Genomic DNA, 55,775 nt, shown 5'->3' on the forward strand with positions numbered 1-55,775 from the left:
GCGATCTTCGGTGAGAAGGCGCGTGAGGTCCGCGACACCTCGCTGAAGGTGCCGCACGGTGAGTCCGGCAAGGTCATCGGCGTGCGGGTGTTCAGCCGTGAGGAGGGTGACGAGCTTCCTCCGGGTGTCAACGAGCTGGTGCGTGTCTACGTGGCGCAGAAGCGCAAGATCACCGATGGTGACAAGCTCGCCGGCCGTCACGGCAACAAGGGCGTCATCTCCAAGATCCTGCCGGTGGAGGACATGCCGTTCCTGGAGGACGGCACGCCGGTCGACATCGTCCTCAACCCGCTGGGCGTGCCCGGCCGGATGAACGTCGGCCAGGTGCTGGAGACACATCTCGGGTGGATCGCCGCCCAGGGCTGGGACATCAGCGGGGTGGAGGAGGAGTGGGCCGAGCGCCTGCGCGGTAAGGACATGGACAGGGTCGAGCCCTGGACCAAGGTCGCCACGCCGGTGTTCGACGGCGCAGGCGAACAGGAGATCATCGGCCTTCTGGGCAGCACCCTCGTCAACCGCGACGGAAACCGGATCGTGATGCCCAGCGGCAAGGCGCGGCTGTTCGACGGCCGCTCGGGCGAGCCGTTCCCCTACCCGATCGCGGTGGGCTACATCTACATCCTGAAGCTGCTGCATCTGGTCGACGACAAGATCCACGCTCGCTCGACCGGCCCGTACTCGATGATCACCCAGCAGCCGCTGGGTGGTAAGGCGCAGTTCGGCGGCCAGCGCTTCGGCGAGATGGAGGTGTGGGCCCTGGAGGCCTACGGCGCGGCGTACGCGCTGCAGGAGCTGCTGACGATCAAGTCCGACGACGTGCAGGGCCGGGTGAAGGTCTACGAGGCCATCGTCAAGGGCGAGAACATCCCCGAGGCGGGCATTCCCGAGTCCTTCAAGGTCCTCATCAAGGAGATGCAGTCGCTCTGTCTGAACGTCGAGGTTCTGTCGAGCGACGGCATGTCGATCGAGATGAGGGACACCGACGAGGACGTCTTCCGCGCGGCGGAGGAGCTCGGCATCGACCTGTCCCGGCGTCCCCACGAGGGCACGATGACCGTCGACGACATCTGAGGAGCGACACCGGTCAGCGGGCGGCGCCGGGGACGCGAAGCCGGTCGACGGCCTCGCGGCGGCGCCGCTCGGGCCGCCGGTCGTACCGCGCGGTGGTGGCGGGGGAGGCGTGGCCCACCAGAGCCTGGGTGGTGGCGAGATCGACCCCGGCGTCGAGCAGTTCGCCGATGAACGTGCGCCGGAAGTCGTGCGGCGTACGGGGGGACGCCCCGGCGGCGGCCAGGCGCCGGGAGACGATGTCGGCGATGGCCTGACCGGTCATGTGGGCCAGCCGCAGCCGCCCGCCCTTGTTGATGGGACAGAACAGGGGGCCGGTAGCCCGGCCGCGTACGGCGAGCCAGAGGTCGAGACGTTCGACGGCCTCCGCGGTCAGGTAGACCAGCCGTTCCTTGTCGCCCTTGCCGCGCACCCGCAGGGAGCGCGCGTGGGGATCGAAGTCGGCCAGGGCGAGCCCGGCGATCTCGGCGCGGCGGCAGCCGGTGGAGTAGAGCGCCGCCAGCATCGCGCCGTCGCGGCGGCCGGCGGGGGAGTGGTCGCCGTCGCACACCTCGAGTGCGGCCGCCAGTGCCTCCGCCTCGACGTGCCGTCCCGCCGGGACGCGGGTGTGCTTGTAGGCGGGCAGGTCGGCGGCCCGCTGGTAGTCCTCGCCGCTCATCAGGCCGAGCCGCCACGCCTCCTTCAGCACACGGCGCAGGGCGACCAGGTGCTTGTTGACGTGGGCGGGCGACCAGCCCTGCTCCCGCATCAGCGTGCGCAGGCGGATCGTGTGCTCGTAGCGGAGCAGTTCCCAGGGCTGACCGGCGCCGGTCGCCTCCGGGTCGCCGGTGATGAGGCGGGCGATGCGGTCGAGGCAGCCCTTCATCGTGCGCTTGGACTCGGGGCTCTGCAGCGCGTCGAGATACACCCGGTAGGGGTCGCGCTCGGGCCGTGCGGGGGCGTTCCGCTCGGGGACGGCGGGGGTGTTCATCGCATCGATCCTACTATGAATCTACATTGTAAAGGCCGCGGATAGTTGCAAGATCATCCACGCCATCGATCGAAACCCTCCACGACAATGAGAGGGTCATGCGAATCGGAATTCTCGGGCCGTTGCAGGTGACCGACGCCCACATCAGAGGTGCGCGCCTGCGCGTGCTGCTGATCCGGCTCGCTCTGGAGCCCGGGAAGGTGGTCACCGCCCGGAGACTCGCCGACGACCTCTGGGAGGAGCCGCCGGCGAACCCGGCGGCGGCGCTGCACTCCCTGGTGTCGCGGCTGCGTCGTGCACTGGACGCGGGACTGCCGGATGCCGTGGTGTCGCATCCGGCCGGTTACCTGCTCGACGTCCCGCCGCAGGAGGTCGACGCGGCCGAGTTCGAACGCCTGGTGCGCGCGGGCCGGGCCGAGCGCGATCCCCGGCGTGCCGCCGCCTCCCTGCGGTCCGCGCTGTCGCTCTGGCGCGGTGCGGCGCTCGCCGACGCGGCGGGCCTGCCGTTCGCGCAGGTGGCGGCGGCGCGTCTGGAGGAGCTGCGTCTTTCGGCGCTGGAGTCACGGGTGGCGGCCGATCTCGCCGCGACGGACCCGGCGGCGGCCGGGGCGCTGGTGGCGGAACTGAAGGAGATCGTCGCCGCGCACCCGCTGCGCGAGCCGTTCCACGCCTTGCTGATGCGAGCGCTGTGCGCAGCGGCGCGGCGCGGGGACGCGCTGGAGGCCTTCGAACGCGTCAGGCGGCGGCTGGCGGACGAACTGGGCGTCGATCCCGGGCCGGAGCTGCGCGTGGCACACCTGGAGGCCCTGCGCGAACCGCCTCCGGCGAGGGTCGCGGGGGCCGCCGTACGGGGGAACGTGCCGGCGCCGGTGACCAGCCTGGTCGGACGGCGGGAGGACGTGGCCCGGATACGGAACCTGCTGTCGGCGGCACGGCTGGTCACGCTGACCGGACCGGGCGGCGCGGGCAAGACCAGGCTGGCGCTGGAGGTCGCGGGCGGGCTCGCCGCCGCCGCGGGTGTCTGGCTGGTCGAACTGGCCTCTGCCGGGCATCCGGCGGACGTGGCCGTCGCCGTGCGGGCGACCATACCTCCGGCCACGCCGGAGCCGGACGGGGACGTCGTCAGGCGGCCGGCCGGGTCGCCGCTCGACGCACTGGTGGGGGCGCTGGCGGGCCGGGAGCTCGTGCTCGTGCTCGACAACTGCGAGCACGTGGTGGACGGCGCGGCGGCGGTGGCGCAGCGGTTGCTCGCGGGGGTGCCGGGGCTGCGGATCCTGGCGACCAGCCGGGAGCCGCTGGACGTCCCCGGCGAGCATCTTCATCCGGTGCGGCCGCTGGCGCTGCCCGGCGACGGGGTGGACGCGGCGCGGGCGCTGGAGTTCCCTGCGGTGGCGCTGTTCGCGGTGCGGGCGTCGGCGGCGCGGCCGGGGTTCGCCGTGGACGATTCGGTGGTGGCCGATGTGGTCGCGGTGTGCCGGGAGCTGGACGGCCTGCCGCTCGCGATCGAGCTGGCGGCGGCCCGGCTGCGGTCGTTCACGGTGCGGCAGCTCGCGGAGGCGGTGGGGGAACGGCTGACGCTGCGCGGCAGCCGTACGGCGGGGCCGCGGCACCGCACGCTGCGGGCGGTCATCGACTGGAGCTGGGGGCTGCTGTCACCGGCGGAGCGCGTGGCGTTGCGCCGGTTGTCGGTGTTCGCGGGCGGGGCGACGGCGGAGGCGGCGCTGCGGGTGTGCGGGGCCGACCTGGAGACGGTGGCCTGTCTGGTGGACAAGTCGCTGGTCGTGGCGGCGGAGCCGGACGGGCTCGCGGACCGGGGGGAGCGGGTGCGTTACCGGCTGCTGGAGACCGTCCGGGCGTACGCGGCCGAGCGGCTGGAGGAGGCGGGCGAGGCGCGGGCCGTGCGGGACCGGCATCTGGACTTCTTCCTCGAGACGGCGGAGGAGTCCGAGCCGGGGTTGCGGACGGCCGATCAGCTTCGCCTGCTGGCGATGCTGGACGCCGAGCGGGGAAACCTCGACGCGGCGCTGGGCCATGCCGTGAGGACCGGGCGGGAACGGCAGGCGCTGCGGCTGTTCACGGCCAGGTTGTGGGCGTGGACGGTGCGGGGACGCGGCGACGAGGCGGCCGGGTGGGCGCGGGCGATCCGGGCGGCGCCGGGTGAGGCCGCGCCGCCCGGGCTGGAGCTGCCGCACACGTTGTGCGTGCTGCTGGCGTCCGACCGGCCGTACGCGTCGCCGGAGGCGCTGCGTGTGGTCGAGGAGTCGGGTCATCCCGTGGCGTTGTGGGCCTGGGTCGTGGGGGTCAGGCCTTCGGGCGCGGGAGTCGATCACTGGCGCAGGGCGCTCGCGGCGATGCGGGTGTTCGCCGATCACGAGGACCCGTGGGCGCGGGCGACGGCACTGCTGATGGGCGGGATCGGGGAGTTCGAGTACGGCAGGGCGGGGGCGAGGGCGGCCGAGGCGCGGTTGCGGGAGGCGCTGGCGGGCTACCGCGCGCTGGGGGAGCGATGGGGGCTGTCGCTGACGCTGTACTGGCTGTCGCTTGCGGCGGAGAACCGGGGTGAGGCGGCGGAGGCGCTGACGCTGCTGGAGGAGGCGGCGGAGCTGGCGGGGCTGGTCGGAGGGTTGGAGGCGGTTCCCGTTCCGTTGATGCTGCGGGTGCGGCTGGCCCAGTTGCGTGCTCGTACGGGTGACCTGGCGGGGGCGGAGCGGGAGCTGGCGCGGGCGGGCGAAGTGGCCGGCCGTACGGGGGATCGGGTGGCGTCGGCGCGGGTGCGGCAGGCTGCCGGGGAGGTGGCACGGCGGCGTGGGGCGCTCGGTGCGGCGGAGGGCCTGCTGGTGGAGGCGTTGGAGCTGGCCGGTGGGCAGGCGGGCGTGCCCGCGCAGTTCCTGGCCACGGTCCACGTCGAGCTGGCGCGGGTGCGGGCGGAGCGCGGTGACCGCGAGGCGGCGTGGCGGTCGCTGCGCTCGGCGCTGGAGTCGTCGGGGCGCGCGGGTGACGAGACGGTGCGGGCGATGGTGCTGGAGGCGGTGGCGGAGTGGTGCGCCGGGGGCGGAGACCTGCCGCGTGCCGCGCTGCTCGCGGGTGCGGCGCGGACGCTGCGGGGCTTGGAGCTTACGTCGCGTGCCCGGAGCAGCCGCTGAGGTTCGTCAGGGCAGTTGCGCGCGCACCCATCGAGGGTCGGGGTTGACGTGCGGCTTGCCCGCCACGACCACGGTCGGCACCGTCTCGTCGCCGCCGGTGGCGGCCCGGACCGCCGCGGCGCCGTCCGGGTCGCGCCAGATGTCGACCCAGTGCATCCGGTGGGCGTGGCGGCCGAGCCGCGTGCGCAGCCGCAGACAGTAGCGGCAGCCGGGGCGCCAGTAGACGATCGGGCGGCCGTCGGCCTCGCTGCGGCGCAGCGCCTCCGCCGCGCTGACGGACCTCGGGAAGACGAGGGGGGACAGCAGGGCGGCGGCCAGCAGGAAGATCAGGAGCAGCGTGACGGCGCCGCCCGGGAACCCCTCGGTGACCTGCCGGGCCGCCGCGGCGAGCCCGACGGCCAGAAAGAGGATCGGCAGCATCCATCGGCGCAGCATGGCGATGACGCTAGCGCATCGGTGCAGGGTGTCGGCGGCCGAGGCGGGCCGGTTGATCCGAGCGGCTACGATCGATCGCGGCAGCGTCGTTCCGAGAGGCGGGTGGGTTGTCCGGTGGCGCAGAGGGCGACCGTCTACGACGTCGCTGAGCGGGCGGGCGTGTCGATCGCGACGGTGTCTTACACGTTCCGCCAGCCGGACAGGGTTCGTCCGGAGACCCGTGAGCTGGTCCTGCAGGCGGCCCGTGTGCTGGGGTATGTGCCGAGCGGGAGTGCGCGCGGGCTCGCGAAGGGCAGATCCCAGGCGCTCGGCCTGTATGCCTTCGACATGTTCCTGCCGTCCGATCTCGGCGCTCCCGCCGCGGACCTGGATGCCCTGGTGCAGCGCGAGCTCGACGGCCTGGGCGATGTGCGGCGGTTCCCGTTGTACGTCGACGAGATCCAGCGTGGGTTCGAGCTGGAGGCGCGGCGGCTGGGGCGTTCGGTGATGCTGGGGTCGGGGGCGAGCCGCGACTCTCTGGGCAGCATCGATCTCGCCGGCAGCGTCGACGGGTTGGCGATCTTCCCGGGGGGCGCGGAACGCGATCTGCTGGAGCACGTGGGGCGCGGCGTTCCCGTGGTGATCTTCAGCAGTCCGCCGATGGACGACTCGCTGCATCACATCACGGTGGCCAACGAGACAGCCGTGCAGGACCTGGTCGATCACCTGATCGGCCACCACGGCTATCGGACTCTCGCGTTCCTGGGGGAGCTGGCCGCCCCCGACATCGCCGCGCGCTTCAAAGGATTCCAGGCCGCGCTGGCCGCGCACGGACGGCCGGTGCCCGAGGAGCCTTTCGACACCACGGTGCTCACCAAGGACAGTCTGCGGTCGTTGCGGGACGCCATCGCGTCCGGCGACCTGCCTGACGCGCTGGTGTGCGCCACCGATCAGCTCGCGCTCACGGTGCTCGATCTTCTGGCACGGCACGACATCCGAGTGCCGCGGGATGTCGCGGTCACGGGCTTCGACGGCATCATCGCCGGTCGGCTCTCGAATCCCACGCTGACCACGGTCCGTCAGCCGTTCGCGTCGATGGGCCGTCTGGCGGTGCGCATTCTGACCGACACCGCCGCGGGGCTCGAGCATCCGAAGTCGTACGTGCTGCCGACGCGGGTGGTCATCGGCGGCAGCTGCGGCTGTCTGTGACGCCTTCGCCCTTGTGACCTGCAGGGACAAGTAGATCTCAATCAGGTAATAGAACTAGATTTTGGTCTTGTTAAGCGCTTAGATTAAGCGCTTAGATCGCGGGGGAGACCGGCAACAAGGAAGGAACCGGACGTGCGATACAGACCTGCGTGGGCTGTCCTGGCCACGGTCGCCGTGGCGGCGACGCTCACGGCGTGCGGCCGAACCGGCGAGGACGGCGGGCAGGCCCAGCCGTCTTCCACCGTCGCGGCGAAGGCGGCGGGCACGATCACGATGTGGGCGATGGGCAACGAAGGCGAACTTCTGCCCGGCTTCGTCAAGAAATTCGAGGACGCCAATCCCGGGGTCACCGTGAAGGTGACGGCCGTGCCCTGGGACGCGGCCTACCAGAAGTTCCAGACCGCCATCGCGTCGGGGAACGTTCCTGACGTCGCCATGATGCCCGGCCTGCCGGTCTTCAAGGACGCCTTCGCGCCCGTTCCCGGCGCCATCGACACCACGGGCATGTACCCGGGGCCCGTCTCGACGGGAACGATCGGTGGCCGGCTGCTCGAGGTTCCCTGGTATGTGGACGTCCGCGTGCTGTATTACCGGACGGATCTGGCCGAGAAGGCCGGCTGGAAGAAGGCCCCGGCCACGTGGGACGAACTGCGGCAGATGGCCAAGGACATGCAGCGGAAGGCCGGCGCGAAGTGGGGCATCCGCCTGCCCGCGGGCACGACCGGATCGTTCCTGTCCACCCTGTGGATGCCGTGGTCGAACGGCGCCGAGCTCATGAACGCCGACCAGTCCGCGTGGACGCTCGACACGCCGGAGTTCGCCGGAGCCTACGAGTACCTGGCGTCGTACTTCACGGAGGGCATCGCCGACCCGAACGTGGACACGGCCACCGCCGCGGAGGTGAAGGACTTCCTGTCGGGTGCGACGCCCATGGTGGTCGACGGCCCGTACGTGCGCAGTGTCATCGCCACGGCCGCCGGGAAGGAGTTCGCGAGCAAGTACGCGACCGCGCCGCTTCCGAAGAAGGAGAGCTCGATCTCGTTCGTCGGAGGGGCGAACCTGGTGGTCTTCAAGGCGGCAAAGAATCCCGATTCCGCATGGAAGCTGGTGCAGTGGCTGAGCCAGGCGCAGACGCAGGCGGCCTGGTACGCCGCCAGCGGTGACCTGCCCGCCGTGCGGAGCGCGTGGCAGGATCCGGCGCTGGCTTCGGACCCGACGCTCGCGGCGTTCGGCGAGCAGCTCACGTCCGCCAAGGCGCCTCCGCAGATCGTCTCCTTCGACAAGGTCGGCGCCGCCGGCGACTCCGCGATCGAGAAGATCGTCAAGGGCGGGGTGACCGTGGCCGACGCGCTACGGGAACTCCAGCAGCGGGCCGACGCCATCGGAGAGTCCTGAGTCGTGTCGAGATCCGCACTCTTGGCGACGCCTGCGCGGGCGCGTACGTCCGGTGACGTGCGTGCCCGCACGGGAGGAGGGCCCGGCTCCGCGCGCCGGCGCCGGCAGACGATGATCGCCTGGATGTTCGCCGCACCGTTCGTCGTCGTCTTCGCGGTGTTCATGATCCTGCCGATCGTCGGCTCGCTCGGCTTCTCCTTCACGGACATGACCGCCAGGGACATCCAGACGCCGTTCAGCGTCGACTTCGTCGGGTTCCGGCAGTACGCCGACGTGCTCACGGACCCGGAGTTCTTGAACGCGGCACGCGTGACGGTGCTGTTCGTGCTCGTCGGCATCCCCGTCACCGTGGGGCTCGGACTGGCGCTGGCGCTGGCGCTCAACTCGGGGATCCGGCGGTTCAGGCCGATCTACCGCCTCGGCTTCTACGCGCCGGTGGTGACCAGCGTGGTCGCCGTCTCGGTCATCTGGCGTTACATCCTGGCCCGCGACGGTCTGCTGAACATGCTCCTCGCGGTGGTCGGCGTCCAGGGTCCGGACTGGCTGAACAGCACCACCTGGGCGTTGCCGTCGTTGATCGTGATGGCCGCGTGGCGCAACACCGGAACGCTGATGGTGATCTTCCTGGCCAGCCTGCAGGGCATCCCGGCCGAGATCACGGAGGCGGCGGCGATGGACGGCGCCGGGCCCTGGCGTCGCCTGCGCAGCGTCACGCTTCCGCTGCTGCGCCCCACGATGCTTCTGGGCGGCGTCCTCATCTCGGTCGGCTATCTGCAGTTCTTCGAGGAGGCCTACGTCATGACGCAGGGCGGGCCGCTCGACTCCACCTTCTCCATGACCTACTACACGTTCGACACCTTCGGCTTCGGCGACCTCGCCAAGGCGTCCGCGGCGAGTTACATCATGTTCGTCGTCATCGCCGTGGTCAGCGCCGTGCAGTTCCGCGCGCTCAGGAGAACCACATGACCCGCACGACCGGGCGCGCCCGGCCCCGGCCGAGACTCCTGTCGGCGCGACCGCTCGGCTACGCGGTGCTGACCGCCGGCCTGGCGGTGTGGCTCATGCCGTTCGCCTGGATGGTGCTGGGCTCGTTCAAGACGCAGGACGAGATCTTCGCCGATCCTCCGACCTGGTGGCCGCAGTCGCCCACCAGCGGGAACTTCACCCGCTGGCTCACACACCTCCACTTCGGCACCTATTTCACCAACAGTCTCGTCGTCGCGGTGCTCACGGTGCTGGGCAATCTGCTGTTCTGCTCGATGGTCGGCTACGCCCTCGCCAAGATGGACTTCGCCGGCAAACGGATCCTGCTCGGCGTCGTGCTGGTGACCATCATGGTGCCGGGCGTCGTGACCTTCGTTCCGCTCTTCGTGATCGTCGCGAAGATCGGGATCCTCAACTCGTACGGCGCGCTTGTGCTGCCGTTCCTCACCCAGCCGGTCGGCGTCTTCCTGATGCGCCAGTTCATGCTCGACATCCCCGACTCCCTGATGGAGGCCGCGCGCATCGACGGCGCGTCGGAGCTGAGAATCTTCATCCGCATCGTGATGCCGTTGTGCGGCCCCGCACTGGCGACGCTCGGCATCCTCACCTTCCTCGGCTCGTGGAACAACTTCCTGTGGCCGCTCGTGGCCAGCCAGTCCGAGTCGATGTACACATTGCCGGTCGCGCTCTCGCTCTACTCCACGGGGCAGTACTCGACCGACTACGGCACACTGCTGGCCGGCGCCGTCCTGATCATCACGCCGATCCTCGCGCTCTTCGTGTTCCTGCAGCGCTACTTCGTGCAAGGCATCGCCACGGTAGGGCTCAAATGACGGCACCGCAGACGCAGACGACCGCAACAGAAGGAGCAGACGTAGTGAATTCGCACGACCTGGCCTTCCCCGACGGGTTTCTTTGGGGGGCGTCGACGGCGGCGCACCAGGTTGAGGGAAACAACGTGGGTAGCGACTTCTGGCAGGCGGAGAACGACGGGACGTGGGGCCTGCCCGACCGGTCGGGCGACGCCTGCGACAGCTACCACCGCTGGGCCGAAGATCTCGACATCGTGCAGAGCCTCGGGCTCAACGCCTACCGGTTCAGCATCGAGTGGGCGCGGGTGGTCCCCACACCCGGTCATCCCTCGCTGGCGGTGTTGCAGCACTACCGCCGGATCATCGAAGGCTGCGGGCAGCGGGGCCTGACGCCGGTCGTCACGCTTCATCACTTCACGAGCCCCGCGTGGCTGAGGGACGAGGGAGGCTGGACGTCCGCGGGGGCGATCGCGCGCTTCACCGAGTACGTCCGCGCGGTGCTGCCGATCCTCGACGGCGTGCCCTGGGTCTGCACGATCAACGAGCCCAACATGCTCGCATGGACGACCGCGCGGCGTGCGCACGGGATCGGCGGCTCCGCCCCCTCCTTCGTCCCGCCGGATCCCGAGATGACCCTCGCGCTGGCACGCGCGCACGCGGAGGCCCGGGAGTTGCTCGCGTCCGTGCCCGGAGTCAGGTCGGGGTGGACGGTGGCGAATCAGAACGTGCAGGACCACGGCGCCGGCGCCGACCGCGCCGCCGAGATGTCGTATCTGATCGACGACCAGTACATCGACGTGGCGAAGGGGGACGACTTCGTGGGCGTGCAGGCCTACAGCCGGCTCCGGGTGGGGGAGCAGGGGGTCATCGCCCCCGGCCCGGCCGACAGGCGCACGATGACGGGCTGGGAGTACTATCCCCGCGCGCTCGAGGAAGCGGTCCGTCATACCGCCGCGCGCCTTGGAGGATCGACGCCGTTGCTGGTGACCGAGAACGGCATCGCGACCGGCGACGACGACGAACGGATCGAGTACACGAGCGAGGCCCTGACGGGCCTGGCCCGTGCGATCGCCGACGGCATCGACGTGCGCGGTTATCTGCACTGGTCGCTGCTGGACAACTTCGAGTGGGGCTCCTGGGAACCGACCTTCGGCCTCGTCGCGGTGGACCGGACGACCTTCCGCCGGACGGTCAAGCCCAGCGCGCGGTGGTTCGGGCGGCTCGCGCAGAACCCCGTCACGACGCTCGGCCAGGAGGTCTCATCGTGACGACGACCGTCGGGGCCGCGGTGCGGCCCGCGCTGGTGCCGTGGCCGTACGCGGTCGCGCTCGACGACACGACGACGGTGCTGGACCCCGGCCGTGTCGTGATCGAGGCGGAGGACGCGCTGCGCGATGCCCGGGAGTGGCTCGAAGGTGAGCTCGCCCGCCTCCCCCGGCAGAGCGGCGGCCATGCGGACGAGCCGCCGCCCCTGCGCGTCGTCCTGCTGATCGGGGAGGCCCCCCACGACGTGCCGCCGGCGAGCGGGGTCGCGCCCGACGAGATCGCGCAGGACGAGCGGCACACCGTGACGATCACTCCCGGCGAGGTGACGGTGACCGGAGCGTGCCCCCGGGCGGTCCTGCGGGGCGCCGCGACGCTGGTGCAGCTGGCGGAGTGCTCCAACGGCCGTCTGCCGACGGGGCGGATCGCGGACGGGCCCGGCCTGGCGTGGCGCGGCCTGATGCTCGACGTCGTGCGACACCCGTTCCGCCTGGAGGAGATCCGCCGCGTCATCGACCTGCTGACGCGGTACAAGCTCAACGTCCTGCACCTTCATCTCACCGACACCGAGGGCTGGAGGCTGCAGTCCGCGTCCCGGCCGAGGCTGAACGCGACGTCGCCGGGCGAGCTGATCACATGGCGCGATCTGGACGCGTTGGCGGCGTTCGCCGCGGCACGCGGGGTGACGATCGTGCCCGAGATCGACCTTCCCGGGCACTGCCTGGCCGCGGTCCGTGCCTACCCGCAGCTCACCGATGGCGGGGCCGCCGCCCGGCTGGGGTATGTGGACCCGTCCGTGCCGGGGGCCGAGGCGTTCCTGGAAGAGACCGTCACCGAGTTCGCGCGTGCGTCTCGCGGCCGTTTCGTCCACGTCGGCGGCGACGAACCCTTCGGGATGCCGCACGAGGCCTACGCCCGTGCGGTCGGCGCCACCGTACGTGCCGCGCACGGGGCCGGAAGGCGGGTCGTCGCGTGGCAGGAGACCGTGCGGACCGGCGCCCTCGGCCGGGGGGACGTCCTGCAGCTGTGGATCGGTGCGGAGACGAGCATCGACGCCGACGCCAAGAAGGCCGAGTTGCCGGAGGCCGCCCACCCGTTCGTCGACCAGATGGTCGCCTTGTTCGCCCTCGCGCCCTCCGACGGCCCCGCCGCGGCGGCGGCCGGACTGCCGGTGCTCGTCTCCTCCAGCGACGTGCTGTACCTCGACCGCCCGTACGCGGAGGCGGCCGGCGACGCCGAGGGGGAAGCGCGCCGTGCCCGGCTCGGCTTTCGCGACTATCCGGCGAAGACTCTCCGTGAGATGTTCGACTGGACTCCGCAGTCGCTGGTCGCAGGGCTGGACGTCCGGATCGCCGGTGTGGAGGCCGCGATCTGGTCGGAGACCATCGAGGACTTCGACGACCTGGCGTTCCTGCTGCTTCCCCGTCTCCCGGGTGCGGCGGAACGGGCGTGGACACGAGAGCGGACACGCTGGGAGGATCACCGGGCGCGGCTGGACCCGCATGCCGAGGTGTGGCAGGCGACCGGATGGGGCGCGGCGTTCCGGCCCGCGACGCGCGGCGAGCGCCCTTCCCCGACCATCGCTCCGGCACCGGGCACCGTCACGGCACCGGGCGCTCCCTCATCCCTCATGAACGCGGAGGCCGGCACATGAACCTCCCCCACGACCTCACCCTGGCCGAGAAGGCGTCCCTGACCTCGGGAAGCAGCACCTGGCAGACCACCGCCGTCGGCGAGCGGGTGCGCGCGCTCACGCTAACCGACGGCCCGCACGGCATCCGCAGGCAGGACCCCGCGTCGGGCGACGCGCTCGGGCTGAACAACAGCCTTCCCGCCACCTGTTTCCCGCCCGCCGTCACGCTCGGGTCCTCCTGGGACCCTGAGCTGGCCCGGCGGGTGGGTGCGGCCCTCGCCAGGGAGGCGTCCGCGCTCGGCGCCGACGTCGTGCTCGGCCCCGGGGTGAACATCAAGCGTTCCCCGCTGTGCGGCCGCAACTTCGAGTACTTCTCGGAGGACCCGCTGATCAGCGGGGTGATGGGCGCGGCCCTGGTCACCGGGATCCAGTCGCTGGGGATCGGCGCGTGCGTGAAGCACTTCGCGGTCAACAACCAGGAGACCGACCGGATGCGGGTGAGCGCCGACGTCGACGAGCAGACCCTGCGCGAGATCTACCTGCCCGCCTTCGAGCGGATCGTGCGCGAAGCGGCGCCGTACGCCGTGATGTGCTCCTACAACAAGATCAACGGAGTGTACGCGAGCGAGAACCGCAGGCTGCTGACCGAGGTGCTGCGGGACGAGTGGGGCTTCGACGGGCTGGTGGTGTCGGACTGGGGCGCGGTCAACGACCGGGTCGCCGCCCTGGCCGCCGGGCTGGACCTGGAGATGCCCCCGACCGGCACCGACGAGCGGATCGTCGCGGCGGTCGCGGCCGGGCACCTGGAGGAGTCGGTGGTCACCGCCGCCGCCGAGCGCGTCATCCTGCTCGGTCGCCGGGTGGAGGGCGCGCGGCGCTTCGACGGCTGGGACGAGGAGGCCCATCACGAGCTGTGCCGCGAGGCCGCCCGGGCCGGCGCCGTCCTGTTGAAGAACGACGGCGACCTGCTGCCGCTCGACCCGGCCGCCCCCCAGCGGATCGCCGTCATCGGGGAGTTCGCCCGTACCCCGCGTTATCAGGGCAACGGCAGCTCGCACGTGGTGCCCACCCGCCTGGACACCCCTTGGGACGCGCTGCGGGCCGCCGCCGGCCCCGGCACCGAGCTGACCTTCGCCCCCGGCTTCACCCTGGCGCACGATCGGGGGGACGGCGCGCCGGACGCCGCCCTGGCGGCCGAGGCCGTGGCCGCCGCGGCGCGGGCCGATGTCGCGCTGGTGTTCCTCGGTCTGCCCGAGGTCGCCGAGTCCGAGGGCTTCGACCGGACCACGATCCACCTTCCGGCCGACCAGATCGCCCTGTTGCACGCGGTGTCGGCCGTCTGCCCGCGGATCGCGGTGGTCCTGGCCAACGGCGGGGTCGTCTCCGTGGCGGAGTGGCAGGACATGGCGTCCGCCGTCCTGGAGGGGTGGCTGCCGGGGCAGGCCGGCGGGGCCGCGCTGGCCGACCTGATCTTCGGGGTCCACAGCCCGAGTGGCAGGCTGACCGAGACCATCCCGCTCAGGCTCGCCGACACCCCCTCCTACCTGCACTTCCCCGGACAGGACGGGCATGTGGTGTACGGCGAGGGCCGCTACGTCGGTTACCGCCACTACGACACCCTGGATGTTCCCGTGGCCTATCCCTTCGGCCACGGCCTGAGCTACACCCGGTTCTCCTACAGCGACCTGCGGGTCGTGAAAAGCGGCGAGAACGCCTGGACGGTGGAGGTCACCGTCACCAACACCGGCGGCCGGTCCGGCCACGAGGTGGTGCAGCTCTACGTGGCCTTCGAGGAGCCGATCCCGTCCCGGCCGAGGCACGAGCTGCGCGGCTTCGCCAAGATCGGGCTGGAGCCCGGCGAGTCCGAGCGGGTCTCCTTCGCGCTGACCGGCAGGGACATCGCGCAGTGGTCGCCGGCCCGCCACGGCTGGCGGGTGGACGAGGGGTGTTTCCTCGTCGAGGTGGGCGCCTCCTCGCGTGACATCCGTCTCAGGGCGGAGGTCGCCGCGGCCGGGGACGGACAGGTGGGCGAGCTCGGGCCGATGTCCACGCTGGGGGAGTGGCTGGCCCATCCCGTCGGCGCGCGACTGCTCGGTGAGCGGATGCGGCACGTCGCCCGCCTCCTCGGTGCCTCCGGCGGCCACTCGGCGCTGATCGAGCTGGCTCTGGGGATTCCGCTGGTCAAGTTCTCCACCTTCGGCATCGGGCTGACCCCGGACGTCGTCGCCGAACTCGTCGCCGCGGCCCGCGAGGCGTCCTCGCATGACGACGGCTCCGGGGCGACGGTGCCGCAGGGCACCCGTACGACAGGAGGTAGTCGATGACCGCGGTCCACGGCCGCGTCCACCCGGGCTTTGAAGCCGTTCGCGCGGCCTTCGCACGCGGGCAGCACGACGACGGGGGCGCCGCCCAGCTCGCCGTCTACCAGGACGGGCGCCTCGTGGTCGACCTGTGGGCGGGCGGCGACCCGATCGGCGGACGCACCGTCGGGGGCGACTCGCTGGGCATCGTCATGTCGGTCAGCAAGGGAGCCGTCGCCACCTGCGCCCACATGCTGTCCCAGCGCGGCGTGCTCGACCTGGACGCTCCGGTCACCGATTACTGGCCGGAGTTCGCGACCGGGGGCAAGGCCCGGATCAGGGTGTCGGACCTGCTGTCCCACCGGGCCGGCCTTTCGGGGTTCGACCCTTTCGACCCTGAGGCGCCGACCGGCCTGGAGGGATACCTGGACTGGGCCGCCTGCGTGGCCGCCCTGGAGGCGATGAGCCCGCTGTGGGAGCCGGGGACCGCCATGATGTATCACGCCCTCACCTACGGCTACCTCGTCGGCGAGGTCATCCGCCGCGCCACCGGGAGGACCGTGGGGGCCGTCCTTTCAGACCTGGTCGCCGGTCCGCTCGGGCTGGACCTGTGGATCGGCCTGCCCGAGTCCGAGGAGCACCGCTTCGTCCCGCAGTTCTCCCGGCAGCCTCAGCCGAGCGAGGAGGAGGTGCTCGCGCTGCTCACCGGTCTGGGCCTCGACCCGGCCGACCGGCTGGTGCGTGCCACCGCCGCGACCTTCCGCGGCGTCGCCGCGGCGGCGGAGGGGTTCAACCGGCGCGAGGCCCATGTCGCCGAGGTCCCTGCCGCCAACGGCATCGCCAACGCCCGCTCGCTCGCCCGCATGTACGCGGCGACGATCGGCGAGGTCGACGGGGTCCGCCTGCTCGACGGCGACAGTGCGGCACGGGCGAGCGCCCCGCAGACCGACGACCTGCCCGCCCCGCCGCCCTTCGACCGCCTGCCCGGCCCGGAGTCCTCGCGCTTCGGGCTCGGCTACGAGTTGTCCCGCCCCGGCCTTCCGATGCTCGGGGAGGGGTCGTTCGGCCACGCCGGAGCCGGGGGACGCCTGGCCTACGCCCAGCCGCGCACCGGTACGGCCGTCGCCTACGTGTGCACCGACATGAGCTGGAATCCCGCGGCCGGCCCCGATCCACGCTGGGTGCCGTGGACCCGGGCTCTGCGGGACATCGTGAGCGGTGCATCGTGAGCGGGACGTCGTGACGGGGTGTCAGCGGTCGAGGCGGCGGTAGCGGCGGACCGACAGCGGGAAGAAGACCGCGATGAGCAGCAGCGGCCAGACCAGGGCCATGACCGCGGCGTGCTCGGCGATCCAGGTGGTGCCGCCCGCCCCGGGGTTGCCGAACAGGTCGCGGGCGGCGGCCATCGTGGCCGACAGCGGGTTCCACTCGGCGACGGCGGCAAGCCAGCCGGGCATGGTGCCGGTCCAGGCGAAGGCGCTGGACAGGAAGCCGACGGGCCAGACGAGCACCTGGACGGCCATGACGGCTTCCGGGCCGTTGAGGGTCAGCCCGAGGTAGATGCCGACCCACAGGAACGCGAAGCGCAGCAGCAACAGCAGCCCGACGGCGAGGGCGGCGCGAGCGGGGCCTTCGTGCCAGCGCCAGCCGACGGCCAGGCCGCAGGCGATCATGACGATGAGGCCGAGGACGGTGTTGAGCATGTCGGCGACGCTGCGGCCGAGGACGACGGCCGAGGAGGCGATGGGCAGGGAGCGGAAGCGGTCGGTGACGCCCTTGGCGGCGTCGCGGGCGACGGCGGTGAAGGTGGCCTCGATGCCGAAGAGCATGGTCATGGCGTACATGCCGGGCATGAGGTATTCGCGGTAGTCGCCGCCGCCCGGTACGGCCATGCCGCCGCCGAACAGGTAGCCGAACATCAGCACGATCATGACGGGGAACAGCAGGCCCGCCACGACCTGGCCGGGTTTGCGGGCCCAGTGGCCGAGGTCGCGCAGGGTGACGGTCCAGCCGTCGGCGAGGGCCCAGCGCAGCCGCGCGGCCGCGGTGCGGGGGATCTCGGGCGCGGTGACGGTCATGCGGCGGCTCCCTTTTTCGTGCCGTTTCCCGTGCCGGTCGGGTGGCCGGTCAGGTGGAGGAAGACCTCGTCCAGGGTGGGCCGCCGTACGGCGATGTCCGCCACGGCGATGCCTGCGGCGTCCAGGGCGCGCAGGACCTCGGGGAGCGCGGCGGACCGGTCGCGTACGGGTGCGCTGACGCGGCGGGAGTCGGCGTCCACGTCGACGGACACATCACCTGTGGCGCCCGCCACCCGGCCGGCGATCGCCGCCGTGGCGGGCAGGTCGGCGGTGTGGCGCACGACGACGTCGAGGCGGTCGCCGCCGAGCGCGGACTTCAGCTCGTCCGGGCTGCCCTCGGCGACGACGCGGCCCGCGTCGACGACCGAGACACGGGAGGCGAGCTGGTCGGCCTCCTCCAGGTATTGGGTGGTGAGGAGCACGGTGGTGCCCGCGGCGACGAGGCCGCGGACGGCGTCCCACACCTCGGTGCGGCCGCGCGGGTCCAGGCCGGTGGTGGGCTCGTCGAGGAACAGCACCGGCGGGGAGCAGATCATGCCGACCGCCAGGTCGAGACGGCGGCGCATGCCGCCGGAGTAGTGCCCGACGGGTCTGGTCCCGGTGTCGGCCAGGCCGAACCGGGCGAGCAGCTCGTCGGCCCGGGCGCGGGCCGCGGCGGGGCGCAGGTGGTGGAGGCGGCCGAACATGACGAGGTTCTGCCTCCCGCTGAGGACCTCGTCGAGGGCGGCGTGCTGGCCGACCAGGCCGATGCTGCGGCGTACGTCGGCGGCCTGCCGTACGACGTCGAAGCCGGCGACGCGGGCGGTGCCGCCGTCGGGGCGCAGCAGCGTGGTGAGTATCCGGACGGCGGTGGTCTTGCCGGCGCCGTTCGGCCCGAGCAGGCCGTGCACCGTGCCCTCGCCGACCGCCAGGTCGACGCCGTCGAGGGCGGCGGTGTCCCCGTACCGCTTGCGCAGCCCTTCGGCCACGACCGCGTGTGTCATGGTGGCTCCTCCGTAGGTTTAGTACGATGTACCGTACAGCATACGGAATCAGGGTGCGCATAGAATTCGCAGGCGATGACGGAGTACAGCTCGCAGGGAGACCCGGCGCGGAGTCTGGCCCTGCTGTGGCGCACGGGTGAGCGGACCGGGCGCAAGGGCAAACCGGATCTCGGGGTCGACCGGATCGTGCGCGCGGCGATCGAGGTCGCCGACGCCGAGGGCCTGGCCGCGCTGTCCATGCGGAAGGTCGCCGAGCAGCTCGGGGTGGGGACGATGTCCCTGTACACCTACGTCCCGGGCAAGGCCGAGCTGATCGACGTCATGCTCGACACCGCGTACGGCGAGCTGCCCGCCCCCGCCGAGGTGCCGGGCGGCTGGCGGGGCAGGCTGGAGCTGATCGCGCGGGAGAACCTGGCGCTTTACCGGCGGCACCCGTGGATGCTGCAGGTGTCGTCGATCACCCGGCCCCCGCTGGGTCCCAACCTCATCGCCAAGTACGACTACGAGTTGCGGGCGGTCGACGGCATCGGCCTGGACGACCTCGAGATGGACTCGGTCGTCACGCTGCTCAACGGCTACGTGAGCGGCGCGGCGCGGGGCGCGGTGGAGGCGGCGCAGGCGCCGGGGGACACGGGCGTCACCGACGAGCAGTGGTGGTACGCCCACGCGCCCTACCTGGCCAAGGTGTTCGACCCCCGGCGTCACCCGGTCGCCGCCCGGGTGGGCGCGGCGGCGGGCGAGGCGTACAACGCGGCCTACGACCCCGGCCAGGCCTTCGAGTTCGGCCTGCAGCGCGTGCTCGACGGCATCGAGGCGTTCGTCGCCGCCCGCACCGCCGGATGAACGGCGCTCCGATCACACCGCACCGCGCTGAGGCAGGTCCATGTGCTGGTTGTGATCAGGGGGTGATGCGGGCGAGTGCGCCGATCTCCAGTGCCGTCCACAGCGCGCCGTCCGGACCCAGGGCGATGCCGTGGGGCTCGCAGCCGGGGGTGGGCAGGTCGTGCACCTCGATGACGCCATCGGCGATCGAGCCGACGCGGTTGGCGGAGGCCGGCCCTGAGAGGGTGAAGGGGCCCGGAGCCGGTCAGCGCTCCGCGTCGTCGGAGAGCAGGAACGCGGGCAGGGAACGGTGCCAGCCCGGTACGTCCAACGCGTTGAGCGCCGAGACGACGCGCTTCTCCTCGTAGACGAAGTGCGTCTCCATCAGCGCCGCCAGGCTGTCCATCTCGCGCCGGACTTCGGCGGGGTCCGTCTCCTCGTCCAGCCCGGCGACGAGCGCCTCGAGCCGTCGCAGGGAGTCCTCTACCAGCCGGTGGTCACGGCGCAACTCCTCCAGCACCGGGCGCAGTTCGGGGAACTGCGCGGCGACTTCGGGGAACGCGACGTCGTCCTCGCCGGTGTGATGCCGGGTCAGCGCCGAGCAGAAGGTCAGACAATGGGCCCGCAGTTCGCGCGGTCGCGCGCCGTCGGCGAAATAGGCGTCGACGCCTTCACGCAGCTCTGTCAGCTCCTCGCGGAGCCAGAGGTGTACTTCGATCAACTGGTTGCCGAACGCCATCAGGCGCTCGTCGGATCTCACCAAAGTTCGTTTCCGTGGTTTCGGCGCCTCCATGCCCTCGGCGGTCTCTTTGCCGGGTGCACCGCGGCGCTGGCAAGATTTTTACCAACGCCGCAAAGAACCTGTCAAACCCGTAAGCACCAGGCCGGACACGGCGCGACGTGATGATCCGGGGGCCGAATGTGCGGGAGCAACCGCAGCCGCTCCATAAAGAGTCGGTAGGCCCGCGGCGGCTCCGCGCGTGCCTGCGTGACTACACCCTCTCGTCCCGGGAACCTGCCGTGGCGGAGGTCCGCACAGCGGTGGCGGAGGGGACGGAGGCAGGGCGATGGCGACCAGCGCGGGCGAGGCCCGGGCCGATGTGACGCCGGCCAGTCTGCGGCTGCCGGGCATCGTGCTCGGGGTGGGACTCGGCGGGTTCGTCGACGGCATCCTGCTGCACCAGCTGCTGCAGTGGCATCACATGCTGAGCAGCACCAACAGCGACCACATCGGGGTGAAGTACTACAACCCCCGCACCGTCTCGGGGCTGGAGATGAACACGGTGTGGGACGGCATCTTCCACGCCGTGTGCTGGCTCGCGGTGCTCATCGGCCTCGCGATCCTGTACTCCAGGGTCACCCGCAACCGGCGCAGGGTGTGGACCTCGCGCGTGCTGTGGGGCTGGATCCTGGCCGGCTGGGGGATCTTCAATCTCGTCGAAGGCGTCCTGGACCATCACATTCTGGCCATCCACCACGTCCACGGCGGTCCCTACCAGCTCTGGTGGGACATCGGTTTCCTCGTCCTGGGCGCACTTCTGCTCGCGGGGGGCTACCTGCTCGCGCGCAGCGGGCGGTCCTTCGACCCCGCCGAGACCTCCGCATGATGGACCCCCCGTCGTGGATCACGGCGTGATGGATCACGGCGCGCACTTCGCGGGGTCGTCCGGCGTGCTGCTGCCGGTCCTCGCCCTGTTCGTGTATCTGCACCTGGCCCGGCGGGCGCGCCGCCGCAACCCGGTCGTGGGCTGGAGCCGGTGGCGTACGGCGGGCTTCGCCACCGGGATCGTCCTGACGGGCGCGGCGCTCCTGCCGCCCGTCACGTCCTTCGCCCACGCCGACTTTCGCGGCCACATGGTCCAGCACATGCTCATCGGCATGTACGCCCCGCTCGCCCTGGTGCTGGGGGCCCCGGTCACCCTGCTGCTGCGGACCCTGCCCGTCGGCGCCGCGCGGTGGCTGAGCGCCGTCGTGCACAGCGGTCCCGGCCGGCTGCTGACCCACCCGGCGACCGCGCTGTTGCTGTCCACCGGCAGCCTCGTGGTGCTGTACTTCACCCCGCTCTACAACGCCGTGACCGCCCAGCCCGCCGGGCACTGGCTGCTGCATGCGCACTTCCTGCTGTCGGGCTGCCTGTTCGCGCACGTCATCGCCGGTCCCGACCCCGCGCCCGCCCGCCCGGGCGTCCGGGCTCGCCTGGTCTACCTCGGCTGCGCCGTCGCCGTGCACGCGGTCGTCGCGCAGCTGATGTACGGCGGATTCTGGGTGGACGTCCACGCGCCCATTCCCGAGGTTCAGGGCGGCGCGGAGATCATGTACTACGGCGGCGACATCGCCGAACTCCTCCTCGCCGCCGCGCTGGTCTCCACCTGGCGTCCGGGGCGCCGTCCCCGGCCCGTGGCCGGCCGCGCCGTACGGGCCTGAAAAGCACCGGCCCGCCGCCGCGATGCGGGGCAGGCCGATGACGGGGGGAGGAGAGCGACGGCTCAGGCGCGGGCGGCTATCCGCGTGAGGAGCGGCTGGACCAGGCGGGCGGCCAGGGGACCGAAGGCCGCCAGGATCAGGACGTACGCCGCCGCCAGCGCACCCAGGTCGGGATGGGCGCCGGCGGCCACCGCCAGGCCGGCGATGACGATGTTGAACTCACCGCGGGGGATGAGCGCGATGCCCGCGCGGACCCGTCCGGCGCGCGCGATGCCGGCTCGGCGGGCGGCATAGATGCCGGTCATCAGTTTGGTGATCATCGTCACCAGGGCCAGGCCCGCGGCCAGGCCGGCGGCGGGGAGGATCTTGGTGGGGTCGGTCTGCAGGCCGAAGAACACGAAGAAGACCGCGGCGAACAGGTCGCGCAGCGGCGCGAGCAGCGCCTGGGCGTCTTCGGCCAGCTCGCCCGACAGCGCGATCCCGACGAGGAACGCCCCGACCGCGGCCGACACCTGCAGCTGCTGGGCCAGTCCGGCGACCAGCAGCGCCAGCCCGACCACCTTGAGCACGAGCACCTCGGAGTTGGGGCTGGCGACGAACGCCTCGATGTAGCGGCCGAAGCGCAACGCGACCAGCAGGACCACGCTCACCGCGGCGAGCGCGATGGCTACGGTGAGCGCCCCGGCGACAAAGCTCAGGCCCGCCAGCATGGCGGTCAGGACCGGCAGGTAGACCGCCATCGTGAGGTCCTCGAACACCAGCAGCGACAGCACCACCGGGGTCTCCCGGTTGCCGATCCAGCCCAGGTCGGACAGGACCTTGGCGGTGATGCCGGAGGAGGTGGCGTAGGTGACGCCGGCCATGGCGACGGCGGCGACCGGTCCCCAGCCGAGGAGCAGCGCGCAGATGGCGCCCGGTGCCGCGTTGAGCACGAGGTCGACCAGGCCCGCGCGGGCGTTGCCCTTGAGGCTGGTCACCAGCTCGTCGGCGTTGTATTCCAGGCCGAGGGTGAGCAGCAGCAGGATGACGCCTAATTCGGCGCCGGTGGCGGTGAACTCCTCGCTGGTGGCCAGCGGGAGGATGCCACCGGTGCCGAAGGCCAGGCCCGCGATGAGGTAGAGAGGGATGGGGGAGATGCCGACGCGCAGCGCCAGTGCTCCGAGGATGCCGAGTCCGAGGACGACGGCGCCGAATTCCAGGAAGAGTATCGCGGTATTGTGCACGCGCTGCCCTCAGCCGCTGGCGAAGATGTCGGCGACGGCGGCGGTGCTGTCCTCGCTGCCCACCACGACCACGATGTCGTCCCCGGTGAGGAGGAAGTCGGGGGCGGGGCTGGCGAACACGTGCCCGGCGCGGACGACGGCCACGATGGAGGCTCCGGTGCGGGTCCGCACCTGCGCCTCGCCCATGGGCCGGCCGGCGTAGGGGGAGCCCGGCGAGATCGGCAGCTGGACGCTGACCAGTCCCTCGACCTCGCGGTGCAGGGCGTTGAGCCGCTGGACGATGCGGGGGGCGCCGAGCAGCTCGACGAGCGCGTCCGCCTCCTCGTCGTTGAGTTTTATCGTCTCGCAGGCCCTGTCGGGATCATCGGGATCGTAGATCACCAGGTCGCGCCGCCCGGTGCGGTGGGAGACGACCCCGATGCGCCGTCCCGAGCGGGTGGTGAACTCGTGCCGCAATCCGATCCCCGGCAACACCGTCTGCTCGACATCCACGGCGCCGCTCCTCCGTTCTGATAAGTCAATACTTGCTCAGGAACCTACCAATAACGGACGGAGGTCTCATTTCCGCCGTCTTGGCACGTGCCGTTGCGGGTATGGCAAGCTGACGCCGTGGACGACGACCTCGAACACGCGCTCGTCTCGGTAGGGCCCCGCCTGCGCGCGCTGCGCCGGCAGCGCGAGACGACCCTGGCCGACCTGTCGGCGGCGACCGGCATCTCGGTGAGCACGCTGTCGCGGCTGGAGTCGGGTGCCCGCCGTCCGACCCTCGAACTGCTGCTGCCCCTGGCCAGGGCTCATGGGGTCACGCTGGACGAGCTCGTCGACGCCCCGCCGACGGGGGATCCGCGCATTCACCTGCGGCCGGTCGCCCGCTTCGGCATGACGATGCTGCCGTTGAGCCGCCGGGCCGGGGGCATCCAGGCGTACAAGCTGGTGATTCCGGCGGGCAGCGCGAGGAGGCAGCCGGAGCCGAAGACCCACGAGGGGTATGAGTGGCTCTACGTGCTGAACGGGCGGCTTCGGGTGGTCCTCGGCGAGCAGGATCTGGTGCTGTCACCGGGCGAGGCGGCCGAGTTCGACACCCGGCTGCCGCACTGGTTCGGCGCCGCGGACGACGAAGCGGTCGAGTTCCTCAGCCTGTTCGGCCAGCAGGGCGAGCGCGCCCACCTGCGCGCCCGCCCGAAAGCGAAGCAGGAGCCTACGCGGGCCGGCGGGCGAGGGTGAGCATGTGCCCGCTGACCCCGAGAAGCGACGGCACGCGTTCCAGCGTGCGCTGGGCGTCGAGCATGAGCCTGCGGCGTTCGGGGTCGTCGAGCCAGTCGTTCACGTCGCCGTACAGCCAGAAGGCGCCCTCCAGGCCGTAGCGCTCGGCGTCGGGGAGCCCCGCGTCGGCGAACTCCCCGGGCACCTCGTCGGGGTCGTGCAGGTAGGCGGAGAAACCCTGCACGGGACCCAGCAGGACGCCGTCCTTCATGGCCTTGCGCGCTGCCAGGCGGTGTGGTTCCTGCTCGTAGACCCCTAGGTAGACCATGTCGTGCACGGCCGCGTAGCGGTTGATGGTGGCGGCGGCCACCAGTCCTCCGGGGCGCACCACGCGGCGCGCCTCGGTCAGGGCGGTGACCCGGTCGGCACGGTCGGCCAGGTGGTAGAGCGGGCCCAGCAGCAGGACCGCGTCCGCACTCGCGTCCGGCAGGGGCAGGTCGCGTGCGTCGCCCTGCCGGGCCGTCACACCCGGCAGGGCCCCGGCCCGCTCGACGTGGAGCGGGATCGGGTCCAGCAGTTCGACCTCGTAGCCGTCGGCGACCAGCCATTCGGCGTGCACTCCGGTGCCGCCGCCGACGTCGAGCACCCGGGCGGGCGGTGACGGCAGTGCCCGGCGCAGCACGTCCTGCGTCCGCCACAGCTCCAGCCGGCCCCGGCCCGTACGGAGCCTGCCGTCCTCCTTGTCCTGCTCGTAGTAGGCGAGCACTTCCCGGGTCACCGTCATGACCGATCACACTCCGCCTGGTCGTGGGTGCGGGGCTAGGCCGCCGGCTCGGCGGGGAGCCAGATCCGGTGGCCGCCGGGCACCTCATGGTAACGGCGCAGCGCGGCCAGGCCGCTGAGCCATCCGGTCCAGGCGGCGTACGGCGGGTTGCCGGTGTCGAAGCCGCTCTGGACGAACGTCAGGCGGGTCTTGCCGCCGCTGTCCTCCAGTTCCCAGGTGACGACGCCCCCCGGTCCCCAGTCGGCCGACATGGTCCTGCCGGGGACCAGGTCGATGATCTTCGCGGGGTGCGGGTCGGCGTCCAGGCCGCCCATGGCGAAGCGCCCGCCGACGTACGGCTCGATGCCGATGGGGTATCCGAACCAGTCGCTCGCCTTGTCCGAGTCGACCAGGGAGTCGTACACCTGCTCGACCGGCGCCTCGACGACCATCTCGCCCCGGAAGTCGGCCGAGGTGTAGTCGGGCTGGGGGCCGATCTCGCGTCCCTCGACGTAGTCGGCCAGGTTGGACAGCGCCAGCGACCAGAAGGTCTGCAGCACGCCCCGGATGCTGGCCCCGGTGATGGCGTCCTGGAAGTCGAAGTGGCTCTGCGACAGGGTCAGGACGGTCGCGTCCGGGGTCTCCTCCTCCAGTGTGATCTCGGTGGTCGTCTCCACGCCGTCCAGCAGCCAGGCGAAGCGCAGCGTGTGGTCGTCGGCGTGCAGCGGGCGCTGGTGGGGGGCGTCGCCCTCGGGGGTGCGGCGGCCCCAGAACGCGTAGCGGCCGGGCAGGTCGGCCTCGGCGTGCTCGGCCAGCCACACCCGCATCGCGGCGGGGTCGGTCAGCGCGTGGCGCACCTCCTTCAGCGGAGCCGCCAGGCGGACGCGGACGATCATCGGTTCACTCACGTTCGTCTCCCGGGGGGTAGTGGGGATAGCAGGCCACGGCGAGCTTGAAGGCGTCGCCTTCGTCGCCGCCGTAGCGCGTGAACAGGTCCTGCAGCGCGGTGCGCAGGTCGGCCAGGAACTGCTGGCGTCGTTCCGGAGGCACACGCACCTCGCCCGACACACCGATGGACGGCAACTCCGGCGCCGTCCGGTCGAGGGCGGCGATGTCGGCCTGCACCTCTTCCATGAGGTCGAGCAGGTAGCCCAGGCTGAGCTCGTCCTGCCGCCGGCGCAGCCCGCCGATGCGGCCCACGAGGCCCGGCGACAGCCAGTAGGAGCGGGCGCTCGCCTGGTAGATGCCTTCGGTGATGCCGCGCACCCGCCGCTCGGAGACCTGGTCGACCAGGCCCGCCTCAACCAGGCGTTTGACGTGGTAGTAGACCCGCTGCGGTGTCTGGTCGAGCACCGCCGCCACCTCGGTGCACGTGCGCGGCACCGCCAGTTGCCGCAGCACCTCGATGCGCTGCGGTTTGAGCAGTGCCTCGGCCTGCTCGATCTGCTCCAGGTACAGGACGTCTCTCATGGCAAAAACAATGTTGTACGTAAAAATTCTCTTTGTCAATTGCTCTCGGAAGGAGAAAGGGGGTCATCGGACAGGGGGTCGGCTACCCGCAGTCGGCGGCGCGAGCCAGGAACAGGGCCCGCTCCCGCTCGTTGCCGGTCAGGGCCGCCGCCCGTTCGAACTCCCGCCGCGCCTCGTCCGTGCGGCCCAGCCGGGCCAGCAGGTCACCGCGTACGGCGGGTAGTTGGGGATAGCGGCGCAGGGCCTTGTCGCCGGCGACGGCGTCCGCGATCTCCAGCCCGCGTGCGGGGTCGCCGGCCATCGCGACCGCGACGGCGCGGTTCAGCTCGACCACGGGGGAGGGCGCGACGTGGGCGAGCACCCGATAGAGGGCGGCGACACGTTCCCAGTCGGTGTCCTCGGGACGGGCCGCCCGGGCGTGGCAGGCGGCGATGGCCGCCTGCAGGGCGTACGGGCCGAAGGCGCCGCCGAGCGACTCGGCCCGCTCAAGCGCCTCCACTCCCCGGCGGATCAGCAGCCTGTCCCACCGGCGCCGGTCCTGGTCGGGGAGCAGGACCGGCGCGCCGTCCGGTCCGGTGCGGGCGCGCAGGCGGGACGCCTGCAGTTCCATCAGCGCGGCCAGACCGTGCACCTCCGGTTCGCGGGGGAGCAGGCCCGTCAGGAGACGGCCCAGGCGCAGCGCCTCGTGGCAGAGGTCGGGGCGGGTCCAGTCGACGCCCGCCGTGGCCGAGTAGCCCTCGTTGAAGATCAGGTAGACGACTTCCAGCACCGAGGCCAGCCGCTCGGCCAGGTCGTCAGGTGCCGGCATCTCGAATCCGACCCCTTTGCCGGCCAGGGTGCGCTTGGCGCGGACGATCCGCTGTGCCACCGCCGGCTCGGTGGCCAGGAACGCCCGGGCGATCTCCCCGGTGGTCAGGCCGCCGAGCAGGCGCAGCGTGAGCGCGACGCGCGCCTCGGTGGTCAGCGCGGGATGGCAGGCGGTGAAGACGAGCCGGAGCATGTCGTCGCGGAGGTGGTCGTCCAGGCCGGCGCCCGGGTCCGGCTGCGGCCTGCTCTCGATGTCGCGGCCGATCTCCTGGAGCTTGCGCTCGTAGCGGCTGCGCCGCCGTAGGTGGTCGATCGCGCGGTGCTTGGCGGTGGCCATGAGCCAGGCGCCGGGGTTGTCCGGCACGCCCGCCCCCGGCCACTGCTCCAGCGCGATGAGCAGCGCGTCCTGGGCGAGTTCCTCGGCCAGGCCGACGTCGTCGACGAGGCGGGCCAGCGCCGCGACGAGTCTGGCGGACTCGATCCGCCAGACCGCCTCGATCGCGCGGTGCGCCGCGAGCAGCGCGTCGGTGCCGGTCATCGGAGTGCTCAGCTCACAGGGGCTCAGGCCGGGGGTGCTCAGACCAGGGGTGGCTCAGGCCGGAGGGGCGAAATCTTCGGGGCCGAGCACCTTGACCACCTCGGCCTCGCCCTCCCAGCCCTCCCACAGGTCGCGGTGCAGGCGCATGAAGCGCGCGGCCCACTCGACCGCCTCCTCCTTCGACCGCACGTCGTACAGGGCGTAGCTGATCAGTTCCTTCGACTCGGTGAACGGGCCGTCGGTCACGCTGAGTCTGCCCTCGGCCATGCGCACCCTCGCCGCGGACGCGCTGGGGGCCAGCCCGGCGGTGTCGAGCAGGGCCCCGGCGACGGTCGCCTCCTGACCGAGCTTGGCGATGGCCTCCATGAGGTCGGCGGGCGGAGGGGTGTCGGGCTGGGCGGCCCTGAGCAGAACCATGTATCGCATCGGTCGTCTCCTTCCGGTCAATGATCTATCAGGTGCACGCGGGACGGGTCAGGCGTTCCGGTACGCGTGCACGGCCAGGGCGCTGATCCAGGCCCAGCCGAGCACCACGGCGCCGGTGAAGGCGAGGTTGGCCCAGGCCGCGCCCGCCCCCGAGGCCACGGCCAGGAAACCGGCCGCGAACAGCGTGCCGGTCGCCCGCGAACTCCACGCCCAGGCCGCCCGCCCGCGCCGGGCGAAGCGGCGGGCGAGGACGAAGCAGGCCGCGACCAGGCAGGCGAACCCGACTCCGCCGGAGGCCAGGTGCGCGATGCCGTGCCAGCTCACCTCGCCCGTCGGTACGCCCCGGGGAAAGCCCTGGGCCGGGTCGGCCCGGAAGGCCCCGGCCGCCAGCAGGCTCAGGCCGTACGCCCCCAGCAGGCGGGGGGCCCAGCCGCGGCCGTGCGCCCGGCGCAGCCCTGCGGCGAAGGCGATGGTCATCGCCCCGGCCAGCACGAAGTTCGCGATGTGGATCCAGCCGAGGTCGCCGTTGGCGAGCAGGCTCCAGGCGTGCCGGGACAGGTCGAATCCGTCCCGGGTCAGGGCCTCGGTCAGCGACACCCCGACGTAGACAGGGCCGGCGATCACGCCGTACCCCAGCAGGCTGCGGATGACGCTGGTCTCACGGTCGCAGGTGCGGGCGGCGGTGCCGGCGTGAGTGGTGGCGGTGGTCATGGGTGGTTCTCCCTTCGCCGGGCCGGTCCCTCACCGGCCCTTCGCCCACTCCTCGAACGGGACGCCCCCGGATCGACACGACTCCAAGATTTTCTTCAAGATTTTTTCCGGCAGCGCTTCTCGGGGAGCACCGCGCCCGGCTGCGGGCGCGAACGGCCTGGTGAGCGGCGCGATGCCAGGGCCGGGTGGTGGCGCCTGCCGCCGGTCACCGGTCGTCAGCGGCCTGGCCCGCGGTCGTCCCGCCCGGTGCGGACGAGACGCCGCCCGCCGGTCGTGTTCTGGTCGAGGAGTGGCAGCCGGAGGACGAAGCGCGCTCCGCGGGGGGAGTCCTCGATGCGCAGGGTTCCCCGGTGGGCGTGGGCGATGTCGCGGGAGATGGCAAGCCCCAGCCCGGTGCCGCCGGCGTCCCGGCGCCGCCCCTCGTCCAGGCGGGTGAATCGCTCGAAGACCCGCTCGCGGTCGGCGGGCGCGATGCCGTTCCCGTCGTCGGTCACCGTGAGGACCGCTCGGCCTCCGGCGGATCCGACGTCGACCGTGACGGCGGTCGCCGCGTGCCGCTGCGCGTTGCTCAGCAGGTTGTCCACGAGCCGGATCAGCTGGATGCGCGAGCCGTGCACCCACACGTTCCCGGTCGTGTGGATCTCGACCGAAGTGTCGCCGGAGTGGGTGTCCACCTCCTGGGCGACCAGCGCTGCGAGGTCGATCGGTTCGTGCGGCGCCGGCTGGCCTCCGCGTAGCCTGGTCATCGTCAGCACGTCCTGCACGATCGCCTCCAGGCGGCCGGTGGCCGACAGGGCTCCCCGGATGGTGTCGCGGGGGTCGACGTGGTCGGGGTGGAGGAGCGCTTCCTCCAGTTGCACCCGCAGCCCGGCGATCGGGTTCCTGAGCTCGTGGGAGGTGACGGAGGCGAGGCGGTACTGCTGCTCGGCCGGGCGTAGCGCCCGGCCGATGATCCACCACATCAGGCGGCCGCCCAGCAGGACGATGAGGAGCGCGGGCCCTGCAATGAGGTATTCGAGGCGGTGTGTCGCGATAAGGGGTGGCTCGACCGTTCCGGCGTAGACGACGGGGGCGTCGGAGGCCGGTGACACGCGGTTGGCCATGAGCAGGACGCACGGCTTGCCCGGGCGGCACTCGACGCGCCGCTGGAGCCGGTCGTCGGGTGCGGGGCGGAACGTGCTCAGCGGTGGCCGTCTCGTCGCGGCCGGGCTGGCGTCCACGATCCTGCCCTGCGCGTCCACCAGCTGGATCAGGTCGACTGCGCCGGAGGCGGGGCGCGGCAGGACGCCGCCGCGCACCTGCGCGCTCCACTGGGCGGCGACCTGCTCGGCGTCGAAGAACACCTGGTCTTCGATCCTGTATCGGATCGCCAGGTCCAGGCTCACGCCGCCCAGGACCGTGAGCAGGAGTAACAGCATTGTCGCCGCTGTCGTGTAGCGCGCCTGGATCGAGCGCAGAGACGGCATCGGTCTCACCATTCTCCTGCCGCACCTCGTGGACGGTCGCACCAACCAGGGGGAGATTGGACGATTTCGTCCACTTTGGGGTCAGATATCCGACTGTGTCAAATTGGCGACAGGAGCCCTGACCTGGGCTTTCACGTGGTCCAGCGCCATGTCGAGGGCGACCACGAAGGGCCGCTCATCCTGCATGGTCTCGGCGAGCAGATAACCGCCCTGCAGTGCGGCGATGACGGCGACGGCGAGTTCCGCGGGGTCCGCGCCGGGGTCGAGTTCGCCGCTGTCCCGCATGCGGGCGAGGCCGTCGGCGAGCAGTCCCTGCCACCTGGCGAAGACGGCGGCCAGGGACTGGCGGGCGTCTTCGCTGCGGCAGGAGAGCTCGTTGGCCAGCGCGCCGATGGGGCACCTGTAGGGCTCGTTGCGCTCCCGATGGCCCGTCACCATCGAGTCGCGCCATCTCTCGAGGTCCCGCATCGAGCGCACCTGGTCGAGTTGCGGCTTCTGGAAGGAGACCATGCGATGCTCCCGCATCGCGATCACCGCGGTGATCAGCGCTTCCTTGTCCGGGAAGTAGTGATAGAGCTGCGACTTGCTGATGCCGCACGCGTCCACCACCTGATCGAGGGGCGTCGCCGCCACTCCCTGCCGGAACATGAGGTCCGAGGCGGTGGCGACGATCCGCTCGCGAGTGGCCGCACCGCGCGCGGTGAGCCTCGGGGAATCCTTCCTCGGCCCTCGATCGGCCATGTGACAACCCCACCTTCGGGCGCGGGAGCCACGCCAGAGGAACAGCCTTGACAATTCCGACATACCACCACAAACTGGACGAAATCGTCCAGTCCTGCGCCGGGATCACCCGACGGCCGCTCGCGCGGTCACGGCCACGCCGCTGTGTGGGACGGCCGGTAGCACGCCGGGCGACACCGCGCTCGACGGCCCGCGCCCGCGGGCCGCGAACCCGACTCCCCGACAGTACGGCCAGTGGTGAGCAGGAGCGCGGTCATGACAGTGACCTTTCGCGGAGGCAACGGGCCCGTACGGGCACTCGCCGGCCGCCTGCGCAGGATCCGCGCCGGGCGGGTCGCCGAGGTCCTCCTGATCGGGGTCCCGGCGGCCTGAAGGCGCGGCGAACGGGGGACAGGCCACTGCGGGCGGTGGCGTCCCTCCGCCTCGAACTGGACACCATCAACCTCAAGGAAGCGAGCACCCGGGTCTGCGAGACAGGCGGAGGCGAGGAGGTCGCCCGGCTCGCCCGGGCCGTCAACAGGACGCTGGAACGGCTGCGCGAGGCCGACGATCGCGCCGAACGCGCCCGGGAGCTGCAGCGGCAGTTCGCCGCGGACGCCTCGCACGAGCTGTGCACCCCCATCGCCGCGCTGCGCATGCGGCTGGAGGAGGCGCAGCTGCATCCGGACGAGACCGATCTGGACGACCTCCTCGGTCACACGTTGCATGACCTGGACCGGGTGCAGGCCATCGTCACCGACCTGCTCCTCCTGACCCGCCGGGGGACCGCCCCCCGGAGGGCGGAGCGGGTGAACCTCACGGCGCTGGTCCGGGCGGAGGCCGCCCGGAGGGTGGACGGGCCCCACACGCACCTCCGGCTCGATCCCGGGGTGATCGTCGACGGTGATCCCGAACAGATCATCCGGATGCTCGGCAATCTGCTCGACAACGCCCGGCGGCACGCCGTCCGCACGGTACGGATCGGCCTGCGCCGCACGAGGGACGGCGCCGAGCTGACCGTCGCCGACGACGGCGAGGGCATCCCCCTGGCCGACCGCGAGCGGATCTTTCACCGCTTCGTGCGGCTGGACGCCGCCCGCAGCCGGGACAAGGGAGGCGCCGGCCTCGGCCTGGCCGTCGCTCGCGCCATCGCCTCCGCACATCACGGCAGCCTCCACGTCGAGGAATGCGCATGGGGCGGAGCGTGCTTCGTCCTGCGGATGCCGCTCTCGCCACACCGCCGCGCGTGATCCGCCCGGCCCTGGCGCCAGTGCTCGTGCCGCGCCGATCCCGCTGGGTGTGATGCCATGGGCGGCATGGAATTGCGGGAACTACGAGCGTTCGTCGTGGTGGCCGAGGAGGGCGGCATGTCGGCCGCGGCGCGCCGGCTGCACATCAGCCAGCCCGCGCTGTCTCAGACTGTCGGCACCCTGGAGCGTCAGCTGGAGGTGAAGCTCTTGGTCCGCAGCAGCGCGGGTGTGCGGCCCACCGAGGCGGGGATGGCGCTGCTCGCCGAGGCGCGCGCCGGACCCGGCCCGGGCTTACACCTGCGCAGCCGGTCGCCGAGCGAGGCGGCCGGGCCGGCCGCGGTGGCCGGGCCTCCGGCGCTCCGGCAGTGAGATACGTTTTCTAGTTGGGCGCCGGGACGGCGAGCGGCCCGGCGGCGCCCAGGGAACACGAGGAGAGCAGGCACGTTGCCCGACACGCACGACCGCGGGGATGCCCGCGGGAACGCCCCGGCCGAGTCAGGCGGGGGACGAACCGACCTGCGGGCCGACTGCGCGAACTGCTTCGGGCTGTGCTGTGTCGCGCTGCCCTTCGCCGCCTCGGCCGACTTCGCGATCAGCAAGGACGCCGGGCGGCCGTGCCCCAACCTCCAGGATGACTTCCGCTGCGGCATCCACGCGCGTCTGCGGGACAACGGCTTTCCCGGCTGCACCGTCTACGACTGCTTCGGCGCGGGGCAGAAGGTCTCGCAGGTCACCTTCGGCCGCAGCTGGCGGGACGAACCGCGGACCGCGGCGCGGATGTTCGAGGTCTTCCCCGTCGTACGGCACCTGCACGAGCTGTTGTGGTACCTGGACGAGGCGATGTCCCTGCCGGTGACCCGCCCGATCCACGCCGAGCTGCGCGGCGCGTTCGAGGAGACCGAACGCCTGACCACGGGCTCCCCCGACGATCTGCTGGGCGTGGACGTCGCCGCCCACCGCGAGAAGGTCAACGTGCTGCTGCTGCGGACGAGTGAGCTGGTGCGGGCGTCGGCCGGGGGTCGTGCCGCCGACCGCAGGGGAGCCGACCTCATCGGCGCCCGGCTCAGGAAGGCGGACCTGCGCGGAGCCAACCTGAGGGGCGCCTACCTCATCGGCGCGGATCTGCGCGGGGCCGATCTGCGCGGCGCGGATCTCATCGGGACGGACCTGCGGGGGGCCGACCTCGGCGGCGCCGACCTCACGGGGAGCGTCTTCCTCACCCAGGCCCAGGTGAACGCGGCCAGGGGAGACGACGCCACGAAGCTGCCCCCGGCCCTCACCCGTCCGGCGCACTGGTCGGGCTCGGTGGCCGCCCCGGCCGCTGGCCCCTCCACCCGCCGCCCGCGCCCCCGCCGCAACCGATAGTCCGGCGGTCTTCCGGCCTCAGCATTCAGGCGAATGCGGTGCGGTGATCGTATGCCCAGGTGGAGAACGTGCGGGGCGCACGACCGAGCACGCGTTCCAGCCCATCGCGGCATCGTCCGGCGGCTGGCCGTCAGCGAGCGTCATATGCGTGATCTCGTCCGCGACGGCATCGGCGTGCCGCCCAAGCGCTTCGAGCGGATCGAACGCGTGCGCCGGGTGCTTGCCCGCGGCAGAGCCCACACCGCACGCTGGGCGCAGCTCGCCGCGACCGCCGGCTTCTACGACCAGTCCCACATGACCGCCGAGTTCCGCACCCTGATGGGCGTGCCTCCAGCGGCCTTCTTCGCGGGCCGTTTCCCCTCACTGCAGCCCTGCTGACCGACGATTCCGCAGAGGGAAAGCAGGCTCACGACCGGCTCGGCGCGACTCCTGTCAGCCGTCCGAGAGCGGCGGCGAGGTCGTCCAGGTGCGCGGCGACCGGGCCGAGCGTCAGCACCCCGCTGCCCGCCCCGGCCAGTTCGCCCGCCGCGGGCATCAGCGCGGCGTAGGCGCGTTCCATCGCCGGGCGGTCGCCGAGCGTGAGGGCCGCCCGGGCGGCGAGGCACCACAGGGCCTCCGTCAGCAGGTCGTGGGGCGGCTCGGGGAGCGCGCGCAGCGCCGCCGCCGCCTCGGCGCGGCGGTCACGCGCCAGCAGCACCAAAGGCCGGGCCCACGGCGCGTACGGCCCCCAATCGGCATGTTCGGCGTCCGGCGGTGGCTGCCCGTGCCGCAGGCGCAGGCACAGCAACGCGAGCGGCAGCAGCCCGCGCTCCATACCGGGCATGCCGGCGCCGTCCAGCCGGGCGGCGGCGTCCCGGTAGGCGGCCTCGGTCTCCTCCACCGGCGCCCGCCCGACCGCGTCCAGGCGCAGCGCCCGATACCAGGCGGTGAACACCCCCACCAGGGGCCGCTCGTGCCGTATGGCCAGGTGTTCGGCAGCGGCGGCGTGGGCGTCGGCGGCCGTGAAGTCCGCGAGCGCCGACAAGGCCTGCATCCGGATGAGGTGCCCGAGCACCTCGAAGGTGACCAGGCCGTGCCGGGCGGACAGATCGACCAGTTCGACGCCGATCTCGTCGCGGTGGGCGGCCAGGCCCGTGCGGTGGAAGGTCTGCATGAACAGGCCGCTCAGTGCGAACGCCAGCAGCGCGGGGTCGTTCAGGCGGCGGGCGATCTCCTCGGCCTGCCGCGCCGCCCGCCGCCCGTGGCCGGAATGGTCGCCGCGCGACTCCAGCGCGATCGTGGCCAGCAGGCGGGCCCGGGCAGCCTCGTGACCGGCAGGCAGAGCGGCCAGCGTGCGCCCGGCCGCCGCCACGATCCGTGCCGCCTGCCCGGGATCGTCGGACCGGGTCCAGATGGCCGGGACGTCGAAGGCGCCGATCACGCGGGCGGTCAGCTCCGCGTCCCCGAGTTCCTCGGCCGCCTCGACCGCGGCCACGCGATGCTCGCGCGCCGCCTGCAGACCGCCGCCCCCGGTCATGGCGAGGTCGCGCAGCAATCCCGCCGTCGACTCCAGGCGGGCCCGCGCCCCGGAGGCGACCGCGCGGTCGTACGCGGCGGTGGCCTGGGCCCACACCCGCTCGGCCGCGCCGCGCACCGGGGAGTCGAGGTGATCGGCCTGGCGCAGAATGTCGGTCTCCAGACGGCGCAGTCCCGGGCCCGGGTCCACGCCCAGCTCGTCCACCAGCAGCGCCCGCGCCCGGCGCAGCACGGCGAGCGCGTCGCCCTGCCGCCCGCTGCGGTACAGCGCGAGCGCGAGCAGCCGCCAGGCCTCTTCCCGCCAGGGATACCCGGCCGCGTGCGCGTCCAGGTCGGGCACCGCCTCGGCCGCCCGCCCCAGGGCCAGCCGCATCTCCGCGTGACGCTCGACCGCGTGCAGCCGGAGTTCGGCCAGGCGGGAGCGCTCGGCGCGGGCCCAGTCCTGGTCGGCGAACTCCGCGTAGGCGGGGCCGCGCCACCACCCCAGCGCCTCCTCCAGCCGTCCGAGCGCGTCCTCGGGTGGCAGCGTGGCGGCGGCGGCCATGGCGTGTTCGAAGCGCCAGGCGTCCACCGCGTCGGCGCCGGCCCGCAGCGCGTACCCCGGTCCCTCGGTGACGAGCAGCCGTGCGGGGGTGCGGGGCGGCCGGTCGGGTTCCAGTGCGCGGCGCAACGCCGCCACGAACGTCCGCACGGCCCCGACCGCGCCCACCGGCGGTTCGTCCCACAGGTCGTCGATCAGGCGGGTGACCGGGACGACTCGGCCGCGCGCGACGATCAGCCGGGCCAGCACCGCGCGGTGCCGCGGCCCCTTCAGGGCGATCGCGCCGCCGGTGCCGTCCCAGGCCGTCACCGGCCCCAGCACTCCGAACGCGATCCCCACCTGCGGTCCCCTTTCCGCGCGAACCCCCAGCTCAAAGCAACTGCCACGGTAGCGCGCTGATCGGATGCTCATTCACGTCCGGCAGCCTGGGAGCATCTGATCCCGCACAGAAAGGGGGCGCGTGATGGCGCCTGTCCTTCCCGGTTTCGACTACCTTCGCGTGCCGGTCGCCGACGGTGTGTCGCTGAACGCGGCCGTCGCCGGGTCGGGGAGCCCGATCGTGCTGCTGCACGGCTTCCCCCAGACCCACCTGATGTGGCGGCACGTCGCCGCCGACCTGGCCGCCGACCACACCGTGATCTGTCCCGACCTGCGCGGCTACGGCGCCAGCGACAAGCCGGCCGAGGCCGGTCGCGAGACCTATTCCAAGCGCACGATGGCCGCCGACGTCGTCGCGCTTGCCCGGGCGCTGGGACATGAGCGGTTCGCGCTGGCCGGGCACGACCGCGGCGCGCTGGTCGCCTTCCGCGCCGGGCTCGACCACCCGGCGGCGATCAGCCACCTGGCCTGCCTCGACGTGCTGCCCACGCTGGACATGTGGGAGGTGATGCACGGCGCAGGCGCCGCCGTCGGATTCCACCTGTACCTGATGGCCCAGCCGCCCGGCCTGCCCGAGCGGATGATCGGCGCGAGCGCGGACGCCTTCTTCGGCCACTTCCTCGACGTCTGGACCGTCGACCGCGGGGCGATCCCCGCCGACGTGCGCGCCGCCTACTTGGACGCCTGCCGTACGGCGGTGCCGTCGATCGTGGCGGATTACCGCGCGTCGGCGGGGATCGACGTGGATCACGACCGGACGGACCGGGAGGCGGGGAACCTGCTGCGGATGCCGGTGACCGTGCTCCAGCAGGATTGGGGGGCCGCCCTCGGGTACGACGCCGAGGCGCTGTGGGGCGCCTGGGCCCCCGACCTGGTGCACACGACGGTCAAATGCGGGCACTTCATGGCCGAGGAGGACCCGGCCGGCGTCGCCGGGGCCCTGCGCGCCCTCCTCGCCCGCTGACCGTTTCAGCCGTACGGCGGGCCGCCGGGCTCTGTCAGCAGGCGACGTCGGCGGGCGGGAGCGTCCCGGTGGTGAGAAAGGCGTCGACCTGGCCGTTGAGACAGGCGTCGCCGAAGGCGGGGTAGGGCGCGTGGGTGTGCGCGTCGATGGTGACCGTGCGCGAGCCGCGGATGCCTGCCGCCACGGCACGGCTGTTGGCGATCGGCACCGCCACGTCCCGCAGCGCCGCGGTCACCAGAACCCCGGGCGCCCGGCCGGCCGGCAGCCGCACCGGCTCGTCCTTGACCCGGGGCCAGAAGGCGCACGGCGTGATGTTGGCGTTGGCCGGGCCGAACAGCGGATACCGCGCGCTGTAGGAGGCGAGATCACGCCGGTAGTCGCGGGGATCGCGCGGCCAGGGGCCGTCTCCGCACCGGTAGGCGATGTTGGCCGCCGTGTGGTTGTCGGCCGGGACGCCGGGCACCCCCGCGGGCGGCAGCGGGCGGACGGGGAACGGCACGTACGGCTCCCGGCCGGCGGCGAGGTCGCCGAACGCGGCCGCTATCAGCCCGAAGGAGCGCTCGTCGTAGATTCCCGCCACGAGCAGCGCCCCCAGTTCGCCCGACGTCCAGGCGTGGCCCGTGACGACGACCGGGGCCGTCGCGGCGCGCCGGATCAGCCCCGCGACGGTGTCGGTGACCTCGCGTGCGGTGCCGCCGAGGCCGTACACGGCGTCGTGCTCGGCCGCCCAGGTGGCGAAGGCGGCCGTCCCGGCCTCGAACGCCGGGGTGCGCGCCAGTTCGTACGGCCGCCACGCGGCCTCCGGGTTCACGGGGCTGTCCAGCACGAACCTGTCCACCCGTTCGGGGAACAAGGCGGCAAAGACCGCCCCGAGCATGCCCGCGTACGATCCGCCGAGGTAGGAGATCTTCTCCTCGCCGAGCGCGGCCCGGATGACGTCCATGTCCCTCGCGGCGTTCGCCGTGGTGGCGTACGGCAGGGCCCACCCGGCGGCCCGCACGCAGTCGCGGGCGTACGCGCGGGCCTCGGCCGCGTCGGCGGGGAAGCTACCTGGGGTGGCCGTGCGGACCCAGTAGCCGCCGGGCTCCTCCACGGTCCGGCCGCAGCCGATGGGCGTGCTCCGCTCGACGAATCGGATGTCGAAGCCGATCAGGTCGTAGCGCGCCCGCACCTCGGGGGACAGCATGGGCGCCAGGCTCGACGGCAGCGGCACGCCCGGCCCGCCGGGGCCGCCTCCGGTGGTGAGCAGCACGCCGCGGCGCCGGGACGGGTCGGTCGCGGGCAGCCGCGAGATCGCGGTCGTTATCGTTCGGCCACGGGGGCGGCGGTGGTCCAGCGGCACGGCGACCTCCGCGCAGCGCAGGGCGGGGTCGCCGGTCCCCGCGCAGTCGCCCCAGCGCAGCTCCTGCCGGGAGAAGTCCGGCGTGCCCACTGCGCCGGCCGTGCCCACTGCGCCCGCCGGGGCGGCCGGCGCCAGGCAGGCCGCTATCGCGAACGCCGCCAGAAGGACTCTTCGCGACGTGCCGGCGCAGTGCGTCATGCCGTACAGCCTCCGTCCTGATCATCGCGGATACCGCCACGATGACCGGCGAAGTGCCGCTCGCCAACGATCCGGGGTGCCGCATACCGGCCGCCGGGGGAGTGCGCGCTGTTCCCGGGCACGGGCCGCACGCCCGCACCCTGAAACTTTCCGCGGGCCTGGAGCTTAGGGGGCCGGTGAATGGGCGCCGCGCTCGCGGTGGTAGGCATGGCTGTGGCTTCGGAGATCACCGTCGCGGTTCGAGGTGGAGGAGCGATCGTGGGGGAAAACGGTCCGGCGGGTTCGATTCGTGATCTGTTGCGGGGGCTTCCCGTCTTTGACGCCGAACTGCCGGGGTTCGACGTCGACGCCGCGCCGTCCGATCCGGTCGCCCTGTTCGTGGAATGGCTGACCTCGGCCGTCGAGGCCGGCGTGCGCGAGCCGCATGCCATGTCCCTGGCGACGGCCGACGCCGGCGGACGGCCTTCTTCCCGGGTGCTGATCTGCAAGGACCTCGGGGCGGACGGCACCTGGTATTTCGCGACGAGCGCGGGCAGCCGTAAAGGACGGGAGCTGGCCGCCACACCGTACGCCGCTCTGGCGTTCTACTGGCCCGAGCAGGGCCGTCAGATCCGGGTGCGGGGCACGGCCTTCGCGGCGGACGCGCAGCGCAGCGCCGCCGACTTCCTCGCGCGGTCCCCCGGCGCTCGCGCGGACGCTCTGACCGGCCGCCAGTCGCAGGTCCTGGACAAGCCGTCCGACCTCGAAGCCGCCCTGCGCGCGGCGCACGCTCAGATCGAGGCCCACCCTGAGGTGGTCGCGCCGGGATGGACTCTGTACGGCGTCCGCGCCGAAGAAGTCGAGTTCTGGCAGGCCGACCACGACCGCCGTCACATCCGCCTGCGCTACACACGAGAGGATGCCGCCTGGGCGAGACACCGCCTGTGGCCTTGACCGGGTGAGGAACCCGCGCCCGCGGTCGCCCCGGGTCGGAGCCGGAATCAGGAGGGCGTCACCGTGAGCCGTCCTGGGCGGCCGTGTCACGTGTGCGCAACGCGCGCTCCAGCGCACGCAGGGCGGGGACCGCGTCGAGCAGAGCCTGCGCCTGGTGATCGGGAAGCTCGGCGAGGACCTCGTCGAGGACCTTGGCCCAGGTCTCCTCGATGCGCCGGGAGCCGGCCACGGCCTTGGGCGTGGGCAGCACACGGCCGGCGCGCCGGTCCGCAGAGTCGCTCTCCCGCTGGACCAGTCCCAGCTCGGCCAGATGCCGCAGCGCCGTGCTGACGTTGCTCGGCTTCATCTGCAACTCGGCGGCGAGCCTGCCGGGGCTCACGCCGGGCTCCCGGACGATCGCACGGATCATGTCCGCCTCGGAGGCGGGCAACGGTTCGAGGCCCGACCGGACGACGCCCGTGCGCAGCAGCGTGCGCGAGGTGTCCCGGAGAGCAGGCATGAGGTCCCGGAGCACGGCGAGGCGGTCCACACGTACATCGTAGGATATTTATGCATTTATAAGTATCCGCGTTGAGGGAGTGTCATGTCCCCCGCTTCGCCGCCTCCGACCGGCTCCGGGGTCTCCCGGCCTCTGCTCGCCGTGCTGGCCCTGCTGTCGGCGGTGGCGCCGTTCGCCACCGACATGTACCTGCCGACGTTCACCGACATGGCGGCCGACCTCCAGACCGGCGCCTCCAGCGTGCAACTCACGCTCACCGCGTTCTTCGTCGGGATCGCCACCGGGCAGCTCGTCATCGGACCACTGTCCGACCGGTTCGGGCGGCGGCGGCCGATCCTGCTGGCCACCACCGTGGCCGTGGCCGCCTGCGTCGCGTGCGCGCTCGCGCCGAACGTCTGGTCGCTCATCGTCTTCCGGTTCGCGCACGGCTTCGCCGGCGCCGCCGGCGTCGTGGTCGCCCGCGCCGTGGCCGCCGACCGCACGAGCGGCAGGGAGACGGCCCGGCTGTTCTCGCTGCTGGCCGCCATCGGCGGCGTCGCCCCCGTCATCGCTCCGCTGGCGGGCGGCCTGCTGGCCGCCGCCGGCTGGCGCAGCGTCTTCTGGGTGCTGGCCGCCATCTCGGCGCTCATGCTGATCGGCGCGGTCCTGGTCGTCCCGGAGACGCTCCCGCCCGCACGCCGGCATGGGGGCGGGATCGCCGCCACCGGCCGGGCCGCGCGGCGCCTGCTCGCCGACCGCGGATACCTCGGCTACACCTTCGCCTTCGGCTTCGGGTTCGCCGGGCTGATGGGGTACATCTCGGCCTCGCCCTTCGTCGTGCAGAACGTGCTGGGCCTGTCGACCACCGCCTACACCGTGACCTTCGCGGCCAACGCGCTGGGCCTGACGGCCGCCAGCGTCGCCGGGGCCCGCCTGCTGCGCCGGTTCTCCCCCGAGCGGCTGCTGCGCGTCGCTCAGGGCGCCGTGCTGGTGCTGTCGGCCGTCCTGCTCGCGACGCTGGCCGCCGGTTTGCCGGCCGCCGCCGTGCTGCCGGTGCTGTTCCTGACGGTCAGCTGCTTCTCGCTCGTCATGGGCAACTCCTCGGCGCTGGCCGTCGGCCGGGCGCCGTACGCCACCGGCACGGCCGCCGCCGTGCTGGGCGCGCTGCAGTTCGCGTTCGGCGCCCTGGTGGCGCCGCTGGTCGGCGTGGGAGGAGAGGGGACCGCCCTGCCGATGGGCGTCACGCTGGTGGTCAGCGCCGTGCTGGGCATCGGCGCCCACCTGGTCGCCGCGAAGGCGGCTCCCGTCGCGCCGTCCACCTCGGATGCCGCCTCCGAAGCCGCGCCCGCCGAAGCGGGGCGCGGTTGACGAGCGGCCGCGGAGGCGCCGAGCCGGTCGGGGCCCGTCACCCGGGGGGAGTGAAGCGGGACAGGTCGTAGATGCCGAGCGCCTTCTCGATGTCGGCGACCTGGTCGACCACCCCCTCGAAGCCGCGCGGCCCGAAACGCCGGTGCTCCTCGTCTTCGAAGACCTCGCCCAGGCGGAGGAACTCCTTGGCGGGCACGACCTCACGGAACGCGGGGAACACCACCGTGTCCTCCCGCGCCTCGTGCGGCTCGTACATACGGACGAACGCCGCCATGTCGGCGACCAGAGTATGGGCGGCCCTGGCCCCCGTCGTACGCCGGGTGGCGGCGAGGATGCGCCCGGTCAGCTCGCGTCCTCTGCGGTGTTGCAGCAGCAGGACCGAGACGGTGCCGGTGAGCCTGCCGGCCTCGCGCAGCCGGGGGAAGACGTACTTCTCCTCCAGGTGCTCGTGGTAGTCCTCGACGAAGCCGCGGATGATGCGGGCGGCGGCGTTGAGCGACCGCGCGGGCGCCCGCTCGCCGCTTTCGATCCGCCGGATGCCCTCCCGGTAGACCAGCAGGAGCCGCTTCAGCACGCCGTGCTCGCGCATGAGGTCTTCGGGCGGCGTCACCTCCGCCTCCTGCTCAGGAGCATACGGAGCCGCCACCGCAGGGGCCGCGCCCCCGGGGGCTGTGACGGTCACGGCTCCCGCCAGGGCGGCGGTGGACAGGCCAAGCAGGTCGCGGCGGCGCACCACCGGTGAATCACGATCGTCCACGCCGTCTCCGTCCTCGTCCGGTCGGGTTCCGCCCGCGTGCTCGCATGCGATCGGAGACTCCCCCGCACGGCCGTACGCCACCCCTCGGCGCGGGTAAACGATTCACCCGCCCGGCCGGCCGGGATGTTCGACGGAGCGCCGGACGCGGCCAGTCCTGGCTGGCCGCAGGTCAGGACCGAACGGCGGGCTGGAACAGCTCGACGAGATTCCCGGCGGGGTCGGGGAGCAGGATCTGCCTGCCGCCGGGGCCGGTGACCACCTCGCCGTGGAACGACAGGCCCGCGGCCTGCAGCCGGGCGATTTCGGCGTCCAGGTCGTCGACGACCAGTTGGATGCGGTTGCGGCCCGCGCCGGTGGCCTTGGCGGGTGTGGCGCGGGCGCCGGAACTGGCGGGCCCGGACAACAGCAGCCGCAGCGGCCCGCGTACCACGTCGGCGAAGGCGGGTGCGGCGCTGCTGTTCAGGGTGAAGCCGAGATGGGCGGTGTAGAAGCCGACGGCCGCCTGGACGTCGTCGACGAGGTAGCGGACGCTGGCGTAGTGGTCGGTCACCGTCATGAGTGAGCCTCCGGAGTCTGAGCCAGGACGGGCAGTAGGTAACGGATGCGCATGTCGATGTCCGCCGCCGCTCGGCCGAGCGCGGCATAAATGTCTTGCTCCGACTGGCCCGCCGCGGCCGGGTCCGGGGTGCTCCAGTGGATCCGCCGCGCGTGGTCGCCGAACTCGGGGCAGGCTTCGCGGGCCTTGTCGCACAGGGTGATGACGTAGTCGAACCGGCGACCGCGCAGCGTGTCCAGATGGCGCGGCCGCCGGTCGGCGATGTCGATGCCGTACTGCTCGCGCAGCACGCGTACGGCGTGCGGGTGCACCCGTGCTGCGGGCCGACTGCCGGCGCTGGTCACGGTCACGCGATCGGCGGTGTGATGGCGCAGCAGAGCTTCGGCGATCGGTGAACGGGCGCTGTTTCCCGTGCAGGCGAACAGCACCGAGAGCCGGGGCCACCGCGGCGGAGGCGCCGGCGGCTCGGGGACGCCGCGCAGTGCCGGATGCAGGGCGGCCCCGGCGCCGGCCAGGGCCTGCGCGCAGCGATCCAGGTTGAGCCGGTAATAGCTGTCGCGGCCGTCGCGGCTGCTGCGTGTGGTGGTGACAAGGCCGCCGTCGCGCAGCAGCCGAAGGTGGTAGGAGACCAGGTTCTGCGGCGCTCCGACCAGCGCCATCAGCTCACGGACCCGCAGGTCGCCCATGACGAGCTCGGTCAACAGCCGCCAGCGCAGCGGATTGGCGGCCAGGCGCACGAACGCCGGAACGGCTTGATCGGACGACGCCATGACCCGGACAATACATCAAAGGAATTTGATGGAACATCCCCGAGAAGTCAGGTCCCGGCCACGGCCTCGTGGCGTGCCCGAAGCGGGCGCTGAGCTCGCGGTGGTCACGCCGGGCGCCCTCGCGGGGGCAGTACGGTGATCGATGTCGGATCAGTGGAGGTAGGCGATGGCGCGCACTCCGGCAGGCGCCGGGCAGGGGCCGCTGGAGCGCCGGCTGGGCCTGACCGACGCCGTGGTCATCGGGCTGGGTTCGATGATCGGCGCGGGGATCTTCGCCGCCCTGTCGCCGGCGGCGCGCGCGGCAGGGTCCGGGCTGCTGCTCGGGCTGACGGCGGCGGCGGTGGTCGCCTACTGCAACGCGACCTCCTCGGCCCGGCTGGCCGCACGCTACCCCGCCTCCGGCGGCACCTACGTGTACGGGCGGGAGCGGCTGGGGGACTTCTGGGGCTACCTGGCGGGATGGGCGTTCGTGGTCGGCAAGATCGCCTCGTGCGCGGCGATGGCGCTGACCGTCGGCTCCTATGTCTGGCCGGAGCAGGCCCACGCGGTGGCGGTGGCGGCCGTGGTGGCGCTGACCGCGGTCAACTACGCGGGGATCCGCAAGAGCGCCTGGCTCACCCGGGTCATCGTCGGGGCGGTCCTCGCGGTGCTGGCCGCCGTGGTGGTCGCGGGCCTGACCTCCGGCGCCGCGGACCCGGGGCGGCTGGACGTCGGAGCCGACGCCACCGCCGGCGGCGTGTTGCAGGCGGCGGGTCTGCTGTTCTTCGCCTTCGCCGGTTACGCCCGCATCGCCACGCTCGGTGAGGAGGTGCGGGACCCGGCGCGGACCATCCCCCGGGCGATTCCGCTCGCGCTGGCCGTCACCCTCGTCGTCTACGCGGCGGTCGCGGTGTCCGCGCTCGCCGTGCTGGGCGGCGCGGGACTGGGCAACGCGGTCGCACCCCTGGCCGCCGTCGTGCGGGAGGCCGGGCACCCCGGCCTGGCCCCGGCCGTACGGGCGGGCGCCGCGATCGCCGCGACCGGTTCGCTGCTCGCGCTGATCCTCGGGGTGTCCCGCACCACGCTGGCCATGGCCCGCGACCGGCACCTGCCGCACGCCCTGGCCGCCGTCCATCCGCGCTTCACGGTGCCGCACCGCGCCGAGCTCGCCGTCGGCGCGGTCGTGGCGATCCTGGCCGCGACCGCGGACCTGCGCGGCGCGATCGGGTTCTCCTCCTTCGGCGTGCTGGCCTACTACGCCGTCGCCAACGCCAGCGCCTGGACCCTCGGCCCCGGTGAGGGACGGCCGCCGCGGGCCGTGCCCGCCGTCGGGCTGGCCGGGTGCCTGATCCTGGCCTTCGCCCTGCCGGTGTCCTCGGTGATCTCCGGGGCCGCCGTGCTCGCCGCCGGCGCCGCCGTCTACGCCCTGCGCCGGACCGTAAGCTGACGATCAGGACTTGAGACTCGCAGGGGATTATCATGTGCGGATGCGACCCGAAGCCTCAAGTCCGGTGAGCCGGAGGGCGCTGCGCCCGGTCGACCTGGCGCGGGAGGCAGGAGTCTCCACCCAGCAGATCCGCAACTACGCCGACGCGGGAATCCTCCCGCCTGCCGAGCGGACGGCCGCCGGCTACCGCAGGTTCGACACGCGGCACCGCGAGGCCCTGCTCGCCTACCGGGCGCTGGCCAAGGGGTACGGGTGGGAGGCCGCCCGTTCGATCATGCTGGCGGTGCACGACGGCGACCTGGCGGGCGCGCTCGCCCTCGTGGACGCCTGCCACGCCGCGCTGCATCAGCAGCGGCTCGCCCTGCGGGCGACGGGGGAGGCACTCGAAGCGGTGGCCGGGCAGGACCCCGGCGGCGCGGCGGCGCCGCAGTCCGCCCTGCGCATCGGGGAGGTGGCCGCCCTTCTGGGCGTACGCGCCTCGGCGCTGCGGGTGTGGGAGGCCGCCGGGCTGCTGACGCCGCAGCGTGAGCCCGGCACCGGCTACCGGTGGTACGGCCCGGCCGAGGTCCGCGACGCCCGCATGATCCTCATGCTGCGGCAGGGGCGGTATCCGCTGGCGCGGATCGGGGACGTGCTCGACGGGCTGCGCCGCACCGGCAGCACCGAGGCGCTGCGCGCCGCCCTCGCCGAACGCGGCGCCGCCCTCGCCTCTACGGCCGTCGCCATGCTCGAAGGATCGGCCCGCCTGCACGACTACGTCGCCGGCGCCGCCGCGCGCTGACAGGCCTATCCAGTGATCCTTACGACCCCTTAACATCTAGGTACCTAAAGTGCTATGAACCTAGATGGATAGAGGTTGTGGTGATCGAGTTCTACCTGGACGGCCGGTCCGGTCTCTCGCCCTACCTGCAGCTCGTGCAGCAGGTGCGGCACGCGCTACGGCTGGGCCTGCTGCGTGAAGGCGATCAGCTTCCGACCGTCAAGGACGTGGTGGCACGGCTGGCGATCAACCCGAACACGGTGCTCAAGGCCTATCGGGAACTCGAGCACGAGGGCCTGGTGGCCGCCCGGCCGGGGGTCGGGACGTTCGTGACCAGGACGCTGGCCGGAGCCTCGCTGGCCGCCCACGGCCGGCTACGTCAGGACCTGCGCCGATGGCTGGCCAAGGCCCGCCTGGCCGGCCTCGACGACGACGACATCGAGGCCCTGTTCATGACCACCTTCCGGACCGCCTCTCAGGAGGACATCGCGTGAGCACCGTCCTGCAGGCCCGCGACCTGGGCAAGAAGTACGGCAAGCGATGGGCGCTGCGCGACTGCACCATCGACATCCCGGCCGGGCATGTCGTCGGGCTGGTGGGCCCCAACGGTGCAGGCAAGACCACCCTGCTCAAACTGGCCGCCGGTCAGCTGACGCCGACCTCGGGAAGCATCACCGTGCTCGGCGGCCATCCCACGGGAGACCCGGCACAGCTGGCCAGGATCGGATTCGTCGCCCAGGACACCCCCGTCTACGCGGGGCTGAGCGTCGCCGACCATCTGCGGCTGGGCGGCCGGCTCAACCCCGGCTGGGACGCCGCACTGGCGCGAGACCGCGTCGAACGCCTCGGCCTCGATCTCCGGCACCGGGCGGGGAAGCTGTCGGGCGGGCAGCGCGCCCAGCTCGCCCTCACCCTGGGCCTGGCCAAACGGCCCGAGCTGCTGATCCTGGACGAGCCGGTCGCCGCGCTCGACCCGCTGGCCCGCCGCGAGTTCCTGCAGGGCCTGATGGAGGCCGTCGCCGAGCATCAGTTCAGCGTGGTGCTCTCCTCCCACCTGGTCTCCGACCTGGAGCGGACCTGCGACTACCTGATCGTGCTGGTCGGCTCGCGCGTGCGGGTGGCGGGGGAGGTCGAGGAACTGCTGGCCACCCACCACCGGCTCACCGGCCCGCGGCGCGACCCCGACCGGCTCTCGGCCGATCAGCACGTCGTCTCCGCCAGCCACACCGACCGGCAGAGCACGCTCATCATCCGCACCGACGCCCCGATCCACGACCCCGCTTGGACCGTCAGCCAGGTAACCCTGGAAGACCTCGTCCTGGCCTACATGGACGAACCCGCCCCTGCCCACCTGCGACCGGCCCTGGAGGTTCAGCGATGATCTGGCTGACCTGGCGCCAGTTCCGCGGCGCGGCCGCGGCGACGGCCGCCGCGCTCGTCGTGCTCGCCGTCGCCCTGACGCTGACCGGGCCGGAACTGGCCTCCGACTACTCCGCCGGCATCACCGCCTGCGCCCGGGACGGCGGCTGTGCGCACTTCTTCGACCGGTTCTTCGACGACTACCAAGCCCCTTTCCAAGCCGCCACCGTCGTCGTGCTGGTTCTTCCGGCCCTGATCGGTCTCTTCTGGGGCGCGCCGCTGATCACCCGGGAGCTGGAGGCCGGCACGCATCTGCTGGTGTGGAACCAGAGCATCACCCGCGCCCGCTGGCTGGCCGTCAAACTCGCGTTCACCGGCGTGGCCGCCGCGGCGGCCGCCGGGCTGTGCAGTCTCGCGGTGACCTGGTGGTCCGCCCCCCTGGACAAGTCCGCCGCGCCGGGCTTCACGCTCATGGATCCCCTGGTGTTCGGCGCGCGCGGCATCGTCCCCATGGCCTACGCGACGTTCGCGTTCGTGCTCGGCGTGACCGTGGGGCTGATCGTCAGACGCACCCTGCCCGCCATGGCCCTCACCCTGGCCGTCTTCGCGGCGGTTCAGATCGTCATGCCGCTGACGGTCCGGCCCCACCTCCTCCCTCCGGTCAGCTCATCCTTCCCGCTCGGCCCGGAGAACGTGGACTCGTTCAACAAGTCCAGCGACAAGGAGTTTCCGCAGGTGCTCCTGGATTCGGCGATACCCGGGCACACGGGCGCCTGGGTGCTGTCCAGTCGCCTCACCGATCCGTCCGGACGCGTGGTCGGCGGCGACGGCGCCCCCGCCACCGTTCGCGTGTCCATGACGTCGGGGCCGTGCGCGCCGTCCCAGCAGTCCCGGGATCCGGGACAGGGCTTCGACGCCTGCCTCGCCGAGATCAACCGGCTGGGCTACCGGCAGGAGGCGACCTACCAGCCGTTCGAGCGCTTCTGGCCGTTCCAGTGGATCGAGACCGTGATCTACGCCGTCGTCACCGCCGGCCTCGCCGTGCTCTCCTTCCGGTGGATCCGAAGGCGCCTGTCATGACCGCCAAGTCCACGGCGGCCGGGCTCGCGCTCTTCCTGACGGTCGCCTGCACCGCGATGACGCCGCCGCGCACCCAGCCCGCCACGGCGACCGTCGGGGGATCACCCGTGTGCGCCGAGCCCCAGGGAAATCCCTCGCCGGAGACGCCCACCACGATCGACATCGTCGAACAGGCGTACTTCTGCATCCTCGCCAACTACTACAGCGGGTCCACGCTGGACAACCGCTCACTGCTGACCGCGGGGTTCGCCGCCTTCGCTCAGGAACTCAACCGCAGCGGGCGCGACCTGCCCGAGGCCACGATGCCTGCGTTGACCGGTGACCGCCACGCCGACTGGGCCGCGTTCGAGACGGCGTACCGGCGCGTCACCAGCCGGCTGCCGGACGACGCCGCCCTCCAGGGAAAGCTGGCCGCCGCCACCCTGCAGGCCATCGTGGCGGCTCTGGGCGACGACCACGCCCGCTGGACGCACGGAGTGAAGCGGCCGCCGGACTCCTACGACGGCGACCAGTACGGCCTGGGCCTGCGCGCCAACGTCGGCCCCCAGGTGAGCGTCAACCCCGGGACCGCCCTGCCTCCGCTGTTCGTGACCGGCGTCCTGGGCGGACCGGCGAAGGCCGCGGGGCTTCGCCCGGGCGACGTCGTCGAATCCGTCAACGGATCGGCGCCCTTCATGGGCCAGGCGGTCACCCCGGCCGCCGTCGCCGCGCTGTATCCGCATTATCCGGAGGCCGGGCCGGTCCGGCTCCGCCTGCTGCGGCAGAAGACCGGCCGGCGCTGGACCGTGACGCTCAAGCCGAGCCTCTACCAGCCCGATCCCGCCGCCGTGCAGGTGGTGACGTCCAAGCTTCTGGAGGACGGCATCGCCTACGTACGGCTGAGCGGTTTCGCCTCCGACATCGCGAACCGGGTCCTCAGGACGATCTCCAGGATGAGGACCGGCCGCACGCTGACCGGTGTCGTTCTGGACCTGCGCGGCAACGGCGGCGGCAGCCCCGACGAGGCGAACAGGCTGCTGGGCGCGTTCGCCCACGGCAAGGTGACCGCGTACCAGTGCGCCGTGGACGGCACGTGCGAAACCATGAGGACCGACGACAGCGTCGCGCTGCTCAACCTGCCGCTGGTGGTGCTCACCGACCGCGGCTGCGCCTCGGCCTGCGAGCACTTCAGCTCCGCCGTCAAAGACCTGCGCCTCGGCCGGCTGGTCGGAACGCGAACCGCGGGCGCCGTCTCGGGCCCGGCGCGGCCGTACCTCCTCGACGACAACACCACCCTGACGTTCCCGTCGACGCGCCACCTGGCGCCCAACCGCGAGGTGATCGACCGGGTTGGCGTGGCACCCGACCACTACGTGCCGCTGACCCCGCAGGACGCCGCCGCAGGGCGCGACCCCGCCCTCGACGAGGCCCTGAACCTGCTGCACAAGTGACCGTCGCGCACGTGAGCACGTGCCGCGTGGAAGGACGGACCGCTTCATGAATCATGCCGTCAAGGGCCTGGCGGTCGCCGGGCTGGTCGTCCTCGCCGCGGCCGCCTGCGCCGCGCCGGCCCCGCCCAGGACCGTCGCCGCCACCGCGGCGTCGGCCGCGCCCACCGGTGCCGCTGCCCTGCCCGCGCCTACCGGCCCTCATCCGGTCGGCGCCACCACCCTGTATCTGAAAGACACCTCCCGCCCCGAACCGTGGGTGCCCGAAGCGAAGGCCAGGGAGCTCATGGTCACCTTGTGGTATCCGGCTCAGGCGGGGGAGGGACCGCGGGCCCCCTACATGACCGCGAAGGAGTCCGAGCTCACGCTGAATGGCAAGAGGGTGACCGGCGTGCCGTACGACGCGCTGAGCCGCACCCGCACCAACGCCGTCGAAGACGCGAAACCGGCCGGGCGCCAAGGCAGCCTGCCCCTGGTGGTGCTGTCGCCGGGGTTCACCATGCCCCGCAGCACGCTCACGGCCCTGGCCGAGGAACTGGCCAGCAGGGGGTATGTGGTGGCCGGCGTCGACCACACCTATGAGAACTACGCGACGACGTTCCCGGACGGGCGGGTCGCCGAATGCGTCGCGTGCGACAGCGAAACCGACCCCGGCTTCGGCACGAAGGTGGCCGGGGTCCGCGCTGCCGACGTCTCCTTCGTGCTCGACCGGCTGACCGGGCCGGACGCGAAGTGGGAGGGCTCCTCCCTGATCGACCCGTCCGAGATCGCGATGGCCGGACAGTCGATCGGCGGGGCGGGCGCGGTGGCGGCCATGCTGAAGGACTCCCGGGTGCGCGCCGGGATCGACATGGACGGCACCACCTACGCCCGGATCCCAAAGGGCGGGCTGTCGCGGCCGTTCCTGTTCATCGGTTCGGCCGGTCACCAGCCCGCAGGCCGCGACAACTCCTGGGACCGCGACTGGAGGCTCCTGACCGGATGGAAGCGCTGGCTGGTCCTGCCCGGCGCGGACCACCAGTCCTTCACCGATGTGCCGCTCCTGGCGGGCGCTCTCGGCATCGCCGTCCCGGGCGGCCTGTCCGCGGCCCGCTCCGTGGAGATCACCCGCGCGTACGTCCGCGCCTTCCTCGACCGGCACCTGCGTCACGAGCCGCAACCCCTGCTGGACGAGCCGTCGCCGCGCTACCCGGAAGTGCGTTTCTGCACCCCGGGCACCGCGGCCTGCCGATAGCGGGGCGCTCCCGGCCTACAGGGCCCACCAGTGCGCGGCCAGGCAGTCGAGGGTGGGCCGCGGCGGCGCGGGCAACCGGGTCAGATACCAGGCGAGGCTGCTGTACCGATGCAGCAGGGCGTAGGCCAGCAGCCTCCTGCTCAGCTGTTCGCCCAGGTCGGACTCGCGGTAGCCGTACGCGAGGAGCAGACGGCGCAGGATGCCCGGTTCTGCACAGGAGAAGAACAGCCCCACCGAGGCGAACTCGTACTCCCGCGCGCCCCGCATCGCCGGTTCGAAGTCGAACAGGCCCGACAGCCGCCAGCCGTCGCCGTCCCGCACCACCCTCAGGTGCTCGCGCATGACCTCCGTGTGCAGCAGCACGGGCGCGGACGGCGGGAGTTCGACGCTGTCGAGGAAGGCCGGGATCTGCTCCAGCCACGCCTCGTCCAGCCCGTCGGCCCGGTGGTGGGCCACGCACGCCTCCCGCCGCGTACGGAGGAAGCCGTCCCAGTCGTCGGGGCCCACGACCGCGTCGACGACGGGGGAGGAGGAGACCGAATGGAGCGCCGCCAGCGTCTCACCCACGGCGGCGGCGAGTTCCATCCGGTCCTCTCGCTGGATGCGCGGCCACGCCACGGCGAGGCTCTCGCCGCGCAGGCGCGTCATCAGGATGTAGCTCCACCCGTCGAGCCGTCCCGCTTCCACGACCCGGGGCGTCGGGATCGGCAGGCGTCCCTCGACGGCCCGCAGGACGGTCAGCTCGGTGTCGTATTCCTCGGGCAGGTAGACCTTGGGGTAGAGCTTGAGCACATGCCGGTCGCCCACCGCGTAGACCGGCAGCGACCCGTCGGCGAAGCGCTCGACGTGTTCGCCGCCGAGCCCGAGATGTTTCAGCAGGGCCGACACGGCCGGGCCGAGACGGGACTCGTCCCGCCGGACGGCCATGAACTGCTCCTGGGTTTCAGCCGGCGGTAGCCGCACATCGGAAAGCACCGCCCGACAATAGACGAGGGCACCCGAAGCCGATCAACTGGTTTTCCCGCGGCAACCACCGCTGCGTTCCCCGTGTTCTCAGCTGGGCTCACGGCCTGCGCCGGAACGGGGCGAGCGTGGCGCGCACGAGGTCGGCAGCGCCCCAGTCGGGCTCGAACTGGGCGATCACGGCCAGGTGCTGGCGTAGCTGGAGGATCGGCATGCGTTCGCGCCAGTCGCGGTCGAGCCCGGTCAGCTCGGCGTACAGCTCGAAGAACACGTGCGCCTCGGGCGGCGGCGCCGTCGTCCAGAGGTGTGCCAGGTCGACCTCGGCCCACGTGTACGACACGGCCGGGTCGATCAGCGCGGGCCGCCCATCGGGGGTGGCCATGACGTTCAGCGCCCACAGGTCGCCGTGCGTCAGGCACGCGGGCCTGACCGGCAGCAGCTCGGGCAGCCGGTCGCACAGCCGCTCCAGCGCCGCCCGGTCCGCGGTGTCGAGCGCCTCCTGGACGCGACGCTCGCCCAGCCAGCGCAGCAGCCGGTGCTGGGCGAAGAACTCGAACCCGTCGTCATCCCAGGTGTTGACCTGCCGACGGCGGCCCAGCCAGTTGTCCCGGTGCCACCCGAAGCGGGGATACCGCGTGGTGGTGTGCAGGTGGGCGAGCGCGTGCGCGAACCGCTCCCAGAAGGCCTCGGTGCCCGGCCGGGGCTGCAGCACGGACAGCACGAGCAGGTCGCGGTCCGCGAGGATGATCTCGGGCGTGGCGACGCCGGCCGTCTCGCGCAGCGCGGTGAGCCCTTCGGCCTCCGCGGCGAAGGCGTCGTCCGACGGCGGCTCGCCGAACGCCTTGACGAACACCGACGTGCCGTCACCGCGGCGCGCGAGCCCGGCGGTCGCGGCGAGGCCTCCAGTGGCCGGCTCGACCGCGACGACGTCGGTCAGGCCGGCCGCGTGCAGGCGTTCCAGTAGGAAAGAAGTCGCTTCTGTCACGGATGCTCCTCCACTCCCCGATGGTCCGGACAAGGGCATCCGGAGCCGATCAACCGGTTATCCCACGGCCGTCATCTGTGCGCGCCGCCCGGCCGGGTTCCGATCACGGTGGTCGCGTCCAAATCCTCGTCGTGCGTCAGGCGGGCGTCGAGTCCGGCGCGGGTGACGGCGTCGGTGGTCTCCCGGGCCTGGCCCTCGCTCGTCTCCACCAGCAGGTGGCCGCCCGGCGCGAGCCAGCCGCCCGCCCCGGCGACGACCCGCCGTACGATGTCGAGCCCGTCCGCCCCGCCGTCAAGTGCGACCTGCGGCTCGTGCACGCGCGCCTCCGGCGGCAGCAGCCCGATCGCGCCGGTGGGCACGTACGGCGGGCTGGCGACGAGGACGTCCACCCGGCCCCGCAAGGCGACGGGAAGGGCCGCGTACAGATCGCCCTCGTACACGTGGCCACCGGCAGGGGCGAGGTTGCGGCGGGCACAGCGCACGGCGGCGGGGTCGACGTCCACGGCGTGCAGCTCGACCGGCCCGACGGCGGCGGCCAGCGCCGCGCCCATCGCGCCCGAGCCGCAGCACAGGTCGACGACGACGGCGCCCGGCCGGGCGAGCGTGGCGGCCTGGCGGACCAGGAACTCGGTGCGCGGCCGGGGCACGAAGACCCCCGGATCGACGGCCAGCCGCAGGCCGCAGAAGTCGGCCCACCCGAGGACGTGTTCCAGGGGCAGGCCGGCGGCGCGCCGGTCCACCATGTCGTCGAGCTCCGCGGGCGTACGCGCGGCGGAGGCCAGCAGACGGGCCTCGTCCTCGGCGAACACGCACCCGGCGGCCCGCAGCCGGGCCACGATCGAGGGAAAAGCGGGGGAGAAGGACAATGACAAGGGAGAGCCTTTCGGTGTGCCGAGGGCGCTCCCGCGGTCGCCTGTCTCTACGCGGCCGTACGCACGGGGAGAAGGGAGCACCCGACCTGTTCAGCGGTAATGGGGCTCACCTCCTCGCGTCGTCGCCGCCGTGACCGGCACCCTACACCAGAAGGGCGAGGTCCAGTGCGCGCAGGCGTACGGGGTCGGCCACCACGTCGATCTCGGCGATCCGCTCGTCCTCGACCGCCAGGGCCAGGGCGAGCAGCAGCCGGCCGCGCGGCGCCACCACGACGCCCACGGCACCGTTGACGAGCGCCGGTTCGGCGAACCGGGCCCGGCGGCCGAGGACGACGGTCTCCCGCGCGACCGCCCGCGCGCCGCGCACCACCGTCGGCACCCCCGGGGGCAACGCGGCCGGATCGGCCCGGCGCACCACTCCGGGCGCCAGCACCGCCATCAGCGCCTCCATGTCGCCCTCGCGTGAGGCGGTGAGGAAGGCGTCCACGACGCGCCGGTGCCGCGCGGCCTCCGCGCCGGCGGCCTCGGGCCTGCCCCGCAGCCGGTGACGCGCCCGGCTGGCGAGCTTCTTGGCGGCCACCGGCGACCGCCCCAGGATGGGGCCGATCTGGTCGAACGGCACGGCGAAGACGTCGTGGAGCACGAACGCGACCCGTTCGGCGGGAGCCAGCGTGTCCAGCACCACGAGCAGCGCCCGGCCCACGGAGTCGGCCAGCACCGCCTCATGCTCCGGGTCGCCCGCGCCGTCCCCTGCCTGGTCGTCGCCCACCAGGTCGTACGGCCCCGGCGCCGTCTCCTCCCGGCGGGCGGCGCGGGCGCGCAGCATGTCGAGGGACACGCGGGAGACGACCGTGGTCAGCCATCCGCCCAGGTTCGCGACCCCGCCGACGTCGGAGCGGCTCAGCCGCAGCCAGGTCTCCTGGACGGCGTCGTCGGCCTCGCCTCCGGTGCCGAGCATCCGGTGGGCGACCGCGCGCAGATGAGGACGGTAGGTCTCGAACAGTTCCGCCAGCCCGTCGTGCTCGCCCATCGGTCACCTTTCCCCCGCGTGCCTCGTCAACCACCATGACGGACACGAGGCAGGAGAGGTGACAGGTGACGTCATTGCTGCATGTCGATTCCAGCGCGAGCCTTGCGGGCGATTCGGTCACGCGGCGGCTGACCGCGTCGTTCGCCGAGGTCTGGTGCCGGCGGCACGGCACGAGCGGATACCGCTACCGGGATCTGGCGGCCGACCCCGTGCCGCTGGTGTCGCACGCCTACACGACGCTCGGCCGCCGGGTGGAGCGGCAGGGCGTCGTCGCGCTCGCGCGGGTGGCCGCGATGGCCACCAGCCCGGCCGAGGAACGCGAATGGGCGCTGACGCTGCCGCTGATCAGGGAACTGCTGGCGGCGGACACCGTGCTGGTCGGCGTCCCGATGTACAACTTCACGGTGCCCGCCGCGCTCAAGGCGTGGATCGACCGGGTGACGTTCCCGGGGGCGTACGTCGATCCCGCCACCGGGAACAGCCGCCTGCGCGGCACGACGGTGGTCGTGGTCGCCGCCCGGGGCGGCGCCTACGGTCCCGGCACCCCGCGGGAGGGCTTCGACTTCCAGACGCCCTACCTGCGGACGTACTTCCGCGAACTGGGGGTGGCCGAGGAGAACCTGCACGTCGTGCAGGCCGAGATGACCCGCGCCGGGGACGTCCCTGCGCTGGCCCGCTTCCGGGAGCTGGGGGACAGGTCGCTCGTGGAGGCGTACGCCTCGGTGAGCGCGCTGGCCGGGGAAGGGGAGGATGATCGGGTGTTCCCGCAAGCCCTGGGCTCGCGACCGTGACGCCGTCTACTCCCGGCGGAGGGGCGGGCGGCGGGCCCAGGTGGCCCATCGCCACAGCCATTCCAGCGGGCCCTGCCGGTAACGGCGCAGCCACAGGGTGGACCACACCCACTGGACGGCGAGGATGACGCCGGCGATCAGAGGCACGGCCGAGGCGGGCCAGGTGTGCGGCGGGCCGTCGAGGGCGCGGCTCGCCGCCAGCACCAGGACCGTCGCGGACAGGTAGTTGGTCAGCGCCATCCGCCCGAGCGGCGCGAACACGGCCCGCAGCACCGGCCGCAGTGGGGTCCTGAGCACAACCAGCAGGGCGCAGACGTACACGCCGGCGATCAGCAGCCCCGCCCCGGCCAGTGCGATGCTGAAGCCGCGGTCGGCCGAGTCGAACCGGGTCTGGAGCCACAGCACGGGCGCCGCGGCGGCGGCCAGGACCAGCCCGAGCGTGGCCGGCACGCGCGCCGACTGCTCCAGCCGGTCGATCACGCCGTACCTCACCAGTGCCGAGCCCAGCAGGAACAGCCCGGCGATCAGGGCGAAGCGGTCGCCTCCGACGAGCAGCGACACCGCGACGAACGCGGGAGCGAGGGCGGCGACGGCCAGGCGGGGCAGCC

General features: G+C 72.6%; 55 protein-coding genes and 1 pseudogene (1 of these 56 running past the window's edge). 29 read left to right on the top strand and 27 right to left on the bottom strand.

Going from position 1 to position 55,775, the window contains the following annotated elements:
- A partial coding sequence (locus IL992_RS42060) for a DNA-directed RNA polymerase subunit beta (RefSeq protein WP_449843679.1) occupies positions 1-1,071 on the top strand: 1,071 nt, incomplete at its 5' end.
- A gap of 13 nt (positions 1,072-1,084) precedes the next feature.
- Here IL992_RS42060 and IL992_RS42065 read toward each other — a convergent pair.
- On the bottom strand, positions 1,085-2,038 hold the full coding sequence (locus tag IL992_RS42065; protein WP_193208879.1) for a tyrosine-type recombinase/integrase: 954 nt from the start codon (positions 2,036-2,038) through the stop codon (positions 1,085-1,087).
- 98 nt (positions 2,039-2,136) lie between these two features.
- Between IL992_RS42065 and IL992_RS48075 the strand changes: the two genes are divergently transcribed.
- Complete coding sequence (locus IL992_RS48075; RefSeq protein WP_193208880.1) at positions 2,137-5,181, top strand: BTAD domain-containing putative transcriptional regulator; 3,045 nt, start codon at positions 2,137-2,139, stop codon at positions 5,179-5,181.
- 6 nt (positions 5,182-5,187) lie between these two features.
- On the opposite strand, the gene IL992_RS42075 is transcribed toward IL992_RS48075, so the two are convergent.
- Positions 5,188-5,616: a glutaredoxin domain-containing protein gene (locus tag IL992_RS42075; RefSeq protein WP_193208881.1), complete on the bottom strand. Its 429-nt coding sequence runs from the start codon at positions 5,614-5,616 to the stop codon at positions 5,188-5,190.
- A 114-nt stretch (positions 5,617-5,730) separates the two neighbouring features.
- On the opposite strand from IL992_RS42075, the gene IL992_RS42080 reads away from it, so the two are divergent.
- From IL992_RS42080 to IL992_RS42115, 8 genes are all read left to right on the top strand, one after another.
- The gene (locus IL992_RS42080; protein ID WP_193208882.1) at positions 5,731-6,804 is read left to right on the top strand and encodes a LacI family DNA-binding transcriptional regulator; all 1,074 of its coding nucleotides are present in this window, start codon (positions 5,731-5,733) and stop codon (positions 6,802-6,804) included.
- Between the two features lie 132 nt (positions 6,805-6,936).
- On the top strand, positions 6,937-8,199 hold the full coding sequence (locus IL992_RS42085) for an extracellular solute-binding protein (RefSeq protein WP_193208883.1): 1,263 nt from the start codon (positions 6,937-6,939) through the stop codon (positions 8,197-8,199).
- A 123-nt stretch (positions 8,200-8,322) separates the two neighbouring features.
- Entirely contained in the window at positions 8,323-9,165 is an 843-nt protein-coding gene (locus IL992_RS42090) for a carbohydrate ABC transporter permease (protein ID WP_226874783.1), read from the top strand.
- On the top strand, positions 9,162-10,016 hold the full coding sequence (locus IL992_RS42095) for a carbohydrate ABC transporter permease (protein ID WP_193208884.1): 855 nt from the start codon (positions 9,162-9,164) through the stop codon (positions 10,014-10,016). The genes IL992_RS42090 and IL992_RS42095 overlap by 4 nt, the downstream gene beginning before the upstream one ends.
- Before the next feature lie 44 nt (positions 10,017-10,060).
- Entirely contained in the window at positions 10,061-11,263 is a 1,203-nt protein-coding gene (locus IL992_RS42100; protein WP_319019173.1) for a glycoside hydrolase family 1 protein, read from the top strand.
- Positions 11,260-12,912: a family 20 glycosylhydrolase gene (locus IL992_RS42105; protein WP_193208886.1), complete on the top strand. Its 1,653-nt coding sequence runs from the start codon at positions 11,260-11,262 to the stop codon at positions 12,910-12,912. The genes IL992_RS42100 and IL992_RS42105 overlap by 4 nt, the downstream gene beginning before the upstream one ends.
- Entirely contained in the window at positions 12,909-15,215 is a 2,307-nt protein-coding gene (locus tag IL992_RS42110; RefSeq protein WP_193208887.1) for a glycoside hydrolase family 3 C-terminal domain-containing protein, read from the top strand. The genes IL992_RS42105 and IL992_RS42110 overlap by 4 nt, the downstream gene beginning before the upstream one ends.
- Positions 15,212-16,420 (top strand): serine hydrolase domain-containing protein, encoded by a 1,209-nt coding sequence (locus IL992_RS42115; protein WP_193208888.1) that lies wholly within the window; start codon positions 15,212-15,214, stop codon positions 16,418-16,420. Before IL992_RS42110 ends, IL992_RS42115 begins: the two co-directional genes overlap by 4 nt.
- Before the next feature lie 21 nt (positions 16,421-16,441).
- Here the strand turns inward: IL992_RS42115 and IL992_RS42120 are convergent, their stop codons facing one another.
- Together IL992_RS42120 and IL992_RS42125 are read right to left on the bottom strand one after the other, a co-directional pair.
- On the bottom strand, positions 16,442-17,269 hold the full coding sequence (locus IL992_RS42120) for an ABC transporter permease (RefSeq protein WP_193208889.1): 828 nt from the start codon (positions 17,267-17,269) through the stop codon (positions 16,442-16,444).
- Complete coding sequence (locus IL992_RS42125; RefSeq protein ID WP_193208890.1) at positions 17,266-18,252, bottom strand: ATP-binding cassette domain-containing protein; 987 nt, start codon at positions 18,250-18,252, stop codon at positions 17,266-17,268. The genes IL992_RS42120 and IL992_RS42125 overlap by 4 nt, the downstream gene beginning before the upstream one ends.
- 75 nt (positions 18,253-18,327) lie before the next feature.
- On the opposite strand from IL992_RS42125, the gene IL992_RS42130 reads away from it, so the two are divergent.
- Entirely contained in the window at positions 18,328-19,095 is a 768-nt protein-coding gene (locus IL992_RS42130; protein ID WP_193208891.1) for a TetR/AcrR family transcriptional regulator, read from the top strand.
- 55 nt (positions 19,096-19,150) lie between these two features.
- On the opposite strand, the pseudogene IL992_RS49305 reads toward IL992_RS42130, so the two are convergent.
- A pseudogene (locus IL992_RS49305) lies at positions 19,151-19,291 on the bottom strand (virginiamycin B lyase); the annotation flags it as partial.
- Between the two features lie 48 nt (positions 19,292-19,339).
- Positions 19,340-19,813, bottom strand: a complete 474-nt coding sequence (locus IL992_RS42140) for a hemerythrin domain-containing protein (RefSeq protein WP_226874784.1) — start codon at positions 19,811-19,813, stop codon at positions 19,340-19,342.
- Positions 19,814-20,141: 328 nt separating this feature from the next.
- Here IL992_RS42140 and IL992_RS42145 point away from each other — a divergent pair, with 328 nt between their 5' ends.
- Together IL992_RS42145 and IL992_RS42150 are read left to right on the top strand one after the other, a co-directional pair.
- On the top strand, positions 20,142-20,681 hold the full coding sequence (locus tag IL992_RS42145) for a DUF2243 domain-containing protein (protein ID WP_193208893.1): 540 nt from the start codon (positions 20,142-20,144) through the stop codon (positions 20,679-20,681).
- A gap of 28 nt (positions 20,682-20,709) precedes the next feature.
- Positions 20,710-21,498 (top strand): cytochrome c oxidase assembly protein, encoded by a 789-nt coding sequence (locus IL992_RS42150; RefSeq protein WP_193208939.1) that lies wholly within the window; start codon positions 20,710-20,712, stop codon positions 21,496-21,498.
- Positions 21,499-21,560: 62 nt separating this feature from the next.
- On the opposite strand, the gene IL992_RS42155 is transcribed toward IL992_RS42150, so the two are convergent.
- Both IL992_RS42155 and IL992_RS42160 read right to left on the bottom strand, forming a co-directional pair.
- Complete coding sequence (locus IL992_RS42155) at positions 21,561-22,721, bottom strand: cation:proton antiporter (RefSeq protein ID WP_193208894.1); 1,161 nt, start codon at positions 22,719-22,721, stop codon at positions 21,561-21,563.
- Positions 22,722-22,730: 9 nt separating this feature from the next.
- The gene (locus IL992_RS42160) at positions 22,731-23,213 is read right to left on the bottom strand and encodes a cation:proton antiporter regulatory subunit (protein ID WP_193208895.1); all 483 of its coding nucleotides are present in this window, start codon (positions 23,211-23,213) and stop codon (positions 22,731-22,733) included.
- A 117-nt stretch (positions 23,214-23,330) separates the two neighbouring features.
- Here IL992_RS42160 and IL992_RS42165 point away from each other — a divergent pair, with 117 nt between their 5' ends.
- Complete coding sequence (locus IL992_RS42165) at positions 23,331-23,945, top strand: helix-turn-helix domain-containing protein (protein ID WP_193208896.1); 615 nt, start codon at positions 23,331-23,333, stop codon at positions 23,943-23,945.
- Here the strand turns inward: IL992_RS42165 and IL992_RS42170 are convergent.
- The 8 genes from IL992_RS42170 to IL992_RS42205 all read right to left on the bottom strand — a co-directional run bounded on the left by IL992_RS42170 (position 23,920) and on the right by IL992_RS42205 (position 30,846).
- A complete protein-coding gene (locus IL992_RS42170) occupies positions 23,920-24,708 on the bottom strand; it encodes a class I SAM-dependent methyltransferase (protein ID WP_193208897.1) in 789 nt (262 codons plus the stop codon). The two genes, IL992_RS42165 and IL992_RS42170, sit on opposite strands and share 26 nt — an antisense overlap.
- 35 nt (positions 24,709-24,743) lie before the next feature.
- Entirely contained in the window at positions 24,744-25,595 is an 852-nt protein-coding gene (locus tag IL992_RS42175; RefSeq protein WP_193208898.1) for an SRPBCC family protein, read from the bottom strand.
- Positions 25,588-26,157 (bottom strand): winged helix-turn-helix domain-containing protein, encoded by a 570-nt coding sequence (locus tag IL992_RS42180; protein WP_193208899.1) that lies wholly within the window; start codon positions 26,155-26,157, stop codon positions 25,588-25,590. The genes IL992_RS42175 and IL992_RS42180 overlap by 8 nt, the downstream gene beginning before the upstream one ends.
- An 82-nt stretch (positions 26,158-26,239) precedes the next feature.
- Entirely contained in the window at positions 26,240-27,502 is a 1,263-nt protein-coding gene (locus IL992_RS42185) for an RNA polymerase sigma factor (protein WP_193208900.1), read from the bottom strand.
- 54 nt (positions 27,503-27,556) lie between these two features.
- Positions 27,557-27,928, bottom strand: a complete 372-nt coding sequence (locus IL992_RS42190; protein WP_079319102.1) for a YciI family protein — start codon at positions 27,926-27,928, stop codon at positions 27,557-27,559.
- A 48-nt stretch (positions 27,929-27,976) separates the two neighbouring features.
- Positions 27,977-28,639: a DUF998 domain-containing protein gene (locus IL992_RS42195; protein WP_193208901.1), complete on the bottom strand. Its 663-nt coding sequence runs from the start codon at positions 28,637-28,639 to the stop codon at positions 27,977-27,979.
- Positions 28,640-28,854: 215 nt separating this feature from the next.
- Positions 28,855-30,105, bottom strand: a complete 1,251-nt coding sequence (locus IL992_RS42200; protein WP_193208902.1) for a sensor histidine kinase — start codon at positions 30,103-30,105, stop codon at positions 28,855-28,857.
- An 81-nt stretch (positions 30,106-30,186) separates the two neighbouring features.
- Positions 30,187-30,846 (bottom strand): TetR/AcrR family transcriptional regulator, encoded by a 660-nt coding sequence (locus IL992_RS42205; protein ID WP_193208903.1) that lies wholly within the window; start codon positions 30,844-30,846, stop codon positions 30,187-30,189.
- Between the two features lie 407 nt (positions 30,847-31,253).
- Between IL992_RS42205 and IL992_RS48080 the strand changes: the two genes are divergently transcribed.
- The 4 genes from IL992_RS48080 to IL992_RS42225 all read left to right on the top strand — a co-directional run bounded on the left by IL992_RS48080 (position 31,254) and on the right by IL992_RS42225 (position 33,818).
- On the top strand, positions 31,254-32,075 hold the full coding sequence (locus tag IL992_RS48080; protein ID WP_193208904.1) for a sensor histidine kinase: 822 nt from the start codon (positions 31,254-31,256) through the stop codon (positions 32,073-32,075).
- Positions 32,076-32,141: 66 nt separating this feature from the next.
- Positions 32,142-32,444, top strand: coding sequence for a LysR family transcriptional regulator (locus IL992_RS42215; protein ID WP_226874785.1), 303 nt, complete (start codon positions 32,142-32,144; stop codon positions 32,442-32,444).
- A gap of 147 nt (positions 32,445-32,591) precedes the next feature.
- Entirely contained in the window at positions 32,592-33,440 is an 849-nt protein-coding gene (locus tag IL992_RS42220) for a pentapeptide repeat-containing protein (RefSeq protein ID WP_226874797.1), read from the top strand.
- A gap of 51 nt (positions 33,441-33,491) precedes the next feature.
- Entirely contained in the window at positions 33,492-33,818 is a 327-nt protein-coding gene (locus tag IL992_RS42225) for a helix-turn-helix domain-containing protein (RefSeq protein WP_226874786.1), read from the top strand.
- Between the two features lie 28 nt (positions 33,819-33,846).
- Here IL992_RS42225 and IL992_RS42230 read toward each other — a convergent pair whose 3' ends face one another.
- Positions 33,847-35,835, bottom strand: coding sequence for an AfsR/SARP family transcriptional regulator (locus IL992_RS42230; RefSeq protein ID WP_193208906.1), 1,989 nt, complete (start codon positions 35,833-35,835; stop codon positions 33,847-33,849).
- A gap of 124 nt (positions 35,836-35,959) precedes the next feature.
- Between IL992_RS42230 and IL992_RS42235 the strand changes: the two genes are divergently transcribed.
- Positions 35,960-36,838, top strand: a complete 879-nt coding sequence (locus tag IL992_RS42235) for an alpha/beta fold hydrolase (protein ID WP_193208907.1) — start codon at positions 35,960-35,962, stop codon at positions 36,836-36,838.
- 34 nt (positions 36,839-36,872) lie between these two features.
- Here IL992_RS42235 and IL992_RS42240 read toward each other — a convergent pair whose 3' ends face one another.
- Entirely contained in the window at positions 36,873-38,378 is a 1,506-nt protein-coding gene (locus IL992_RS42240; protein WP_193208908.1) for an alpha/beta fold hydrolase, read from the bottom strand.
- 258 nt (positions 38,379-38,636) lie between these two features.
- Here IL992_RS42240 and IL992_RS42245 point away from each other — a divergent pair, with 258 nt between their 5' ends.
- Positions 38,637-39,311, top strand: coding sequence for a pyridoxine/pyridoxamine 5'-phosphate oxidase (locus IL992_RS42245; protein WP_319019174.1), 675 nt, complete (start codon positions 38,637-38,639; stop codon positions 39,309-39,311).
- Positions 39,312-39,369: 58 nt separating this feature from the next.
- Here IL992_RS42245 and IL992_RS42250 read toward each other — a convergent pair whose 3' ends face one another.
- Positions 39,370-39,840 carry a MarR family winged helix-turn-helix transcriptional regulator gene (locus IL992_RS42250; protein ID WP_193208910.1) on the bottom strand — a complete coding sequence of 157 codons (471 nt, stop codon included), beginning with the start codon at positions 39,838-39,840 and terminating at the stop codon, positions 39,370-39,372.
- 54 nt (positions 39,841-39,894) lie between these two features.
- On the opposite strand from IL992_RS42250, the gene IL992_RS42255 reads away from it, so the two are divergent.
- Complete coding sequence (locus IL992_RS42255) at positions 39,895-41,157, top strand: multidrug effflux MFS transporter (protein WP_193208911.1); 1,263 nt, start codon at positions 39,895-39,897, stop codon at positions 41,155-41,157.
- Positions 41,158-41,194: 37 nt separating this feature from the next.
- Here IL992_RS42255 and IL992_RS42260 read toward each other — a convergent pair whose 3' ends face one another.
- The 3 genes from IL992_RS42260 to IL992_RS42270 all read right to left on the bottom strand — a co-directional run bounded on the left by IL992_RS42260 (position 41,195) and on the right by IL992_RS42270 (position 43,240).
- A complete protein-coding gene (locus IL992_RS42260) occupies positions 41,195-41,914 on the bottom strand; it encodes a hemerythrin domain-containing protein (protein WP_193208912.1) in 720 nt (239 codons plus the stop codon).
- Positions 41,915-42,083: 169 nt separating this feature from the next.
- On the bottom strand, positions 42,084-42,470 hold the full coding sequence (locus tag IL992_RS42265) for a VOC family protein (RefSeq protein ID WP_193208913.1): 387 nt from the start codon (positions 42,468-42,470) through the stop codon (positions 42,084-42,086).
- Positions 42,467-43,240: an arsenate reductase/protein-tyrosine-phosphatase family protein gene (locus tag IL992_RS42270; RefSeq protein WP_193208914.1), complete on the bottom strand. Its 774-nt coding sequence runs from the start codon at positions 43,238-43,240 to the stop codon at positions 42,467-42,469. Before IL992_RS42270 ends, IL992_RS42265 begins: the two co-directional genes overlap by 4 nt.
- 166 nt (positions 43,241-43,406) lie before the next feature.
- Here IL992_RS42270 and IL992_RS42275 point away from each other — a divergent pair, with 166 nt between their 5' ends.
- From IL992_RS42275 to IL992_RS42305, 7 genes are all read left to right on the top strand, one after another.
- On the top strand, positions 43,407-44,666 hold the full coding sequence (locus IL992_RS42275; RefSeq protein ID WP_193208915.1) for an APC family permease: 1,260 nt from the start codon (positions 43,407-43,409) through the stop codon (positions 44,664-44,666).
- Positions 44,667-44,706: 40 nt separating this feature from the next.
- A complete protein-coding gene (locus tag IL992_RS42280) occupies positions 44,707-45,447 on the top strand; it encodes a MerR family transcriptional regulator (RefSeq protein WP_193208916.1) in 741 nt (246 codons plus the stop codon).
- Between the two features lie 77 nt (positions 45,448-45,524).
- A complete protein-coding gene (locus IL992_RS42285) occupies positions 45,525-45,920 on the top strand; it encodes a GntR family transcriptional regulator (protein WP_319019175.1) in 396 nt (131 codons plus the stop codon).
- Positions 45,917-46,807, top strand: a complete 891-nt coding sequence (locus IL992_RS42290) for an ABC transporter ATP-binding protein (protein ID WP_193208917.1) — start codon at positions 45,917-45,919, stop codon at positions 46,805-46,807. The genes IL992_RS42285 and IL992_RS42290 overlap by 4 nt, the downstream gene beginning before the upstream one ends.
- Complete coding sequence (locus IL992_RS42295) at positions 46,804-47,865, top strand: ABC-2 transporter permease (RefSeq protein ID WP_193208918.1); 1,062 nt, start codon at positions 46,804-46,806, stop codon at positions 47,863-47,865. The genes IL992_RS42290 and IL992_RS42295 overlap by 4 nt, the downstream gene beginning before the upstream one ends.
- Positions 47,862-49,295: a S41 family peptidase gene (locus IL992_RS42300; protein ID WP_193208919.1), complete on the top strand. Its 1,434-nt coding sequence runs from the start codon at positions 47,862-47,864 to the stop codon at positions 49,293-49,295. Before IL992_RS42295 ends, IL992_RS42300 begins: the two co-directional genes overlap by 4 nt.
- 46 nt (positions 49,296-49,341) lie before the next feature.
- The gene (locus tag IL992_RS42305; protein ID WP_193208920.1) at positions 49,342-50,526 is read left to right on the top strand and encodes an alpha/beta hydrolase family protein; all 1,185 of its coding nucleotides are present in this window, start codon (positions 49,342-49,344) and stop codon (positions 50,524-50,526) included.
- A gap of 15 nt (positions 50,527-50,541) precedes the next feature.
- On the opposite strand, the gene IL992_RS42310 is transcribed toward IL992_RS42305, so the two are convergent.
- The 4 genes from IL992_RS42310 to IL992_RS42325 all read right to left on the bottom strand — a co-directional run bounded on the left by IL992_RS42310 (position 50,542) and on the right by IL992_RS42325 (position 54,376).
- Entirely contained in the window at positions 50,542-51,453 is a 912-nt protein-coding gene (locus IL992_RS42310; RefSeq protein ID WP_193208921.1) for a phosphotransferase family protein, read from the bottom strand.
- 136 nt (positions 51,454-51,589) lie between these two features.
- A complete protein-coding gene (locus IL992_RS42315) occupies positions 51,590-52,474 on the bottom strand; it encodes a fructosamine kinase family protein (protein ID WP_319019176.1) in 885 nt (294 codons plus the stop codon).
- A gap of 71 nt (positions 52,475-52,545) precedes the next feature.
- Positions 52,546-53,346, bottom strand: coding sequence for a putative protein N(5)-glutamine methyltransferase (locus IL992_RS42320; RefSeq protein ID WP_226874787.1), 801 nt, complete (start codon positions 53,344-53,346; stop codon positions 52,546-52,548).
- 142 nt (positions 53,347-53,488) lie between these two features.
- Positions 53,489-54,376: a sigma-70 family RNA polymerase sigma factor gene (locus IL992_RS42325; protein ID WP_193208923.1), complete on the bottom strand. Its 888-nt coding sequence runs from the start codon at positions 54,374-54,376 to the stop codon at positions 53,489-53,491.
- A gap of 65 nt (positions 54,377-54,441) precedes the next feature.
- On the opposite strand from IL992_RS42325, the gene IL992_RS42330 reads away from it, so the two are divergent.
- On the top strand, positions 54,442-55,167 hold the full coding sequence (locus tag IL992_RS42330) for an FMN-dependent NADH-azoreductase (protein WP_193208924.1): 726 nt from the start codon (positions 54,442-54,444) through the stop codon (positions 55,165-55,167).
- A 6-nt stretch (positions 55,168-55,173) separates the two neighbouring features.
- On the opposite strand, the gene IL992_RS42335 is transcribed toward IL992_RS42330, so the two are convergent.
- Positions 55,174-55,775, bottom strand: the 3' portion of a protein-coding gene (locus IL992_RS42335; protein WP_193208925.1) for a DUF418 domain-containing protein. It continues 448 nt past the right edge of the window; only the last 602 of its 1,050 coding nucleotides appear in the window; its start codon lies beyond the right edge, outside the window; the stop codon is at positions 55,174-55,176.

Source organism: Microbispora sitophila (genome assembly GCF_014892245.1).
GTDB lineage: Bacteria > Actinomycetota > Actinomycetes > Streptosporangiales > Streptosporangiaceae > Microbispora > Microbispora siamensis.

What these genes read in the sequence shown, in the direction of transcription:
- IL992_RS42235 (WP_193208907.1), top strand. Translation starts at nt 35,960, where the DNA reads ATGGCGCCTGTCCTTCCCGGTTTCGACTACCTTCGCGTGCCGGTCGCC.
- IL992_RS42295 (WP_193208918.1), top strand. Translation starts at nt 46,804, where the DNA reads ATGATCTGGCTGACCTGGCGCCAGTTCCGCGGCGCGGCCGCGGCGACG.
- IL992_RS42095 (WP_193208884.1), top strand. Translation starts at nt 9,162, where the DNA reads ATGACCCGCACGACCGGGCGCGCCCGGCCCCGGCCGAGACTCCTGTCG.
- IL992_RS42325 (WP_193208923.1), bottom strand. Translation starts at nt 54,376, where the DNA reads ATGGGCGAGCACGACGGGCTGGCGGAACTGTTCGAGACCTACCGTCCT.
- IL992_RS42225 (WP_226874786.1), top strand. Translation starts at nt 33,492, where the DNA reads ATGCCCAGGTGGAGAACGTGCGGGGCGCACGACCGAGCACGCGTTCCA.
- IL992_RS42270 (WP_193208914.1), bottom strand. Translation starts at nt 43,240, where the DNA reads ATGGCGTCGTCCGATCAAGCCGTTCCGGCGTTCGTGCGCCTGGCCGCC.
- IL992_RS42170 (WP_193208897.1), bottom strand. Translation starts at nt 24,708, where the DNA reads ATGACGGTGACCCGGGAAGTGCTCGCCTACTACGAGCAGGACAAGGAG.
- IL992_RS42205 (WP_193208903.1), bottom strand. Translation starts at nt 30,846, where the DNA reads ATGGCCGATCGAGGGCCGAGGAAGGATTCCCCGAGGCTCACCGCGCGC.
- IL992_RS42200 (WP_193208902.1), bottom strand. Translation starts at nt 30,105, where the DNA reads ATGCCGTCTCTGCGCTCGATCCAGGCGCGCTACACGACAGCGGCGACA.
- IL992_RS42240 (WP_193208908.1), bottom strand. Translation starts at nt 38,378, where the DNA reads ATGACGCACTGCGCCGGCACGTCGCGAAGAGTCCTTCTGGCGGCGTTC.
- IL992_RS42305 (WP_193208920.1), top strand. Translation starts at nt 49,342, where the DNA reads ATGAATCATGCCGTCAAGGGCCTGGCGGTCGCCGGGCTGGTCGTCCTC.
- IL992_RS42120 (WP_193208889.1), bottom strand. Translation starts at nt 17,269, where the DNA reads ATGACCGTCACCGCGCCCGAGATCCCCCGCACCGCGGCCGCGCGGCTG.
- IL992_RS42075 (WP_193208881.1), bottom strand. Translation starts at nt 5,616, where the DNA reads ATGCTGCGCCGATGGATGCTGCCGATCCTCTTTCTGGCCGTCGGGCTC.
- IL992_RS42265 (WP_193208913.1), bottom strand. Translation starts at nt 42,470, where the DNA reads ATGACGGTGACCGACCACTACGCCAGCGTCCGCTACCTCGTCGACGAC.
- IL992_RS42130 (WP_193208891.1), top strand. Translation starts at nt 18,328, where the DNA reads ATGACGGAGTACAGCTCGCAGGGAGACCCGGCGCGGAGTCTGGCCCTG.
- IL992_RS42195 (WP_193208901.1), bottom strand. Translation starts at nt 28,639, where the DNA reads ATGACCACCGCCACCACTCACGCCGGCACCGCCGCCCGCACCTGCGAC.
- IL992_RS42275 (WP_193208915.1), top strand. Translation starts at nt 43,407, where the DNA reads ATGGCGCGCACTCCGGCAGGCGCCGGGCAGGGGCCGCTGGAGCGCCGG.
- IL992_RS42125 (WP_193208890.1), bottom strand. Translation starts at nt 18,252, where the DNA reads ATGACACACGCGGTCGTGGCCGAAGGGCTGCGCAAGCGGTACGGGGAC.
- IL992_RS42185 (WP_193208900.1), bottom strand. Translation starts at nt 27,502, where the DNA reads ATGACCGGCACCGACGCGCTGCTCGCGGCGCACCGCGCGATCGAGGCG.
- IL992_RS42300 (WP_193208919.1), top strand. Translation starts at nt 47,862, where the DNA reads ATGACCGCCAAGTCCACGGCGGCCGGGCTCGCGCTCTTCCTGACGGTC.
- IL992_RS42310 (WP_193208921.1), bottom strand. Translation starts at nt 51,453, where the DNA reads ATGGCCGTCCGGCGGGACGAGTCCCGTCTCGGCCCGGCCGTGTCGGCC.
- IL992_RS42280 (WP_193208916.1), top strand. Translation starts at nt 44,707, where the DNA reads ATGCGACCCGAAGCCTCAAGTCCGGTGAGCCGGAGGGCGCTGCGCCCG.
- IL992_RS42150 (WP_193208939.1), top strand. Translation starts at nt 20,710, where the DNA reads ATGGATCACGGCGCGCACTTCGCGGGGTCGTCCGGCGTGCTGCTGCCG.
- IL992_RS48075 (WP_193208880.1), top strand. Translation starts at nt 2,137, where the DNA reads ATGCGAATCGGAATTCTCGGGCCGTTGCAGGTGACCGACGCCCACATC.
- IL992_RS42215 (WP_226874785.1), top strand. Translation starts at nt 32,142, where the DNA reads ATGGAATTGCGGGAACTACGAGCGTTCGTCGTGGTGGCCGAGGAGGGC.
- IL992_RS42110 (WP_193208887.1), top strand. Translation starts at nt 12,909, where the DNA reads ATGAACCTCCCCCACGACCTCACCCTGGCCGAGAAGGCGTCCCTGACC.
- IL992_RS42145 (WP_193208893.1), top strand. Translation starts at nt 20,142, where the DNA reads ATGGCGACCAGCGCGGGCGAGGCCCGGGCCGATGTGACGCCGGCCAGT.
- IL992_RS42115 (WP_193208888.1), top strand. Translation starts at nt 15,212, where the DNA reads ATGACCGCGGTCCACGGCCGCGTCCACCCGGGCTTTGAAGCCGTTCGC.
- IL992_RS42065 (WP_193208879.1), bottom strand. Translation starts at nt 2,038, where the DNA reads ATGAACACCCCCGCCGTCCCCGAGCGGAACGCCCCCGCACGGCCCGAG.
- IL992_RS42255 (WP_193208911.1), top strand. Translation starts at nt 39,895, where the DNA reads ATGTCCCCCGCTTCGCCGCCTCCGACCGGCTCCGGGGTCTCCCGGCCT.
- IL992_RS42190 (WP_079319102.1), bottom strand. Translation starts at nt 27,928, where the DNA reads ATGCGATACATGGTTCTGCTCAGGGCCGCCCAGCCCGACACCCCTCCG.
- IL992_RS42140 (WP_226874784.1), bottom strand. Translation starts at nt 19,813, where the DNA reads ATGGCGTTCGGCAACCAGTTGATCGAAGTACACCTCTGGCTCCGCGAG.
- IL992_RS42090 (WP_226874783.1), top strand. Translation starts at nt 8,323, where the DNA reads ATGTTCGCCGCACCGTTCGTCGTCGTCTTCGCGGTGTTCATGATCCTG.
- IL992_RS42180 (WP_193208899.1), bottom strand. Translation starts at nt 26,157, where the DNA reads ATGAGAGACGTCCTGTACCTGGAGCAGATCGAGCAGGCCGAGGCACTG.